The 47,398-nt window shown below is 73.5% G+C and carries 54 protein-coding genes; 27 read left to right on the forward strand and 27 right to left on the reverse strand.

Annotated features, from left to right (window positions below; all coding sequences use genetic code 11):
• Both VF825_RS10965 and VF825_RS10970 read left to right on the forward strand, forming a co-directional pair.
• The coding region (locus VF825_RS10965) for a DUF4439 domain-containing protein (protein WP_331113134.1) at positions 1-290 on the forward strand (290 nt) is incomplete at its 5' end.
• Positions 287-1,207, forward strand: a complete 921-nt coding sequence (locus VF825_RS10970; RefSeq protein ID WP_331113136.1) for an aminoglycoside phosphotransferase family protein — start codon at positions 287-289, stop codon at positions 1,205-1,207. The genes VF825_RS10965 and VF825_RS10970, both read left to right, overlap by 4 nt.
• Here VF825_RS10970 and VF825_RS10975 read toward each other — a convergent pair.
• The 4 genes from VF825_RS10975 to VF825_RS10990 form a co-directional block, all read right to left on the reverse strand.
• Complete coding sequence (locus VF825_RS10975; protein ID WP_331113138.1) at positions 1,204-2,208, reverse strand: DUF2891 family protein; 1,005 nt, start codon at positions 2,206-2,208, stop codon at positions 1,204-1,206. The two genes, VF825_RS10970 and VF825_RS10975, sit on opposite strands and share 4 nt — an antisense overlap.
• Entirely contained in the window at positions 2,205-3,179 is a 975-nt protein-coding gene (locus VF825_RS10980; RefSeq protein WP_331113140.1) for a DUF979 domain-containing protein, read from the reverse strand. The genes VF825_RS10975 and VF825_RS10980 overlap by 4 nt, the downstream gene beginning before the upstream one ends.
• Positions 3,176-3,895 (reverse strand): DUF969 domain-containing protein, encoded by a 720-nt coding sequence (locus VF825_RS10985; protein ID WP_331113142.1) that lies wholly within the window; start codon positions 3,893-3,895, stop codon positions 3,176-3,178. Before VF825_RS10985 ends, VF825_RS10980 begins: the two co-directional genes overlap by 4 nt.
• A 115-nt stretch (positions 3,896-4,010) precedes the next feature.
• Positions 4,011-4,715, reverse strand: coding sequence for a GntR family transcriptional regulator (locus tag VF825_RS10990; RefSeq protein ID WP_331113144.1), 705 nt, complete (start codon positions 4,713-4,715; stop codon positions 4,011-4,013).
• Positions 4,716-4,772: 57 nt separating this feature from the next.
• Here VF825_RS10990 and VF825_RS10995 point away from each other — a divergent pair, with 57 nt between their 5' ends.
• The 3 genes from VF825_RS10995 to VF825_RS11005 are packed head-to-tail and all read left to right on the forward strand — an operon-like array spanning position 4,773 to position 7,052.
• Complete coding sequence (locus VF825_RS10995; protein WP_331113146.1) at positions 4,773-5,546, forward strand: 5-oxoprolinase subunit PxpA; 774 nt, start codon at positions 4,773-4,775, stop codon at positions 5,544-5,546.
• 1 nt (position 5,547) lies between these two features.
• Positions 5,548-6,168 (forward strand): allophanate hydrolase subunit 1, encoded by a 621-nt coding sequence (locus VF825_RS11000; protein WP_331113148.1) that lies wholly within the window; start codon positions 5,548-5,550, stop codon positions 6,166-6,168.
• Positions 6,165-7,052: a biotin-dependent carboxyltransferase family protein gene (locus VF825_RS11005; RefSeq protein WP_331113150.1), complete on the forward strand. Its 888-nt coding sequence runs from the start codon at positions 6,165-6,167 to the stop codon at positions 7,050-7,052. The genes VF825_RS11000 and VF825_RS11005 overlap by 4 nt, the downstream gene beginning before the upstream one ends.
• 34 nt (positions 7,053-7,086) lie before the next feature.
• Here VF825_RS11005 and VF825_RS11010 read toward each other — a convergent pair whose 3' ends face one another.
• Together VF825_RS11010 and VF825_RS11015 are read right to left on the reverse strand one after the other, a co-directional pair.
• Positions 7,087-7,770 carry a response regulator gene (locus VF825_RS11010; RefSeq protein WP_331113152.1) on the reverse strand — a complete coding sequence of 228 codons (684 nt, stop codon included), beginning with the start codon at positions 7,768-7,770 and terminating at the stop codon, positions 7,087-7,089.
• The gene (locus VF825_RS11015) at positions 7,767-9,356 is read right to left on the reverse strand and encodes a sensor histidine kinase (protein WP_331113154.1); all 1,590 of its coding nucleotides are present in this window, start codon (positions 9,354-9,356) and stop codon (positions 7,767-7,769) included. The genes VF825_RS11010 and VF825_RS11015 overlap by 4 nt, the downstream gene beginning before the upstream one ends.
• 145 nt (positions 9,357-9,501) lie before the next feature.
• Here VF825_RS11015 and VF825_RS11020 point away from each other — a divergent pair, with 145 nt between their 5' ends.
• The gene (locus VF825_RS11020) at positions 9,502-10,869 is read left to right on the forward strand and encodes a cation:dicarboxylate symporter family transporter (RefSeq protein WP_331113156.1); all 1,368 of its coding nucleotides are present in this window, start codon (positions 9,502-9,504) and stop codon (positions 10,867-10,869) included.
• Between the two features lie 81 nt (positions 10,870-10,950).
• The gene (locus VF825_RS11025) at positions 10,951-11,376 is read left to right on the forward strand and encodes a TIGR03668 family PPOX class F420-dependent oxidoreductase (RefSeq protein WP_331113159.1); all 426 of its coding nucleotides are present in this window, start codon (positions 10,951-10,953) and stop codon (positions 11,374-11,376) included.
• 69 nt (positions 11,377-11,445) lie between these two features.
• Here VF825_RS11025 and VF825_RS11030 read toward each other — a convergent pair whose 3' ends face one another.
• From VF825_RS11030 to VF825_RS11040, 3 genes are read right to left on the reverse strand one after another with little or no spacing between them, the layout of a single operon-like run.
• Positions 11,446-12,363: a hypothetical protein gene (locus VF825_RS11030; protein ID WP_331113161.1), complete on the reverse strand. Its 918-nt coding sequence runs from the start codon at positions 12,361-12,363 to the stop codon at positions 11,446-11,448.
• Positions 12,364-12,367: 4 nt separating this feature from the next.
• A complete protein-coding gene (locus tag VF825_RS11035) occupies positions 12,368-13,012 on the reverse strand; it encodes a cytochrome b N-terminal domain-containing protein (RefSeq protein WP_331113163.1) in 645 nt (214 codons plus the stop codon).
• Entirely contained in the window at positions 13,009-13,179 is a 171-nt protein-coding gene (locus tag VF825_RS11040) for a hypothetical protein (protein WP_331113165.1), read from the reverse strand. The genes VF825_RS11035 and VF825_RS11040 overlap by 4 nt, the downstream gene beginning before the upstream one ends.
• A 121-nt stretch (positions 13,180-13,300) precedes the next feature.
• Here VF825_RS11040 and VF825_RS11045 point away from each other — a divergent pair, with 121 nt between their 5' ends.
• Positions 13,301-13,702, forward strand: a complete 402-nt coding sequence (locus VF825_RS11045; RefSeq protein ID WP_331113167.1) for a hypothetical protein — start codon at positions 13,301-13,303, stop codon at positions 13,700-13,702.
• Positions 13,703-13,830: 128 nt separating this feature from the next.
• Here VF825_RS11045 and VF825_RS11050 read toward each other — a convergent pair whose 3' ends face one another.
• The 4 genes from VF825_RS11050 to VF825_RS11065 all read right to left on the reverse strand — a co-directional run bounded on the left by VF825_RS11050 (position 13,831) and on the right by VF825_RS11065 (position 17,172).
• A complete protein-coding gene (locus VF825_RS11050; RefSeq protein ID WP_331113169.1) occupies positions 13,831-14,427 on the reverse strand; it encodes a rhodanese-like domain-containing protein in 597 nt (198 codons plus the stop codon).
• Positions 14,428-14,495: 68 nt separating this feature from the next.
• On the reverse strand, positions 14,496-15,329 hold the full coding sequence (locus VF825_RS11055) for a sulfite exporter TauE/SafE family protein (RefSeq protein WP_331113171.1): 834 nt from the start codon (positions 15,327-15,329) through the stop codon (positions 14,496-14,498).
• A gap of 104 nt (positions 15,330-15,433) precedes the next feature.
• On the reverse strand, positions 15,434-16,813 hold the full coding sequence (locus VF825_RS11060; RefSeq protein WP_331113173.1) for an MBL fold metallo-hydrolase: 1,380 nt from the start codon (positions 16,811-16,813) through the stop codon (positions 15,434-15,436).
• A 35-nt stretch (positions 16,814-16,848) separates the two neighbouring features.
• Positions 16,849-17,172 carry a rhodanese-like domain-containing protein gene (locus tag VF825_RS11065; RefSeq protein WP_331113175.1) on the reverse strand — a complete coding sequence of 108 codons (324 nt, stop codon included), beginning with the start codon at positions 17,170-17,172 and terminating at the stop codon, positions 16,849-16,851.
• Positions 17,173-17,431: 259 nt separating this feature from the next.
• On the opposite strand from VF825_RS11065, the gene VF825_RS11070 reads away from it, so the two are divergent.
• From VF825_RS11070 to VF825_RS11080, 3 genes are read left to right on the forward strand one after another with little or no spacing between them, the layout of a single operon-like run.
• On the forward strand, positions 17,432-17,842 hold the full coding sequence (locus VF825_RS11070; RefSeq protein WP_331113177.1) for a DUF302 domain-containing protein: 411 nt from the start codon (positions 17,432-17,434) through the stop codon (positions 17,840-17,842).
• A 32-nt stretch (positions 17,843-17,874) separates the two neighbouring features.
• Positions 17,875-18,141, forward strand: coding sequence for a metal-sensitive transcriptional regulator (locus VF825_RS11075; protein WP_331113179.1), 267 nt, complete (start codon positions 17,875-17,877; stop codon positions 18,139-18,141).
• Positions 18,134-19,429, forward strand: a complete 1,296-nt coding sequence (locus VF825_RS11080; RefSeq protein ID WP_331113181.1) for an MFS transporter — start codon at positions 18,134-18,136, stop codon at positions 19,427-19,429. The genes VF825_RS11075 and VF825_RS11080 overlap by 8 nt, the downstream gene beginning before the upstream one ends.
• Before the next feature lie 4 nt (positions 19,430-19,433).
• Here VF825_RS11080 and VF825_RS11085 read toward each other — a convergent pair whose 3' ends face one another.
• From VF825_RS11085 to VF825_RS11110, 6 genes are all read right to left on the reverse strand, one after another.
• Complete coding sequence (locus tag VF825_RS11085) at positions 19,434-19,901, reverse strand: hypothetical protein (protein WP_414695825.1); 468 nt, start codon at positions 19,899-19,901, stop codon at positions 19,434-19,436.
• Positions 19,898-20,314, reverse strand: coding sequence for a multicopper oxidase domain-containing protein (locus tag VF825_RS11090; RefSeq protein ID WP_331113184.1), 417 nt, complete (start codon positions 20,312-20,314; stop codon positions 19,898-19,900). The genes VF825_RS11085 and VF825_RS11090 overlap by 4 nt, the downstream gene beginning before the upstream one ends.
• A gap of 130 nt (positions 20,315-20,444) precedes the next feature.
• Positions 20,445-21,077 (reverse strand): helix-turn-helix domain-containing protein, encoded by a 633-nt coding sequence (locus VF825_RS11095; protein WP_331113186.1) that lies wholly within the window; start codon positions 21,075-21,077, stop codon positions 20,445-20,447.
• A 119-nt stretch (positions 21,078-21,196) separates the two neighbouring features.
• Positions 21,197-22,420: an MSMEG_0565 family glycosyltransferase gene (locus VF825_RS11100; RefSeq protein WP_331113188.1), complete on the reverse strand. Its 1,224-nt coding sequence runs from the start codon at positions 22,418-22,420 to the stop codon at positions 21,197-21,199.
• Complete coding sequence (locus VF825_RS11105) at positions 22,417-23,955, reverse strand: hypothetical protein (RefSeq protein ID WP_331113190.1); 1,539 nt, start codon at positions 23,953-23,955, stop codon at positions 22,417-22,419. Before VF825_RS11105 ends, VF825_RS11100 begins: the two co-directional genes overlap by 4 nt.
• A complete protein-coding gene (locus VF825_RS11110) occupies positions 23,952-24,923 on the reverse strand; it encodes a carbamate kinase (RefSeq protein WP_331113192.1) in 972 nt (323 codons plus the stop codon). The genes VF825_RS11105 and VF825_RS11110 overlap by 4 nt, the downstream gene beginning before the upstream one ends.
• A 116-nt stretch (positions 24,924-25,039) precedes the next feature.
• On the opposite strand from VF825_RS11110, the gene VF825_RS11115 reads away from it, so the two are divergent.
• From VF825_RS11115 to VF825_RS11125, 3 genes are all read left to right on the forward strand, one after another.
• Positions 25,040-25,675 (forward strand): hypothetical protein, encoded by a 636-nt coding sequence (locus tag VF825_RS11115; RefSeq protein WP_331113194.1) that lies wholly within the window; start codon positions 25,040-25,042, stop codon positions 25,673-25,675.
• An 89-nt stretch (positions 25,676-25,764) separates the two neighbouring features.
• The gene (locus VF825_RS11120; protein ID WP_331113196.1) at positions 25,765-26,931 is read left to right on the forward strand and encodes an MSMEG_0568 family radical SAM protein; all 1,167 of its coding nucleotides are present in this window, start codon (positions 25,765-25,767) and stop codon (positions 26,929-26,931) included.
• Positions 26,932-26,946: 15 nt separating this feature from the next.
• Complete coding sequence (locus VF825_RS11125; protein ID WP_331113198.1) at positions 26,947-27,519, forward strand: MSMEG_0567/Sll0786 family nitrogen starvation N-acetyltransferase; 573 nt, start codon at positions 26,947-26,949, stop codon at positions 27,517-27,519.
• Between the two features lie 24 nt (positions 27,520-27,543).
• Here VF825_RS11125 and VF825_RS11130 read toward each other — a convergent pair whose 3' ends face one another.
• Complete coding sequence (locus tag VF825_RS11130) at positions 27,544-28,545, reverse strand: AIR synthase related protein (protein ID WP_331113200.1); 1,002 nt, start codon at positions 28,543-28,545, stop codon at positions 27,544-27,546.
• Positions 28,546-28,602: 57 nt separating this feature from the next.
• Between VF825_RS11130 and VF825_RS11135 the strand changes: the two genes are divergently transcribed.
• The 11 genes from VF825_RS11135 (at position 28,603) to VF825_RS11185 (ending at position 39,186) form a co-directional block, all read left to right on the forward strand.
• A complete protein-coding gene (locus VF825_RS11135; RefSeq protein WP_331113202.1) occupies positions 28,603-29,376 on the forward strand; it encodes a phosphosulfolactate synthase in 774 nt (257 codons plus the stop codon).
• On the forward strand, positions 29,373-30,287 hold the full coding sequence (locus VF825_RS11140) for a DUF7714 family protein (protein WP_331113204.1): 915 nt from the start codon (positions 29,373-29,375) through the stop codon (positions 30,285-30,287). Before VF825_RS11135 ends, VF825_RS11140 begins: the two co-directional genes overlap by 4 nt.
• Positions 30,260-31,636, forward strand: a complete 1,377-nt coding sequence (locus VF825_RS11145; RefSeq protein WP_331113206.1) for an adenylosuccinate lyase family protein — start codon at positions 30,260-30,262, stop codon at positions 31,634-31,636. The genes VF825_RS11140 and VF825_RS11145 overlap by 28 nt, the downstream gene beginning before the upstream one ends.
• Positions 31,627-32,601, forward strand: a complete 975-nt coding sequence (locus VF825_RS11150) for a 1-aminocyclopropane-1-carboxylate deaminase/D-cysteine desulfhydrase (RefSeq protein WP_331113208.1) — start codon at positions 31,627-31,629, stop codon at positions 32,599-32,601. The genes VF825_RS11145 and VF825_RS11150 overlap by 10 nt, the downstream gene beginning before the upstream one ends.
• Positions 32,598-34,103 (forward strand): argininosuccinate lyase, encoded by a 1,506-nt coding sequence (gene argH / locus VF825_RS11155; RefSeq protein ID WP_331113210.1) that lies wholly within the window; start codon positions 32,598-32,600, stop codon positions 34,101-34,103. Before VF825_RS11150 ends, argH begins: the two co-directional genes overlap by 4 nt.
• Complete coding sequence (locus tag VF825_RS11160) at positions 34,103-35,515, forward strand: DUF1116 domain-containing protein (RefSeq protein ID WP_331113212.1); 1,413 nt, start codon at positions 34,103-34,105, stop codon at positions 35,513-35,515. Before argH ends, VF825_RS11160 begins: the two co-directional genes overlap by 1 nt.
• 17 nt (positions 35,516-35,532) lie before the next feature.
• Positions 35,533-35,931, forward strand: coding sequence for an OsmC family protein (locus VF825_RS11165; RefSeq protein WP_331113214.1), 399 nt, complete (start codon positions 35,533-35,535; stop codon positions 35,929-35,931).
• A 123-nt stretch (positions 35,932-36,054) separates the two neighbouring features.
• The gene (locus VF825_RS11170) at positions 36,055-37,395 is read left to right on the forward strand and encodes an FAD-dependent oxidoreductase (protein ID WP_331113217.1); all 1,341 of its coding nucleotides are present in this window, start codon (positions 36,055-36,057) and stop codon (positions 37,393-37,395) included.
• 1 nt (position 37,396) lies between these two features.
• Positions 37,397-37,663 (forward strand): hypothetical protein, encoded by a 267-nt coding sequence (locus tag VF825_RS11175; RefSeq protein WP_331113219.1) that lies wholly within the window; start codon positions 37,397-37,399, stop codon positions 37,661-37,663.
• A gap of 63 nt (positions 37,664-37,726) precedes the next feature.
• Positions 37,727-38,212, forward strand: coding sequence for an MSMEG_0572/Sll0783 family nitrogen starvation response protein (locus VF825_RS11180; protein WP_141788909.1), 486 nt, complete (start codon positions 37,727-37,729; stop codon positions 38,210-38,212).
• A 110-nt stretch (positions 38,213-38,322) separates the two neighbouring features.
• Positions 38,323-39,186 carry an amidohydrolase family protein gene (locus tag VF825_RS11185; RefSeq protein WP_331113223.1) on the forward strand — a complete coding sequence of 288 codons (864 nt, stop codon included), beginning with the start codon at positions 38,323-38,325 and terminating at the stop codon, positions 39,184-39,186.
• Positions 39,187-39,213: 27 nt separating this feature from the next.
• Here the strand turns inward: VF825_RS11185 and VF825_RS11190 are convergent, their stop codons facing one another.
• The 3 genes from VF825_RS11190 to VF825_RS11200 all read right to left on the reverse strand — a co-directional run bounded on the left by VF825_RS11190 (position 39,214) and on the right by VF825_RS11200 (position 41,942).
• Positions 39,214-40,449, reverse strand: a complete 1,236-nt coding sequence (locus VF825_RS11190) for a hypothetical protein (RefSeq protein ID WP_331113225.1) — start codon at positions 40,447-40,449, stop codon at positions 39,214-39,216.
• A complete protein-coding gene (locus VF825_RS11195; protein ID WP_331113227.1) occupies positions 40,446-41,006 on the reverse strand; it encodes a hypothetical protein in 561 nt (186 codons plus the stop codon). Before VF825_RS11195 ends, VF825_RS11190 begins: the two co-directional genes overlap by 4 nt.
• A gap of 138 nt (positions 41,007-41,144) precedes the next feature.
• Complete coding sequence (locus VF825_RS11200; RefSeq protein WP_331113229.1) at positions 41,145-41,942, reverse strand: helix-turn-helix transcriptional regulator; 798 nt, start codon at positions 41,940-41,942, stop codon at positions 41,145-41,147.
• A 35-nt stretch (positions 41,943-41,977) separates the two neighbouring features.
• Between VF825_RS11200 and VF825_RS11205 the strand changes: the two genes are divergently transcribed.
• Positions 41,978-42,442, forward strand: a complete 465-nt coding sequence (locus VF825_RS11205; RefSeq protein ID WP_331113231.1) for a nuclear transport factor 2 family protein — start codon at positions 41,978-41,980, stop codon at positions 42,440-42,442.
• 5 nt (positions 42,443-42,447) lie between these two features.
• Positions 42,448-42,786, forward strand: a complete 339-nt coding sequence (locus tag VF825_RS11210) for a DUF1330 domain-containing protein (RefSeq protein WP_331113233.1) — start codon at positions 42,448-42,450, stop codon at positions 42,784-42,786.
• Positions 42,787-42,853: 67 nt separating this feature from the next.
• On the opposite strand, the gene manD is transcribed toward VF825_RS11210, so the two are convergent.
• The 4 genes from manD to VF825_RS11230 all read right to left on the reverse strand — a co-directional run.
• The gene (gene manD / locus VF825_RS11215) at positions 42,854-44,074 is read right to left on the reverse strand and encodes a D-mannonate dehydratase ManD (RefSeq protein WP_331113235.1); all 1,221 of its coding nucleotides are present in this window, start codon (positions 44,072-44,074) and stop codon (positions 42,854-42,856) included.
• A 30-nt stretch (positions 44,075-44,104) separates the two neighbouring features.
• The gene (locus VF825_RS11220; RefSeq protein WP_331113237.1) at positions 44,105-45,499 is read right to left on the reverse strand and encodes a mannitol dehydrogenase family protein; all 1,395 of its coding nucleotides are present in this window, start codon (positions 45,497-45,499) and stop codon (positions 44,105-44,107) included.
• Positions 45,496-46,917, reverse strand: coding sequence for a glucuronate isomerase (uxaC, locus tag VF825_RS11225; RefSeq protein WP_331113239.1), 1,422 nt, complete (start codon positions 46,915-46,917; stop codon positions 45,496-45,498). The genes VF825_RS11220 and uxaC overlap by 4 nt, the downstream gene beginning before the upstream one ends.
• Before the next feature lie 74 nt (positions 46,918-46,991).
• Positions 46,992-47,398, reverse strand: a 407-nt coding sequence (locus tag VF825_RS11230; RefSeq protein WP_331113243.1) for a substrate-binding domain-containing protein, incomplete at its 5' end; no start/stop codon positions are given.

Consider the following 47,398-nt stretch of genomic DNA (forward strand, 5'->3'; position numbering starts at 1 on the left):
CACAGCTGCGCCACCGCGAGACGGCGCTGGTCACGCTGGCCGGGGACGCCGCGACACCGCCACCGCTCGGCTACCCGCTGCCGTCCCCGGTGACGACCCCCGCCGGCGCCCGCCGCCTGGCGGCCCACCTCGTGGCCGGGCTCCTGTCCACCCTGGCGGCCGAAACTCGCGGCGCCGCGGGCAACGAGCAGGCCCTGACCGGCCTGGTCCGCTGGACGGCCGAGACCGCGGTCCTCGGCACCAGGTGGGGCTCGCCGCTCGCGGCCTTCCCCGGCCTGAGTGCGCCGTGAGCGAGCTGGTCCCCGACGCCTTCCGCGCGGCTGTCGCCGGGCGAGCGGCCGAGGGCGACGGGGCCGGCGGCCCGGGCGAGGACGGCGACCGGTGGCTCCGCCGGCTGCCCCGGTTGGTCGGTGAGCTCCTGGAGCAGTGGCAGCTCGAGCCCGACGGGCCGAGCAGGCACGGGGTCTGCGCCCTCGTCGTCCCGGTGCGCCAGGCCCGCACCGAAGCCGTGCTCAAGGTGACCTGGCCCCACGACGAGGCCCGCTACGAGCACCTCGCCCTGCGGGCCTGGGACGGTGACGGCGCGGTCCGCCTGCTGGCCGCCGACCCGGCCCGCTGGGGCCTCCTGCTCGAACGGCTGGACGCCGACCGCGACCTGCACAGCCGCCCGCTGGACGAGGCCTGCGCGGTCGCCGGTGACCTGCTCTCCCACCTCGACCGGCCCGCCCTGCCGCAGCTGCCCCGCCTCTCGGACTGGGCGCGGACGCTGGTGGCGCAGCTCCCGGCCGGCCCCGAGGGCATCCCCCGCCGGTTCGTGGAGCAGGCCCGGTCGCTGGCCACGGACCTGGCCCAGGAGACCACCACCGACGCACGGCTGGTGCACACCGACCTGCACTACGCCAACGTGCTCGCCGCCGAGCGCACGCCGTGGCTGGCGATCGACCCCAAGCCGATGGCCGCCGACCCGGCATTCGCGGTCGCGCCGTTGCTGTGGAACCGCTGGGACGAGGTGGTCGCCAGCCACGACGCGCGCCGGCACCTGCGGCGTCGCCTGTCGCTGGTGTGCGAGCACGCCGGCCTCGACGAGGACCGCACCCGCGCGTGGACGCTGGTCCGTGAGGTCGAGCAGGCACGGTGGGCGGCTCGCTCCGACGACCCGGCGGGGCTGACCACCGCGGTGACGGTCATCAAGGCGATGGCCGACTAGGCCGGTCGGGCTCCCTCGGCCAGCAGGGCGAAGGAAACAAGCCAGTGCGTGGACATGAAGTCCCCGTTGATGATCTCCGCCTCGACCGCGCTCGCCTGGGTGTCGGCGGCGGCCAGCATCCGGGCCCGCCGGTCCGCGTCCGGGACCAGCGGGGCGAGCTCGCGCAGCTGCCAGGCGCGCGACAGGGCGAGCCCGAAGAGGTGCACCATCTGGCCGTCGGTCCGGTCGCGCACCTCCGGCACGGACAGCAGCGGGTCGCCGGCCGCCCCCAGCCCGGGCAGGAAGGCCTCCAGCCACGTCGACCGCTCCCCCGCGGGCAGGACGCGGCGCAGGAGGTCCGCCTCGCACAGTGCCGGGGAGAGGAAGTCGTTGCCGCTGGGCTCCCAGCACGCGGGGTAGGCCGTGTCGGCACCGAACCAGCCTCGCGCCGCGGCGGTGAGTGCGGCCACGACGTCGTCGCGGCCCAGCGCCGTGAACGCCTCGTGCATCAGGGCACACCCGAACGCGGTGTTGCTGTGCACGCCGTGCCGGACCGGGTGGGTCAGCCGGGGCAGCCAGGCGAGGACGAGGTCGGCGACCGCCTCGGCCAGCGGCGTGGTGGCCCGCGCCCAGGTGGTGGCGCGCGGGTGCGGGCAGTCGCGTGTGGCGGCGGCCAGCATCGCCGCCCACGCCCAGCCGTAGGGGCGCTCGAACGAGGGACGTTGCCGCAGATAGGCCGCCTCCGCCGCGCCCGCTCCGGGTGCCAGCCGGTCGTCGAGGACAGCCGCCAGCGCCTCGGTGGTGGCCGGGTCGAGCGGCCCGGCGGCCCCGGAGAGCATCCGCACCGCCGACCACTGCATGTGCGTCGAGGAGTGCCAGTCCAGGCTGCCGTGGAACGCCGGGTGCAGCCGCTGCGGGGTGACGTCCACGTCGTCCGACCCCAGCGAGCTGTGCGCGGCGTTGTAGGGCCACGGGGTGTCCAGGACGCGCAGGATCGTCTGCGCCCAGTCGCCGGCACTCATCGCGGGAAGGCGAAGACGGCCATGACCGCGACGTTGCACGCCAGCAGCGGGATGGCGGTGGGCACCTGTGCCTTGATCGGGCCGTAGGTGTCCTTGAGCTCGAGCAGCGCGGCCGGGACGAGGTTGAAGTTGGCGGCCATGGGCGTGCACAGCGTGCCGCAGAAGCCGGCGAGCATGCCGACCGCGAAGACCACCGCCGGCTGGCCGTGGAACTGCTGGACCAGCAGCGGCCAGCCGACCGCGGCGGTCATCACCGGGAAGGCGGCGAAGGCGTTGCCCATGATCATGGTGAACAGCGCCATGCCCACGCAGTAGACGGTGACGGCGGCGATGAGAGAGCCCTTGGGCAGGATGCCGTCGGTGATGCCCTTGACCGCGTCGCCGACGCCGGCCGCCTGGAACAGCAGGCCCAAGGTGGCCAGGAACTGCGGCAGGATCGCGGCCCAGCCGATGTGCCCGAGCAGGCGGTCGCCCTCCCGGAACGGCACGGCGACCGAACCGGGGCGGAACATCAGCATCGCGACCACGAGCGCGACCACGGCGGCGACGCCGAGGCCGATGACCGTGGCCGACCCCTTCTCCAGCAGCAGGCCGTCGCCGTACTTGACCTTGGCCAGCCATGCCCCGAAGACCACGGCCACCGCCGGGACGACGAGGGCGGGGATGAACAGCGTCGGCCCGAACCGGGTGGCCAGCCGCTCACGCTCGGCGTCGGTCGTGGTCCGCTCGGTGCCCTTGCGGGGCAGGCCGAAGCCGGCCAGGACGGCGAGGCCGATCACGGCCACGCCCTCGACCCAGGCCGGGCCGGCCCCGGCGGTGACGGCGCTGCCGTAGACGAAGGTGAACGCCAGCAGCGCCCAGAACGCCGCGCTGGCGTGCCGCCGCGGCGCCTCGCGGTCGGTGAGCCGCACGACCGCGACCACCAGGAAGAAGAAGGCGACCAGCCAGTAGAACCACTCGACCTTGATCATCGACCTGCTCCCGTCGTGACGGCGTCGGCGTCGCTGGTGGGGGCGCCCACCCCGGTCATGCGCCCCAGGCTGCGGTCCAGCCAGAGCATCCGGGCGCCGTGGATGAGCAGCGCGCAGATGGCGGTGGGGATGGCCCACAGCGCCACCTGCAGCGCGTCGAGCTTGAGGTGGTAGGTCGTGTCGACGAACCCGGTGATCAGCAGGATCGACCCGACCGCGACGAAGATGTCCTCGCCGAAGAACAGGCCCACGGTGTCCGCGGACGCGGCATACGAGCGGATCTTCTCCCGCATCGGCTCGCTGAGCGGGCCGTGGCGGCGCTCCGCGGCGGCCTCCGACATCGGCGCGACGATCGGCCGGACCGCCTGGGCCGGGCCGCCCACGGCCATGAGGCCCAGGGCGGCGGTGCCCTGCCGCACGAGCAGGTAGGCGGCGAGCAGCCGGCCCACGGTCATGCCGGCGAGCCGCGAGATCATCCGGCGGGCCTGGTGCTGCAGGCCGTAGCGCTCGATCAGGCCGATCACCGGCAGCACCACGATGAAGACGGTCACCGAGCGGGAGCCGGCGAAGCCGGTGCCGAAGGTGTCGAGGATCTTCATCGGGGTCATGCCGGAGATGAGTCCGGCCGTCACGCCGGCGACGGTGACCACGAGCATCGCGTTGAGTCTGAGGGCGAAGCCGACGACGACGACGGCTACCGCGAGCAGCACCCACATGGGCAGCACCTCGGGTTTCGGGTCAGCAGGAGCGTCCCCCTGCGGACGCACCCTTGATGGCCCGCCACCCTAGGAGTCGTTCAACAATCGCCACAAGGGGCACAGCCGACATTTCTCATGATCCGGAGAAATGGGACGCGTAGAGCTCGAGCAGGTGCGCCTCCGAGCCGAGCAGGTACTCCTCCAGCGCCACCGCGGCCCGGACCACCTCGCCGGCCGTCACGAGGTCGGCGATGCGCGCGTTGGCCTCCACGTAGCGCCCGTGCACCGAGCGGGGGTCGGCGACCACCACGAACAGCAGCCGCATCTCGGTCAGGATCGTGCGCAGGGTCCGGTCGAGCACCTCGTTGCCCGCCAGCGCGGCCAGGGCCAGGTGGAAGCGCCCGTTGGCGGTGCCGACGGCCTCGTAGTCGCCCCGCCGCGCCGCCACCCGGCCCTCCGCGGCAGCCTCCTCGACCTGGCCCACTGCTGCCGTCCAGCGGCGTTGCGCGACAAGCCGATCCGCGGTCTCCAGCGTGTCGACGCCTGCGCGGGCCACGGCCGCCTCCCGTACGGCGCCGACCTCGAGCAGCCGGCGGGTCTGGTAGAGCTGGCGCGCCTCCTCCAGCGACAGGTTGCGCACGAAAACCCCCCGGTTGGGCTCGTGCTCCACGACGTGCTCGTGCCCCAGCAGCCGGAACGCCTCCCGCAGGGTGTTGCGACTGACCTGCAGGCGGGCGCCCAGGCCGGCCTCGTCAAGCCGCTCGCCCGGGCGCAGCTCTCCCTCGAGGACGGCGGCGCGCAGGCGGTCGGCGGCACGGGACGCGGCGGACTCAGCCATCTCAGCTCCTGGGGTCGCACCTTGACACGGTGACGGGTTGTTGAACAATCTGGCGACATGGTGGACCAGAGGAGCGTGGATCTCAACGCCGACGTCGGCGAGTCGTTCGGCCGCTGGGAGCTCGGCGACGACGACGCCCTGCTGCACCTGGTCACCTCGGCCAACGTCGCCTGCGGGTTCCACGCCGGCGACCCGGCGACCCTCGTGGCCACGTGCTCGACCGCCGCCGAGCGCGGGGTGGCCGTGGGCGCGCAGGTGGGTTACGCCGACCTCGGCGGCTTCGGCCGGCGGTTCATCGACATGGCGCCCGAGGAGCTCTACGCCGACGTGCTCTACCAGCTCGGCGCCCTCGACGGCATCGCGCGCAGCCACGGGACGGCCGTCTCCTACGTCAAGCCGCACGGGGCGCTCTACAACGCCGTCGTCCACCACGAGGAGCAGGCCGCCGCCGTGGTCCGGGCGGTCGCCGCCTACGACCCCGCCCTGCCGCTGCTCGGCCTGCCCGGCTCTGTGCTGCTCGCCGCGGCCGCCGCGCGCGGGCTGCGCACCGTGCGCGAGGCGTTCGCCGACCGCGCCTACACCCCCGCCGGCACCCTGGTCTCCCGCCGCGAGCCCGGCGCCGTGATCCACGACCCCGCCGTCGTCGCCGAGCGCGTCGTGCGCATGGTCACCCTCGGCGAGGTCGAGGCGGTCGACGGCTCGGTCGTCACCCTCGAGGTCGACTCCGTGTGCGTCCACGGCGACTCCCCCGGCGCCGTGACCATCGCCCGGGCGGTCCGCGAGCGCCTCGACGCCGCCGGCGTGACCCTGCGCGCGTTCACCGGCGGCTGACGTGCGCTTCCTGCCGTGCGGCCTGGGCGCGGTCCTCGTCGAGCTCGACGACGCCGCCACGCGACGCCGTCTGGACGCGGCGCTGCGTGCCCACCCCCTCGCCGGCGTGCGGGAGCACGTGCCCGCCGCCAGGACCGTGCTGCTCGTGCTCGAGCCCGGCGCCGACGCCCGCGCGGTCACGGCCCGGGTGCGCTCCCTGCCCCTGGCCGAGGACACCCACGCCGGCGACGAGGCCGAGCCGCTCGAGGTGCCGGTGCGCTACGACGGCGAGGACCTCGCGGAGGTGGCCGCCACGCTCGGGATGTCACCCACGGAGGTGGTCACCCGGCATACCGGGCAGGTCTGGACCGTCGAGTTCTGTGGTTTTGCACCGGGATTCGGCTACCTCACCGGCGAGGCCGATGATCTCGCCGTCCCCCGGCGCCGCGACCCCCGGCCGCGCATCCCGGCCGGCGCGGTGGCACTGGCGGACCAGTACACCGGCGTCTACCCCCGCTCCTCCCCCGGCGGCTGGCAGCTCATCGGCACCACCTCGGTGGCCATGTGGGACACCACCCGGCCGACGCCCGCCCTGCTCACGCCCGGCACGACGGTGCGCTTCGTCGACGAGGGCCGCGCATGAGCCGCCGCGCCCTGACCGTCGAGCGGGTCGGCCCGCTGGCCCTGCTGCAGGACCTCGGCCGCCCGGGGCACGCCCACCTCGGCGTCAGCCCCAGCGGCGCTGCCGACCGCGGGTCGCTGCGCACGGCGAACCGGCTCGTGGGCAACGTCGACGGCGCCCTGGCCGTCGAGGTGCTCGCCGGCGGCCTCGCCCTGCGCGCGACCGCCGACGTCACCGTCGCGGTCACCGGAGCGCCGCTGCTGGTCCAGGTGGACGACCGCGCGGTGGACTTCTGCGCCCCCGCCTTCGTCCCGGCCGGGTCGCTGCTGCGCCTCGGTATGCCGGCCACGGGCCTGCGCAGCTACCTCGCCGTCCGGGGCGGGCTCGCGGCGGAGCAGGTGTTCGGCAGTGGCAGTCGCGACACCCTCTCCGGCATCGGCCCGGAGCCGCTGGCCGTGGGCTCGGCGCTGCACGTCGCCGACGCCGCTCCCGTGGCGGCCCTGCGCAGCTCGGACGTGCCGCGGCTGCACGGCGCCAGCCCCGGCGGCCTCGTGGTCCGCGCCGTGCCCGGGCCCCGCGACGACTGGTTCGGGCCCCCCGGCGCCCGCGTCCTGACCGGCGTCTGCTGGACGGTCACCGGTGACAGCGACCGCGTCGGCGTGCGCCTGTCCGGACCGGTGCTCGAACGGCACCGGCACGAGGAGCTGGCCAGCGAGGGGGTGCTGCGCGGCGCCGTGCAGGTGCCGCCCTCCGGGCAGCCGCTGGTGTTCCTCGCCGACCACCCGACGACCGGCGGCTACCCGGTGGTCGCCGTGGTGTTCGAGGAGGACTGCGACCTGCTGGCCCAGGCCCGCCCGGGCGAGAGCGTCCGGGTCGAGCTGGTGCGCGGGCCCGAGCTCGGCTGACCGTCGCGGCCGGCAGACCAACCCGACACCCGGGTCAACCTCCCCAGCGGTACTCCACCTCGGGACGTCCCGGCCCGGCATAGCGCGACCGGCGCAGCGCGAGCCCGCTGTCGCCGAGGTGCTCCAGGTAGCGGCGTGCCGTCACCCGCGACATGCCCAGGCGCTCGGCGACCTCGCTGGCCGACGCCCCGGACGGCGACTCCCGCAGCACCCGCGCCACCTCGGCCAGTGACTCCCCGGCGATGCCCTTGGGCAGGTGGGCCGGGCCTCCGGCGCGCAGGCCGCCGAGCATCTGGTCGAGGTCGTGCTGCGTGGCCAGCGACCCGGCCGTGTCGACGTGGCTGCGGTAGTCCCGGTACCGCTCGAGCCGCTCGCGCAGGGAGGCGAAGGCGAACGGCTTGAGCAGGTACTGCACCACGCCCATCGAGACGGCGTTGCGGACCGTCGGCAGGTCGCGGGCGGACGTGACCGCGATGACGTCGGCCCGGTGGCCGGCGGCCCGCATGGCCCGGACGACGTCGAGCCCGGCGATGTCGGGCAGGTGCATGTCGAGCAGCACCAGGTCCACCGGCCGGTCGCCCAGCACCTGCAACGCGGCCTGGCCGGTCCGCGCGGTGCCCACCACGACGAACCCCGGCACGCGGCCGACGTAGGTGGTGTGGGCATCGGCGGCCACCTGCTCGTCCTCGACCACCAGCACCCGCAGATCGGCACTCACGCGTCCTCCCCCACCGTCGCCGGGAGCCGGACGACGAACGTCGCCCCGGGCGGTCCCTCCACCGACAGGGTGCCGCCGAGCCGCAGCACGGACTGCCGCACGAGCGCGAGGCCCAGGCCCCGGCCGCCGGGGCCGCCGCCGGCCTTGGTCGACCAGCCGCGGGCGAACGCGCGCTCGAGGTCCTCCGGCGGCAGGCCCGGCCCGGTGTCGCTGACGGTCAGCACCGCACAGCCGTCCTGCCAGTCGGTGGCCACCCGGACTCGACGCGGGCCGGGCTGGCCGGAGACGGCCTCGAGCGCGTTGTCGACGAGGTTGCCGACGATGGTCACCAGGTCCCGCGAGGGGACCACTCCCTCGGGCAGGCCGCTGCCCTCGACCTCCAGCTCGACGCCCCGCTCGCCGGCCTGCGCGGCCTTGCCGAGCAGCAGGGCCGCGAGCGCCGGCTCCTGGACCGAGGCGACCACCTCGTCGGTGAGCCGCTGCGACACGGCCAGCTCACCGGTCGCGAACGTCAGCGCCTCGTCCGAGCGGCCGAGCTCGATCAGCGACACCACGGTGTGCAGCCGGTTGGCCGACTCGTGGGCCTGTGAGCGCAGCGCCTCGGCCAGCCCGCGCGCCGAGTCCAGCTCGCCGGTGAGCGCCTCCAGGTCGGTGCGGTCGCGCAGGGTCGTCACCGTTCCGAGGTCGCGTCCCTGCCAGCTGGCGCGGGCCTGGTTGAGCACCAGGACCCGGGCGTCGGTGACGTGCAGCTCGTCCTCGCGCGGCTCCCCCGACGCCAGCGTCGCGGTCAGGCTCGGGGCCAGCCCGACCTCGGTGACCGGCCGGCCGACGACCGACCCGGGCAGCGAGAGCAGTCGCCGCGCCTCGTCGTTGACCAGGCGCACCCGCCCGGCGCCGTCGATGAGCAGCAGGCCCTCGCGCACCGAGTGCAGCACCGCGTCGTAGTACTCGGCCATCTCCTGCAGCTCGGCCGCGCCCAGCCCTCCGGTCTGCCGGCGCAGCCTGCGGGCGACCAGCCAGCTGCCCGTGCCGAAGAGCACCGCCGCCAGGGCTGCCGCCACGAGCAGCTCGGGCAGCTGGGAGGCCACGGCGGCGGCGACCGCCGTCTGCCGGATCCCCACCGACACCAGGCCCGTGACCGCGCCGGTGCCGTCGCGCACCGGCACCACCGCGCGGACCGACGGGCCCAGCGTGCCGGTGTAGGTCTCGGTGAGATCGTGCCCCGCGGCCGCGGCGGCGATGTGCCCGATGAACTGCCGCCCGATCTGCCGCGGATCCGGGTGCGTCCACCGCCGTCCGGTGGGGCTCATCACCACGACGAAGTCGGTGCCGGTGGCGCGCTGCACCCGCACGGCCAGCGGCTGCAGCGTGCGGGTGGGGTCGGCCGTGCCCACCGCCTGCACGACCAGCGGGGTGGCCGCGACCGTGTGCGCCACCGCCAGCACCCGGGACGTGGCCTGCTGCTCGCCGGCGTGGCTCGCCTGCACGTAGGCGCCTGCCAGCCCGCCGGCCAGCACCAGCACGGCCACCAGCACCTGTGCGGCGAAGATCTGGGCCGCCAGGCTCCACCGGCGCGGGCTGGTCACGGCGCTGCCGGAGCGCGGCCCATGACCCGGGCCACGAACTCAATGAACACAACGGTGACCCTAGCCACCGACCCGGCGCACCCTCGACCCCGACACGTCCGACCCCGGTGGCCACACGGCATACCGGGTCTGCCCGGGAGGAAGCATGTCCAGCACCCCCTCAGCGCCGACCGCGCCGGTCACCGGCCGGCGGCGCGACAGAACCCACTGGCTCTACGTCGCGGTGATCGTCGCCGTGGTCCTCGGCGTGGTCGTGGGGCTCGTCGCCCCCGACTTCGCGGTGGGCCTGAAGCCGATCGGCACCGGCTTCGTGAACCTCGTCAAGATGATGATCACCCCGGTCATCTTCTGCACGATCGTGCTCGGCGTCGGCTCGATCCGGAAGGCGACCCAGGTCGGCAAGGTCGGCGGGCTGGCGATCGGCTACTTCCTCGTGATGTCGACCGTCGCCCTCGCCATCGGCCTGGTCGTCGGCAACCTCATCCACCCCGGGTCGGGGCTGCACCTGACCAAGGCCCTGGCCGCCACCGGGCACAAGCAGGTCAGCGGTGAGGCCGGCACGACCACCGACTTCATCCTCGGGATCATCCCCACCACGCTGTTCTCCTCCCTCACCGAGGGGCAGGTGCTGCAGGCGCTGTTCGTCGCCCTGCTGGTCGGCTTCGCGATCCAGTCCCTCGGCGCGAAGGGGGCACCCGCCCTCGCCGCGGTCGAGAGCCTGCAGAAGGTCGTCTTCCGGGTGCTCGCCATGGTCATGTGGGCAGCCCCTGTCGGCGCGTTCGGCGCCATGGCCGCGCTCGTCGGGGCGACCGGCGCCAAGGCGCTGGTCTCCCTGGCCCAGGTCATGCTCGGCTTCTACGCCACCTGCGCGATCTTCGTGATCGTGGTGCTGGGCACCCTGCTGCGCCTGGTCGCCGGCGTCTCGATCTTCCGGCTGCTGCGCTACCTCGGCCGCGAGTTCCTGCTGATCCTGTCCACGTCGTCCTCGGAGACCGCGCTGCCGCGGCTGATCGCCAAGATGGAGCACCTGGGCATCTCCCGCCCCGTCGTCGGCATCACCGTGCCCACCGGCTACTCCTTCAACCTCGACGGCACCGCGATCTACCTGACCATGGCGTCGCTGTTCGTCGCCGACGCGCTCGGCAAGCCCATGTCGATCGGCGAGCAGGTCTCGCTGCTGGTGTTCATGGTCATCGCCTCCAAGGGCGCGGCCGGGGTCACCGGCGCCGGGCTGGCCACGCTGGCCGGCGGCCTGCAGTCGCACCGGCCCGACCTGGTCGACGGCGTCGGCATCATCGTCGGCATCGACCGCTTCATGTCCGAGGCCCGGGCGCTGACCAACTTCGCCGGCAACGCCGTGGCCACGGTGCTCATCGGCACGTGGACCGGGGAGATCGACAAGGGCCGCGCCGAGGAGGTCCTCAGCGGCCTGGTCCCGTTCGACGAGACCGCCGCCGACGACCACGGCGGCGACCCGGACCCCGACCGCGAGCGCGAGCTCGCCACCGTCTGAACCACCCAGCCAGGTATGCCGCGCCCCTCACCGGGGGCGCGGCATACCTGCTGTCCGGGGCGGGGCTGGGAGGCTGGGGGTGTGCGCCTGGACGAGTCGGAGTGTCGCGAGCGGTTCGGCGCCGCCCGCCGGGTGGTGCTGGGCACCTGCGGGGCGGACCGGCAGCCGCACCTCGTGCCGGTGACCTTCGCCCTGGTCGGTGACGTCGTGGTGAGCGCGGTGGACCACAAGCCCAAGACGACGACCCGGCTGCGCCGGCTGGCGAACATCGTCGAGAACCCTTCCGTCTCCTTGCTGCTCGACCACTACGAGGACGACTGGGACCGGCTGTGGTGGGTGCGCGCGGACGCCCGCGCAACGGTGGTCGCGGACGGACCGCAGTGGTCGCAGGCCATCGCGTGGCTCGTCGCGCGCTACCCCGCGTACGCCGCCAGACCTCCGACCGGCCCGGTGGTCCGTGCGGAGGTCACGCGCTGGTCGGGCTGGGCATCCGGCCCCAGGACATGACGGCGGTCGCGACGGTGGATCCGTCGCGACCGCAACGGTCGTGGTGCCACGACCGCCGTCACGGCGAGGTCAGCGCAGCGGGTGGGCCCGGTAGTGCCGACGCCAGATGAGGCGGTAGACCCCGAGGTACTTCGGCAGCGAGCGCAGCCCCGGGATGAACGGCAGCAGGAGCAGGGCCAGCGACAGGATCGCCATCAGCGCCCAGACCTGGGCGTCGGCGTTGTCGGAGGTGGAGAACGGCGGCACCTGGTACCAGAAGGTGTAGAGCCACAACCACGGCTGACCGGGGTAGTTGCCGGTCTCGTTCATCATCCCCCACTGGTCACCGCCGAGGTTGCGGGCGCGGGCCTGGTCCTCCAGGTAGCTCCCGTCGGCGAGCAGCAGCAAGGACTTCGTCGAGTTGCCGCCGTAGAACCCGGGCTCGGCCAGCACGCCGTCGAGCCCACCGGCCTGGGCCTGCTGCAGGTAGGCCGTGGTCAGGACGGGCACCGGGCCGTAGCTGCCACGTGCGACCGCTGCGGGGTTGCCGTCGGGAGCCTTGCCCAGCGCGTCGGAGTATGCCGTGGCCCACTTCGTCTGCTGGTCCGCGGAAGCGTTCCGCCACGTGGCCAGGGCCAGGCTCAGCAGCGGGCTGCCCTGCAGCTGGGACAGTGGCGTGATGACCAGGTCGTTGGCCGAGTTCACCGGGGTGGTCACCCCGGCCCACTGCTGCAGCTTGAGCGGGCCAAGGGTCTGGCCGACGGCGTTGGAGTTGTACGGCGGACCGTAGGTCGCGCTCCCGGAGGTGCCGGCGAGCTCGGCCGTGGCGGTGGCGACGACGTCGTTGGGCGTCTGCTTGGCCCAGCTCTGCAACGTGATCGCCTTCTCGTCCGGCGAGGAGAAGATGGCCGCCAGGCCCACCGTCAGCAGCGCCACCACCGCAAGGGCGATGACGAACTCCTTGACCAGGTCGTAGGGCCGGGTCGGCTTGATCGCGATGGCGGTCATGACCTCAGTCCTCCTCGCCGATCGGGGCGACGACGCCGTGCCGGCGCACCAGCACCAGGTGCAGGACGGTGATGACACCGACCACGAGGGGCAGCAGCACGACGTGCCACAGCAGCATCTGGCCCGGGTTGAGCACGTTGAAGTACGCCCCGACACCGACGGAGTTCAGCCCGTCCTTGGCCTGCGTGCCGATCCACTGGGAGTCGAAGTTGCTCTGCACGAGGTAGCCGGTGAAGGCGGTGCCGATCGAGCCGAGGAAGCAGACCACGCCGGTCATCCACGTCAGCGCGCGGTGGCCGCGCCAGGCCGCCATGAAGAACTTGCCCCAGAGGTGGATCACCATGAATGCGAAGAACAGCTCGACGCTCCACAGGTGCAGCGAGTTCACGTAGTGGCCCAGTCCTGAGGTGTGCCACCAGACCGAGCCTCCGATGGCGAGCAGGCCACCCGTGACGAGCACGACGACGAACGCCGCCAGCGTCAGCACGCCGAAGACGTAGATGGCAGAGGCGACGTAGGCCGGCTGGCGGTCCGGGAGCGCCTGTCCCGGCGGCACCGTGCGCGAGATCCGCCCGCGCAGCCTGGCGGTCCAGCTCGGCCGTTCGGTGTCACCACCGACGCGGGCGAGCCTGCCGTCGGCCGTGGTCACTGCTGGTCCTCGGTCTCGTAGCGCTCGGGGTGGCGCCCGAGCGGCAGGAGGACTGCGGCAGCGAAGATGACGAGCATCAGTCCGATGACCACCAGGTTGGCCACGGAGATCTGGACCCACCCCCAGTGGACGTAGGTTCCGGCAGTATCAGCCGCGAGGGCGCTCACCATGGGACACCTCCAGTTGGTCCGGTCCCCCTCAGTGGACCGCCCGGCCGTGGGGCGGGACAGGGACCAAGGACACCGACCGCAGGGCCCTCACGCCCTCGCGGTCGTGTTGGATGGCGGGATGGTGCCCTTTGACCTTGATGTCCTCCGCCTGACGCTCCACGTGCTCGCCGCGACGGTGTGGGTCGGCGGACAGATCGTGCTGGCCGCGCTCGTCGGGCCCCTGCGCCGCGCAGCGCCGGCCACCACCTCGGTCGCAGCCAACGCCTTCGCCCGCGTGGCATGGCCGGCGTTCGCCGTCCTGCTGATCACCGGCATGTGGAACCTGGCCGTCGAGCACACCCAGGGCAAGCACCCCGGCGCGCTGGTCGTGAAGCTCGTCCTGGTCGCCCTGTCCGGCCTCGGTGCCGCACTGCACACCGCGGCGAAGACCCCTGCGGCGCGGGGAGTCTGGGGTGCGGTCGGCCTCCTCGGCGCGCTCGGCGCCGTGTTCATGGGTGTCGCCATCACCGAGGCCGGCTGACGGCCAACGACGACGCCAACGGCAGGCACAGGAGCTCGACGTCGTCGCCCGGACATGGAGACGCCACGGACCCTGGCCGGCTCCCGCAGGGGTCGGTGCCGGTTGGGTCCGTGGCGCCGTTCCGGGGCTCAGGCGGCCGGGTGGTCAGCCAGAGCGGTCAGGACGCTGTCCAGGTCGGTGGTGCTGTCCTGGTTGTACGGCAGCCGGGACAGGAGCATGCCCATGGCGCAGCTGTTGGTCACGGCGGCGAACGCCAGACCGCCGCCGACGGCGCCGGACAACCACCTGGCCGGCGGCCACACGATGCTGGCGAGCACACCGCCGAGGACGAGCGAGCCGGCGACGAGGCGCACCTGGCGCTCGAGGTCCCAGCGCGCGCGGCCGCGGATGAGCGGCGCTCCGGCCTGCTCCCAGGCGAGGACCCCGCCGTCCAGGACGTGCAGGTTCGGCAGTCCGACCTCGGCCAGCAGGGTCTCGGCCTGGCCGGCGCGGGCGCCCGAGCGGCAGATCAGGACGACGTCCTGGTCGAGGTGGTCACGCAGCTCGTGGCGGTGCTCGCGCAGCAGGTCCAGGGGGACGTTGTAGGAACCGGCGACGTGGCTCGAGGAGAACTCGGCCGGGGACCGGACATCGAGCACGCGGGGAGCCTCCTTCGTGGCCATCCAGTCGCGCAGCTCCTCGGGGGTGATGCGGGTGGGCTTGGTGCGGGTGGGGGCGAGGGTCATGTGTAGTTGCTGTTCCTGTCGTTGCGGTGGTGCGGGCTGGGCGTGTTCGGTCGGGAGCCCAGTCATGGTCAAAGGAGCTGGGGCACGCTGCGGGCTGCCGTGTAGAGGGCCACGAGGACGAGCAGCACGGTGAAGGCTCGCGACAGCGTCCGCGGTGGGACCCGTGAGGCGACGCGACCGCCGAGGACGCTGCCGACGATGGCGGCCAGGGTGAACGTGCCCAGCAGGACCCAGTCCAGGTGCATCCCCTGCCCGGCCCGGGCCAGGAGCGCCGAGGCGCTGTTGACGGCGATGACCAGCAGCGAGGTGCCCACCGCCACCGGCATGGCGAAGCCGAGGGCGAGCACGAGGGCGGGGACGACGGCGAACCCGCCGCCGACGCCGAAGAACCCGGTCAGCAGGCCCACCGCGGTGGCGGTGACCAGCACCCGGAGGGCGCGGGTCCGGTCGATCCGCAGCGGCGCGAAGGACACGACCGGGGTCTGCGACACGTCCACGGCGCCTGTCGCGGCGTCCGTCGCGGTGTCCGCCGGGGTGTGCCGGGAGCCGCGGCTCCGGGCGTACATGACGGTCGCCACGACGAGCATGAGCGCCGAGAAGGCGGTGAGCAGCACGTTCGGCGGGACGCTGGCGGACAGGCGTGAGCCGACCCAGGAGCCCGCGACGCCGAGCACGCCGAAGACCAGCCCCTGGGCGACGCGGACGCGTCCTTCGCGGGCATGCGCAGCCAGCCCGGCCAGGGCGGTGACACCGACGATGAGCAGCGAGCCGGTGGTGGCGCTCCTGGTGTCCTGGCCCAGCAGGTAGACCAGGGCCGGGACGGTCAGGATCGAACCGCCGCCGCCGAGGGCGCCGAGACTGAGGCCGATGAGCAGGCCGATGGGGATGGCCAGGGCAAGCACGAGAAGTATCTCCGTCCGTGGGGTTACGCGGGCGCGGGCGGCGGTCGACTCGGGACCGCCGAGGGAGCCGGCATCGCGGGAGGACGCCGGCTCCCCTGCGCGGGTCAGCCGACGGAGACGCGCTGCTGGGCGGTCACGATGGGCAGGCCGGCGGACGCAGCCTGCTCCTCGAAGGAGTCGTCGACCGCCACCACGTGGTGGCCGGCGCGGGCCAGGATCGACGTGGCGATGGAGGCGCGGTAACCGCCGGCGCAGTGCACCCAGAGCTCACCGTCGGGGACCTCGTCCAGCCGGTCGAGGAGCTCGTGCAGCGGGATGCTCACCGCACCGTCGATGTGGGCCTCGTCCCACTCCGGGGTGCGCCGCACGTCCACGACGGCGACAGCGCGGTGGTGGCGCACCTGGGCGAGGTCGGCGAACGTCGCGGTCCGGAAGCTGCCGAGCGGCTCGTCGGTCCACTGCTCCGGGGAGCCGGTGGCGGACGCCTCGGGACGGTCGATGCCGATGCGGACCAGCTCCCGCTGGGCCTCGGCCACCTGCTCGGGGGTCTCCCCGAGCAGCGTCACGGGGGTGCCCCACGGGATGAGCCAGCCGAGGTAGGTGGCGAGCTGTCCGTCGACACCGAAGTTGAAGGTGCCGCGGACGTGCCCGGCGGCGAACGCGGTCCGGTTGCGCAGGTCCACGAGCCACTCCCCCGCCTCGAGCCGGCGGCGCAGCTCGTCCTTGTCGGCGGTCGTGGGGGCGCTCAGGTCGGCCGCATCCGGTCCGGCGGCGTTGGCCGGGCCCATGTGGGCGTAGTAGGCAGGCCAGGCGTCGAGGGCGCCGAGCAGCTCATCGACCCACTCCTGCTCGGCCTGGGTCAGGGCAGGGTTGGTGCGCTTCTCCTGGCCGATCGTCGAGGACGTCGCCTCGGACTGGGTGGCCGAGCAGAAGCTGCCGAAGCCGTGCGTGGGCAGCACCTGTGCCTGCTCGGGCAGCTCGGCGGCCAGCCGGTTCGCCGAGTGGTACTGGTGGTGCACCAGCGCCTGGGTGTGCTCCGGGCCGAGCAGGTCCGGGCGGCCGGTGGAGCCGAACAGCAGCGACCCGCCGGAGAAGACCCCGACCTGCTCGCCGTCGGCCTCCAGGGCATAGGACAGGTGGGTGTAGGTGTGCCCGGGGGTGGCGATGACGCGGACCCGCAGCGCCGGGCTCACCTCGACCACGTCGCCGTCGCGGACCGGGACGCGGTCGTAGGAGACGTCGTCGTCCGCGTTCACGTGGTATGCCGCGCCGGTCACCTTCGCCAGGGCCAGGCCGCCGGTGACGTAGTCGTTGTGGAGGTGCGTCTCGAACACGTGGGTGATCCGCACACCCGCCTCGTGCACCACGTCGAGGACGCGGTCGAGGTCGCGCTGGGGGTCGACGACGAGGGCAACCTCGCCGTCGTGGGCGACGTAGCTGCGGTCCCCCAGGGTCGGGGTGTCGATCGGGATGATGGTCACCATCAGGTGAACGTCCTTTCGGGGAGGTCGGGGAGGGGTCAGGCGGCGTGCGGGCGGGCGCCGCGGACCACCGGGCGGCCGGCACGCGCCCAGGCGGCGGTGCCGCCGGCGACGGAGTAGGCGTCGAACCCCGCGCGCTCGAGCAGGCTGGTCATGGACTTGCTGCGGTTTCCGCTGGCGCAGATCACGTAGAGCGGCACGCCGCGCGGCACCTCGCCGAGGCGGGCAGCGAGCTGGCTCATCGGCAGCAGGACGGCTCCGGGCACGTGGCCGCCGACGTACTCACCCGGCTCACGCACGTCCACGACGAAGGCGCCGTCCGCGTGGGCGGCAGCGAACTCCTCGGGGGTCACTTCACGCATGGTCTCTGGCTCCTCACTCACAGACTAGGTCATACCCCAGGGGGTATCTGACCGTCGGCAACGCTAGCCCCCGGCGGCGTCATTCCCCAACCCGCACCGGCCGGCTGTGACATACCCCACCGGGTATGTGGACCGGGCGTTCAGGAACACCCTCGGTGGATGCTCGGTTGATACCCCCGTGGGTATATTTGCCCTCAGGAGGTCGCGCCACCGCCGACCGCGTCCTGAAACCCCCTCCAACCCTGAACCGGAGCTCACCGTGACGTCCTACGCGATCAGCACCACCGTCGACCAGCCATTCGAGACGGTGCTGGAGGCCACCCGCGGCGCCCTGGCCGAGCAGGGGTTCGGCGTCCTGACCGAGATCGACATCCGGGCCACGATGAAGGCCAAGCTCGACGTCGACGTGGAGCCGCAGGTCATCCTCGGAGCCTGCCGCCCGCCCCTGGCGCACGCTGCCCTCCAGGCCGAGCCGTCGATCGGGCTGCTGCTGCCCTGCAACGTCGTCGTGCGTTCGATCGGTCCCGCCGCGACGTTGGTCGAGGCGCTGGACCCCGAGACCATGGTGGCCCTGACCGGCAACGAGGCACTGGCCCCGGTCGCCCACGAGGCCACGGCCCGGCTCACGGCCGCACTGGACACCCTCAGCGCATCGCCCGCGCGCGCCTGACCCCCACGACCCGACAGACCCGAGGAGCACCCATGGTCGAGCTCAACCCGGACGAGATGGCCCCCGTCCTCAACCGCCTGCGCCGCGCCCAGGGCCAGCTCGGCGGCGTGCTGCGGATGATCGAGGAGGGCCGCGACTGCCAGGACGTCGTGACCCAGCTCGCCGCGGTCAACCGTGCCCTCGACCGGGCCGGCTTCGCGATCATCTCCAGCGGGCTCAAGCAGTGCCTGGCCGACCCCGACAGCGCCGACTCGATGGACACCGAGGCGCTGGAGAAGCTCTTCCTGTCCCTTGCCTGAGTCCACGCTGCACCGGTCGACGACCCGGCCGCTGGCCCTCGGGCTGCGCGCCAACGCGGCCCAGTTCAGCCTTCTCGTCGCGGTGAACGCCCTGGTGGGCGGGATGCTGGGGCAGGAGCGCACGGTGCTGCCGCTGCTGGCCACGCGCACCTTCCACCTCACGGCCTACACCGCAGCCCTCACCTACATCCTCGCGTTCGGCGCGTCCAAGGCGGCGACGAACTATGTCGCCGGGGCGTGGTCGGACCGCTACGGGCGCAAGCCAGTGCTCGTGGCCGGGTGGCTGGTCGCCGTGCCGGTGCCGCTGCTGCTGATCTGGGCACCGAGCTGGGGCTTGATCGTCGCCGCCAACGTGCTGCTGGGCATCAGCCAGGGCCTGACCTGGTCGACCACGGTGATCATGAAGATCGACCTCGTCGGCCCGGCCCGGCGCGGGTTCGCGATGGGCCTGAACGAGGCTGCCGGCTACGGCGCGCTGGCCGTCACCGCCCTGGCCACCGGTTACCTGGCCCAGGCCTTCGGGCTGCGCCCGGCACCGTTCCTGCTGGGCATCGCCTTCGCCGCGCTCGGCCTGGGGCTGTCCACCGTGTTCGTGCGGGAGACCCGCGGTCACGCCCGCCTCGAGGCGGCCAGCCACGTGGCCCGCGCCGACGGTCGGCACGACCACCTGCACGACGAGCTCAGCGACGCCCAGGTGTTCACCCAGACCAGCTTCCGCGAGCCCGCGCTGTCCTCGGCCAGCCAGGCCGGGCTGGTCAACAACCTCAACGACGGCCTGGCATGGGGGCTGTTCCCCGTCCTGTTCGCCGCCACCGGCATGTCCGTCGCGCGCATCGGGGTGCTGGCGGCCCTCTACCCCGCGGTGTGGGGCCTCGGGCAGCTGTTCACGGGAGCCCTGTCCGACCGGTGGGGACGCAAGTGGCTCATCGCCGGAGGCATGTGGCTGCAGGCCCTCGCCCTGGCGATGGTCGCCGTCGGCGACACCTTCGCCCTGTGGGCGGTCGCCGCGGTCCTGCTCGGCGCCGGCACCGCGATGGTCTACCCGACCCTCCTGGCCTCCATCGGCGACGTCGCCCACCCTGCCTGGCGCGCCCGCTCGGTCGGGATCTACCGGCTCTGGCGTGACGGTGGCTTCGCCGTGGGGGCGCTGCTGGCCGGCGTCGTCGCGGATGCGCTCGGCGTGCGCGCCGCTGTCTGGGTGGTCGCCGGCCTCACCGCCGTCTCCGGCCTCGTGGTGGCGGTGCGGATGTACGAGACCCACCAGCGGACGAGGGTCGAGCAGGCCTGAGCCGCTACGCCCGGGGCAGACGAGCACCCTTCGCCTCGGGCCGGGCGGGACCGCCCTCGCTGCGCCTCCCGGGCTTCAGGGTGAGCAGCAGCGTCCCCGCGGCGGCCGCGGCGAGCGCCTCAGCGACGAAGCTGAGCGTCTTCTCCGGGTACCAGGTCGGGTCGTACATGTCGGGCAGGGGGCCGACGGCCCCCACGTCGACGTACCGATAGAGCAGGACCGCGGCCACCCCTCCGAGGGCAACCACGAAGGCGAGCAGGACCGCCCACCGCCGGCGCACGAGGAGCACCAGTACCGCTGCCACCAGCGCCAGCAGCGCCTCCAGCCGGAACATCTGCCCCTCGCTGACCTGCACCCGGCCGCTGCCGACCACGGGGTCGAAGCGGGCAGCGAGGTGCCAGTGCACGAACGCATCCACGGCCAGGCCGGCGGCGGTCACGACCCTCAGCAGCAGCCCGGACATGCGGCTCACCCGACCTTCACCCTCAGGTCCATGCCGCGGTCCTTGTGGCTGTCGACCGAGCACCACAGCTCGTAGGACCCCTGCTGCAGGGTCACGGTGAGGACCGCGGACTGCCCCGGAGACACGGTCGCGGTCGCCTGCTGGGTGACGCCGGGCCCCTGGATGTTCAGGTTGTGCGCGAAGGTGCCGGCGTTGTGGACGGTGAAGCTGTACGTGCCGGCATGCAGCGTGGCCGGGGTCAGCGCGATCGAGAACTCCTTCTCGACCACGCTCACCGGCTGCCCCTTCGCCGTGGCCGCGGCGCTCGTCGCCGGCGCTGCCCCATAACCCCCGCCACCGCTGGTCCCCCCGCAGGCTGCGAGGGTGAGCAGCGCTGCGACGGCGCCCACCATCACCACGCGGTGCTTGCCGGTCCGTCCCATCACACACCTCCGTCAGGCGGCCTCATGGGACATCACGGTCCAGCACCCCGTCCGGGTTCACCGCCGGCTGGGGTGGGCAGGGCGCCGCCGGGGCCCCGCGGGGAGACCCGTCCGGGGCTCGGCAGCGCGCCTACGAGTCGCGCAGGGCGAACCAGACGGCGGTGGCCGGGTCCGAGGTCTCGTTGGCCCACTGGTGCGGCTGCTCACCGACGAAGTGCAGGGAGTCGCCCGGGCCGAGCTCGAACCGCGTGCCCGCGATGGTGAAGACCAGGGCCCCCGCGGTGAGCAGGACCAGCTCCTCCCCCGGGTGCAGCATCGGCTTGTCCCCGCTGCACGCCCCCGGTTCCACGGTGGCCATCGCCGCCGCGCCCCTGAAGTGCGCGTAACCGCCGGAGAGGCCGGCGAGGTGCAGGCCCCGGTGAGGGGTGAAGACGCCCTGCCGGTCGTCGGCGCGGGTCAGCGTCGCCAGCTCGGGCTCCCCCTCGTCGACCTCGGTGAAGTAGCTGACCGGCCGCTCGAGCGCAGCGCAGATCTTCAGCAGCGTCGTGATGGTGGGCACCATGTCGTTGCGTTCGATCTTGTGGATCGCGGCCGCGGACACCTCGGCACGCACCGCCAGCTGCTGGAGGGACAGACGCTGTTCCTGCCGGAGCCGTTGGAGCTTGGGCCCGATGGCGCCGACGATGCCCTCGACGTGCTCGCCGACCCGTGCCGGGCGCGCCGGCCGCTTCCGGACCTCTGATGCGCGTCTGCGCTCAGCCATGCAGGCTCCTCCGAACGGCACCGTCGGATCCACTTTGGTGAATCCCTGTGCACCTATGATGTACGGCCGACGGTCGGCAACGGTACACGTCGGTGAACGCCACGGCCCGCGCTCGCGGCCTAGCCCGAACCGTGTCGTCTGTCGCCCTCCGTCGCACCCGCGAACGTCTCCCGGTCGACGTCGTCGAGGTACAGCCGCCGGTGCGCCCGGGCGGCGCGCTCCCAGCCGAACTGCGTCACCAGCGACCGGCCTCCCTCGACCAGCCGGTCCCGCAGCGCGGAGTCGGTTGCCACCGCCCGCATCCCCGCGGCCAGCGACCGCGGGTCGCCGACCCGGGTCAGGACGGCGGTATCGCGGTCGGTCAGGTACTCGCGCAGCACGGCGATGTCGCTGGCCACCACGGGCAGCCCGGCGGCCATCGCCTCCAGGACGGCCAGCCCCCAGCCCTCCTTGACGGAGGGGAAGGCCAGCGCGTCGGCGCTGCGGTAGTGGAGGTTCAGCGAGGCCTCGCTCACCGTGCCGCTGAGGATGACGTCGCGGCCGAGCTCCAGCCCGAGCCCCGGCAGCATGTCCAGCGCCTCCTCGCGGTAGGCGGCGTAGTCCTGGAACGAGTGCCCGCCCACGACGACCAGGGCGGGACGGGGCTCCAGCTCGCCGGCCAGGATCGCCAGGGCCCGCAGGAGGTGGATGCTGCCCTTGCGCGGTTCGATCCCGCCGACGGCGAGGAACACGAACCGGTCGGCCAGCGCCAGCTCCTGCCGCAGCGCCGCCCGCTCTGCGGGGTCGACCGCCGGGAAGCGGCGGGCGTCCACGCCGTTGTGGATCACGCTGGCCGACCTGCCGAACTCGGCCTGCAGCCGGGCCCGCCAGTCCTCGCTGACGACCACCAGCCGGTCCGGCTCGAGGATCGCCTGCCGCTGGCACTCCACCAGCGCCGGGGTGGTGAAGTCGTCGACGTGGTGGACGGTGCGCACCACCCGGACGTCCGCACCGGAGTCACGGACGCGCGCCGCCGCCCGGGCGGAGATGCAGTCCTGGGCGTGGAGGATGTCGACCTCGTCGGCGAGGACCCGCAGGCCCTCCTCGAGGGCGTCGACCGAGGCGAACACGCGTTCCTCCAGCGTCGGCCGTGGCTCCGGGGCCGGGACCAGGGTGTACGGCGCCCGGACCGGTCGATGGAACCCCTGCTCCTGGTCGCCGAGCGAGACGACACGGACCGGCATACCGAGGTCGACCATCGCCTCGGCCAGGGACAGGGTGTGGACCACGCCGCCGCGGGGTCTGGTCGAGTAGCTGACCAGGGCGACCCGGGGCAGGCCGGCGCCCGGCCGGGAGGGGTTCACAGCGCCCGCTCCGCCAGGTCCTGGTCCCCGGTGGCGACTGCGGCCGCGACCAGGGAGGCCCGCGCCGCGGTCTCGGTGACGATGCAGCCCGCACCTTCCAGCCGCTCCCGCTGCGCAGCCAGGCCCTGCGGGTCCCCGTCGGTGCCGAGGACGTAGGCCACGACCTGGGGACCTCCGCGCGCCATGGCCGCCTCGCACGCCGGCGCCAGCACCCCGGCGGGGTCGGGGTGGGCGCCACGACCGAGCACCACGTCCACGACGATCGCCGCCACCTGCTCGTCGGCGGCGTGCTCGGCCAGCACCTCCAGCCGGGCCTCGGCGTCGATCATCGGGTGGGGCCGGCCGCGGGTGAACTCCTCCTCCCCGAGGTCGAGGCACTGGTGCGACCCCGGAGGGGCCGGCAGCCCCCACTTCGGGTTGATCGGCACGTTGGACCTGACCTCGCCCAGCACCCGGCCGAGGAGGACCAGGGACTCGTAGCAGAGGGTCCCCCCGGAGAACAGGCCGCGGACCAGGGTCCGCTGCGGCGCGAGCCGGCGACGGGCCTCGGTCACCGTGGGCCCGGCGGTCCCGGTCGTGACGGGAGCCGGACGACCGAGGACGTCCAGCGTGGCCACCACCCCGCCCTCGAGCGTGTCGGCGAGCCGGACCCCTGCCGGGGCCTCGAAACCCGGACCCAGCCCGATCAGGGCGGCCACGACCGGGGTGCCACCACCGGCGCCCAGGACGGTCGCCGCGACGTCCGGCGCCGGAGGCTTCGAGACGAGGAGGATGACGTCGGTGCCCGGGTCGTCGCGCAGGGCCTCGAGCGCCTGGAGGGTGGTCCGCCCGGCGACCTCGCCGGACAGGTCGCGGCCGCCGACCCCGATCACCTGGCTGACACCGGCACCCCACCGGTCGAGCAGGGACATGACCTCCTGCGCGCCGGTGCCCGCAGCCGCCACCACCCCGACGCGCCCGGGCCTGACGACGTTGGCGAAGCCGAGCCCCACACCGCCCAGCATCGCCGTGCCGGCGCCGGGCCCCATGACCAGCAGGCCCCTGGACCGCGCGAGGTCCTTGAGCCGCACCTCCTCGTGCACCGGCACGTTGTCGCTGAACAGCAGCACGTGCAGGCCCGACGACAACGCCTCGAACGTGACGAGCGGGGCGTACTCCCCGGGAACCGAGACGACCGCCACGGTCGACCCCGGCTGGGCCTGCACCGCCTGCCGCACCGTCCTCGGCTCCGGCTCCGCGGCCCGCTCGCCGGAGGCCGGTCGTGCTGCAAACGCGGCCCGCTCCCCCGCATCCAGGGCCTGCTCGGCTGCGTCGTGCGTCGCGGCACGCACCGCCATCACGAAGTCGTTCGGGTCGGCTCCCTCCACGGATGAAGGGTCGACCTGCTGGTCGCGGAAGGTCTGCAGGTTGGCCGGGGTCCCCATCGCGGCGCTCGCCCACTCGACGCCCTCGGTCTGGCGCATGGCCCTCATGGCCTCGAGCTGGACGACCGAGTCCACGTAGGTGTCGGTGAACGTCCGGACCTCGACCGTCACGCCGGGGCCCCCTCCCGGTCGAGCGCGGCCACGATCCGGGTGCCGGCGGTGGGGTCGTCCCCCCGGGCGCGCAGGGTCGGCGCGGCCAGTGAGGCCGTGGTGATGACGGCCAGCCGTCCCCCGCCGCGCAGGAACCGCGTCGCCGCCCGCACCTTCGGGCCCATGCTCCCCTCGGGGAACTGCCCCGCTGAGAGGTGGCGCTCGGCATCCGCCACGTCGACGCGCCCCAGCCGGCGCTGGGTGGGCGTCCCGAAGTCGACCATCACGGCCTCGACCCCCGTGACCAGCACCAGGGCGTCGGCCCCGAGCTGGCGGGCGAGCTCGGCGGCGGCGTAGTCCTTGTCGATGACCGCGTCGACCCCGTCCCAGATGGTTCCGCGGCGGGCGACGGGGATGCCTCCTCCACCGTCGGCCACCACCACGTGCCCGGCGTCGAGCAGGCACCGCAGCGCCCGGATCTCCACGAAGCCGAGGGGCTGCGGTGAGGGGACGACGCGGCGGTACCCGCGGCCGCTGTCCTCGACGAGCACCCAGCCGCGGTCCGCGGCCAGCCCGGCCGCCTCGGCCTGGGTGTAGAACGGCCCGATCGGCTTGGAGGGATGGTCGAACGCGGGGTCGGCGAGGTCGACGATCACGTGGCTGAGGATGCCCACCACGGGGTGGCGCCCGCCGCAGGCCCGGTACACCGAGATGGCGATGAGGGAGCCCAGCTGGCCCTGCGTCATGGCGTCCAGGGCGAACAGCGGCATCTCCGGCACGGCGTCGCGCGCCCTCTCCTGCTGGATCGCGAGGTTGCCCACCTGCGGCCCGTTGCCGTGCACGATGACGACCCGCCACCCGTCGTCCAGCAGCTCACGGATGGATCGGGCCATCGCGTCGGCGTGCTCCCGCTGCTGCTCGTAGGTGCCCGCCTCACCCGCGGGGATGATGGCGTTACCGCCCAAGGCGACCACCGCGATACCCGTCACGGCGCCTCGATTCCTCAAGGGTGTCGGTCCTGGACCGGTCACGGCCAGGTGCGTACATCATACGATGTAGGCATGGCCGATGGTGTATGCAGCATGGGCGGACCAGGGGGCTGGCCGTGACGCAGCCCGGGTCCGGCACCCCCGCCGTCCCGCCGGAGGCGGCGGCCCGGTTCACCGCGGCCGAGTCCCGCCTCTATCCCCTGGCGCTGGTCGACCCGGCCGGGTACGAGCGGGCCGTCGCCGCCACCGGCAGGCTGCTGACCGGGCTGCGCTCCAGCTCCCCGGACATCGGGGCGGTGCTGGCACAGAGGGACCGCCTGGTCGAGTCCCTGACCGACACGTCCGGCGAGCGCTCGGCCGAGCTGGGCGGGCTCTCGCCCGAGACCGTGGTGGACGCGGCCTGCGCCGTCCGGTGCCGGGAGCTGTGGGCCCGGGACCGGGCCCGCCGGGCGCAGCAGCGAGTCGCGGCCGCCCGGGCGGCGGGGCAGGAGTGGCTGGTCGAGGAGCCGGACGCCGACGCCGTGATGACCGGGGAGTACCGCCGGGTCGAGCTCCACGTGCCGACCGGCACCATGCTCGTCGGCGTGGTGGAGTCCGGCGGCGCGGCCGACACGGCATACGAGGTGCAGGTGATCCCGGCCCCGACGGCCGACGGGATGTCGGCCCCGGAGGTGAGCGAGGCCTACGGCGACCGGGCCTCCTGGGTCGCGGCCCTGCAGCGTCACCGCGAGGCGCTGTCGGCGCGCCGGTGACCGTCCTTCGGCACCTTGACAGGCGCAGCGGCCGAAACGTTTGCTAAGGGATACGGTTCGTTTCGCTCAGTGAACGACTGGGGAGAGCCATGAGCGTCCACCCAGGACCCCCTGCCACCCCGCCGGACGCGGCCGCCGCCGGGATCGCCGCCCTGGTGGTGGACCTGCAGTCCCGCGGGCTGAGGGTGGAGGTGCCCCTCGAGCGGCGGCGCGGGGGCGCCGGCCCGACGGACTCCGGGATGCTCTGGGTCGGCGGCTACCCGGTCACCGTGCCGACGGACAACCAGGCCTCGGCCGGCTCGCCCTACGTCCTGCGGGCCGAGGACGAGGGGTATGCCGTGTTCCGCGACGGCGAGCGCCTGGCCGCGGCATCCACCCAGCGCCGTCCCCGCTTCTACGACCTGGCCACCGCCGACGGCGTCCCCTACTGGAAGATCGGCCTGCTCCACCTGGACTCGTTCGCGAGCACGGTCGTGCAGACCTGCGCCTACTGGGGCAACGAGAACCAGTGCCGCTTCTGCGGGATCGAGGTGTCGCTCGAGGCGGGGCGCACCATCGTCAAGAAGACCCCGGAGCAGCTCGCGGAGGTCGCGGTCGCGGCCAAGGAGCTCGACGGGGCGGTCGACGCCACGCTGACGACGGGCAGCTCCAACGGGGTCGACCGCGGGGCGCGCTACGTGGCCCGCTGCGCCGAGGCGGTCAAGAAGGCCTCCGGCCTGCCGGTCGAGATCCAGTTCGAGCCTCCGCGCGACCTCGACGTCATCGACGAGGTCGGCGAGATGGGGGTGGACTCCGTCGGCATCCACGTCGAGTCCTTCGACCCGGACGTGCTGGCCCGCGTCGCGCCGGCCAAGGCCCGCACCGGGATCGGGCGCTACGTCGAGGCCTGGACCCGCGCCGTCGAGGTCTTCGGCCGGGGGCAGGTCTCCACCTACGTCATCCTGGGCATGGGCGAGGACCCCGACCTGACCCTGGACGGCTGCCGGCGCGCGGTGGACCTGGGGGTGTTCCCGTTCGTCGTCCCGCTCCGGCCGGTCGCCGGGAGCCTGATGGAGGATGCCCTCCCCCCGGACGCGGCCTACACCGAGCGGATGTATCGCGCCGTCGCCGGCTACATGGCCGCCCGGGGCATGCACCCCGCCATCGCCAAGGCCGGCTGCGCGCGGTGCCAGGCGTGTTCCGGGCTCACCCCGGTCGCCTCGGCCCTGCGGTCCTCGCCGTTGCTGCAGATCGGCCGGCCGCCGCGGCCCCGGTGACCGCGAGGGCATGCCGTGACCGCCGCCGATGCCTCCGCCACCCGGCCGGGCCGGGCAGCCGACCTCCGCCCCGCCACAGTCGCGCCGTCGCCCGTCACGTGCCGGGAGGCGGGCTCGTCCGAGGAGCTGGTCGCGCACTTCGCGGTGCGGCACGAGGTCTTCGTCCTGGAGCAGGCGGTCTTCGCCGGCTCGGACCGGGACGAGCGCGACGCCCGGTCCTCGACGGTCCACGTCGTCGGGTGCTGCGACGGCGTCGTCGCGGGCAGCGTCCGGCTGTATGAGCTCGACGCCCTGGCGGGCCTGTGGCAGGGAGACCGGCTCGCCGTCCTGGCGCCGTTCCGGGTCCGGGGCCTGGGCGCGCCGCTGGTCCGCTGCGCGGTCGCCCTCGCCGGGGCCCGCGGGGGCCGCGCGATGGTGGCTCACATCCAGCTGCCCAACGTCACGTTCTTCACCCGGCTGGGCTGGGAGCCGGTGGGCGCGCCCGAGACGTACGTCGGCCTGCCCCACCAGCAGATGCGTATCGCGCTGCCCTCACCGGAGAGGGGCGCCTCCCTCGCGCGCGCCCTCGCCGAGGGGACCGGCGCCTGAGGTCGTGGTCCGCCGGGGGCAGGGTCAGCGCCGCAAGCCGGTCACCGGGGTGACCGCGAGGTCGAGCACCGTCGCCTGCCGGCCACCGGAGGCCAGCCGGAGCAGCCCGGTGTCGTCGATGACGCCCACGGCTGCGGCGTCCAGCCCGCGGGAGTGGAACGCCGCCGCGCACTCCTGCGCGCGGTCCGGCGGTGTGCAGAGCAGGAAGGCGTAGGCCGGGAAGCAGGTCAGCCACGCGGCCATCGGGACGCCGGTTGGCCGGGGCAGGCGGTCGAGGTCCACCGTGACGCCGAACCGGCCCCACTCCAGCAGCATGGCCAGCGAACCCACCAGGCCGGCCATGCTCACGTCCTTGGCCGCGACGGCGGCACCCGACCCGGCGATCCGGGCCAGCAGGCGCACGTCCCCGGCCAGCTCCGCGCCTCGCTCGTCGAAGGAGCGGAAGAAGGGGAAGTCCGCGCGCATCGTGCCATCGGTGCAGCACGCGACCACGAGCGCCTGTCCCGCCGCGACGTGGGTCAGGGACAGCACCGCACCGGCCGTCCCGACGCCGAAGGCGGAGACGGCAGGCGGCCCGTCGTGCAGGGTGAGGTGCCCACCCACGACCGGCACGTCGTACAGCCGGCTCGCCGCCTGCATGCCGCGCAGCGCCTCCCGGGCCAGGTCGACGGTGCCGACGATGGTGTCGACGATGGCGCGCGGCTCCGCCCCCATCGCGGCCAGGTCGTTGACGTTGGTCAGGACCGCTGCGAAGCCCGCGCCGTAGGGGTCCCGGGCCACGAAGGCGGGCAGCAGCGCCTCCCCGCAGGCGATCACCTGGCCGTCGGGGGACCCGGCCGCGCCTGTGGCGCCCATCCGGACCACCGCCCCGTCGTCCCCGGGGCCGTGGACCCAGCTCGCCGTGCCCATCACCTCGCTGACCAGGCCGATCTCCGCCTTGGCCCGCAGGGCCGCGTGCGTGCGCAGGTGGGCCGCCAGCTGCTCCAGGTCACCAAGCCCGTCGGGCCCGCCCGGGGTCGCGTCCATGGCCACCTCCCTCCGGCACCCTGTCGGAAAGTGTATGAGGCTTTTAACATAGAAGACGTGTCGCTGCCGACCTTTCTGAGTCTGCCGGAGCGAGGAAGCAAGCCGCGCGTCGCGGGACTGACCCACGTCCTCGACACGGGGGCCAGCGTCGCCGCGACCGAGGCGGTCCTGACGACCGGCGCAGCCCACCTCGACCTCTGGAAGCTCGGCTGGGGCATCGCCTACGTCGACCCCGGGCTCCCGGCCAAGCTGTCCCTGCTCGAGGCGGCCGACGTGCTGGCCTGCCTCGGCGGCACCCTGATGGAGATCGCCTGGTGCCAGGGCAAGGTCGGCGAGTGCCTGGACTGGGCGTTCGAGGCCGGACTCGCCTGCGTCGAGGTCTCCCGGGGTGTGGCGCCCATGCCGTTGGCGGACAAGCGCGACCTCATCCGGCGCGCGGCAGGCCGCTTCGTGGTGCTCTCCGAGGTGGGCAGCAAGGACCCGCAGGAGCACGCGAGCCCCGCGGAGTGGGCCGCGGAGGTCGCGGGTGACCTCGACGCCGGGGCGCGCTGGGTGATCGCGGAGGGCCGGGAGAGCGGCACCGTCGGCCTCTACCGCCCCGACGGCACCGTGCGGGAGGAGCTCGTGCAGGCCGCTCTTCGCGGCGGCGGTCTGGACCGGGTGTTCTTCGAGGCCCCCCGCAAGGAGCAGCAGGCCTGGTTCATCCGCGAGCACGGCCCCGAGGTGAACCTGGCCAACATCCCCCTCGCCGACGTCCTGGCCCTGGAGACGTTGCGGCTCGGGCTCCGGGCGGACACCTGCGCCGTCCACGCCCCCTGGGTGACGACGTGAGCCGGACGCCGGCGGCGCACCGACCCAACCTGGTGCCCGGTGCCTACCGGGGCGTGGCCGTCTCCGACGTCACCTGTGAGCTCGACGAGGGTTCGCTGGCGGCGCACTTCGTCGGCCTGGAGGCCTACCGGCGGACCCGGTTCATCGTGGTCCGGCGCGGTGCACAGACCGCGATCCTGTCGGTGCAGAAGGCGTCCGTCGAGGGCGGCGCGGACCCGCTGTTCGTGCCGATCACCGCGGTCAACCTCCTCGCCGGACCGCAGGAGTGCGCCTTCGTGGTCCGCCCCGACCTGGACGCGGCGGTGCCCTCGATGCTGGCGCGCGCGGCCCTGGAGGAGGCGCCCGGCAGGCGCGGAGTGGTCATGCAGGACGGTTACGGCCACATCAGCTTCATCGTGGACCCCGCGCCGCTGCGGCTCACGGTCCGTGAGGTCGTCCCGCCGCATCCCGCGAAGCTCTTCGACCAGACCCGACGGCTGCTCGACGTCGCCGAGCACCTGCCCCCCATCGAGCTGGTCGCCGAGGTCGTCGACCTCGCCGAGCTGGCACGCACCCACCCCGCGAAGGCCTACCTGCTGCCCTGCCGGGGCGGCGGGGTCACCGTCCAGGGCAGCACCACCTGGTACCTTGACCAGCGGCCGGAGCACCGGGCGTGGACCCTGCTCGGCTGTGAGCGCTCGCAGCAGATCCACGAGTGGTTCTACGGCGAGCGGGCCGAGCAGGTCGACACCTGCCCCCGGCGGGCCGGGCCGACCCCGGGCGCGGTGCTGACCCGGTGCTGCCTGCTGGAGCACGAGGTTCTCACCGAGCCCGGACAGGTCGTGGTGCCGTGGGGCGCCACCCTCGCCCAGGTCTCCGAGGCCCTGGAGCGGATCGTGCGCGAGTGGGAGCCCTCGTGGGCACCCGCCTGACCGACTCCCGGCAGTACGCCCACCTGTGGGGGACGGCCGAGCTCGGGTCGCTGTTCGAGGAACCGGCCCGGCTGCAGGCGTGGCTGGACGTGCTCGCCGCGCTGGCGACCACCCAGGCCCAGCTGGGGATGGTCCCGGCCGAAGCCGCCGCCGAGATCGCCACCCACGCGCGGGTCGACTCGCTCGACCTCGACCTGGTGGCCCAGCAGACCCGGATGACCTCGCACTCGATGCTCGGCCTGATCCGGGCGCTGCAGCACGTGCTCCCGGAGACCGCGCGGGAGCACGTCTACGCGGGCGCCACCGTGCAGGACGTCACCGACACGTGGTTCGCCCTCGCCATGCGCGAGGTCGGCGCGCTCATCTGGCGCGACCTGCGCGCGATCGAGGACGCCCTGCTCGGGCTCGCCGTCACTCACCGCGACACGGTCATGGCCGGGCGGACCCACGGCCAGCCGGGGGCGCCGATCACCTTCGGCTTCAAGGCGGCGTCCTGGGCCGACGAGGTTCGCCGCCACCTGGACCGGCTGCGGGAGGGACGGCCGCGCTGGCTGGTCGGACAGCTGGGTGGGGCCGTCGGGGTGCTCGGCTTCTTCGAGCCTCAGGGCCTGGCGCTGCGCGAGCAGTTCTGCGCGGAGCTGGGCCTGGGCGACCCGGGGATCTCGTGGCTGAGCTCGCGCGACCGGGTCGCCGAGTTCGGCGGCCTGCTGGCCATGGTGTGCGGCACGCTGGCGCGGATCGGGACCGAGGTGCTCGAGCTGCAGCGACCCGAGATCGGCGAGCTGCGCGAACCGAGCACGGCCGAGGCGGTCAGCAGCATCACGATGCCGCACAAGCGCAACCCCGAGGGCAGCGAGCACCTCGACACCCTGGCCCGGCTGGTGCGCGCCAACGCCGGCGTCCTCGTCGAGGGCATGGTCGCGGTCCACGAGCGCGACGGCCGCGGCTGGAAGGCCGAGTGGTCGGCCTTCCCCGAGGTCTGCCTGCTGACGGGGGTGGCGCTCCAGGTCGCCCGCCGCCTGGTCTCCGGCCTCGAGGTGGACGTCGAGGCGATGCGGGTCAACCTGGAGAGCCACGGCGACCGGATCGCGTCCGAGCGCCTGCTCGCCGGGCTGGCCGGGAAGGTCGGGAAGCACACGGCGCAGCGGCTGATGCACGAGGTGCTCAGCCCCGGGACCGCGGACGTCACCCACGTCGTCGACGCACTCGTGGCCGCGGGCGCCGCCACGGAGCAGGACTGCCGCCGTTGGCTGGCCGTGCCCGCGACCGGGGCCGCGGGCACGATGGTGGACATCGTGGTCAGCCGGGCCCGCGCGGCCCGCGACGCGGAGCCGGACCGATGGCCGTGACCCTGGCCCGGGCCTCGCTGGCGACCCTGCCCACCCCGTTCGTCCGGGCCCGCGGGCTGGAAGGAGCGTTGGCAGCCGGGCCGATCTACCTCAAGCGCGACGACCTGACCGGCTTCGGCGTCGCCGGCAACAAGGCTCGGGCCCTGGAGTTCCTCATCGGCGACGCGGTGGCGCGCCGGGCCGACGTGCTGGTCTCCGCAGGGAGCCCGTCCTCGAGCTTCTGCGCGGCGGCGGCGATGGCCGCCTCCACCGCCGGCCTGGCGTGCGAGCTGCTGTTCAGCGGGCCGGCCCCCACCACCCCCACGGTGAACCTCGCCCTGGCCCGCGCGGCCGGCGCGCGGTTGCACTTCGACGCCGCCCCGAGCCGCGAGCAGCTGGACGACGCCGTCGCGGAGCACGCGACGCGACTGACGGCCCGGGGCCACCGACCGTATGCCGTGCCCCGCGGCGGTGCCACCGGGGTCGGTGCCGCCGGGTACGCCTGCGCCGCAAGGGAGCTCGCCGAACAGTGTGCCGCGGCGGGGGTCTCGCCCTCGGTCGTCGTCGTCGCGACCGGTTCCGGGGGCACGCAAGGCGGCCTGGTGGCCGGGCAGGTGGGTTTCGAGCTGCCGTGGCGGGTGCTCGGCGCGTCGGTCAGCCGCGAGCCCGAGGAGGCCCACGCCCAGGTGCTGGGCATCGCCGGCGAGTGCGCGCGGCTGCTGGGCCTGACTCCCCCGGTCGGCACCGACGTCGAGCTCCACGACTGCCGCGGCCCCGGCTTCGGCGTGCCCTCGGAGGACGACCGGACCAGCGCGGCGATCGCCCTGCGCCACGAGGGGCTGCTCCTGGACCCCTACTACGGGGCCAAGGCGATGAGCCTGCTGCGCCGGGAGATCCGCGACGGCACACCGGCACCGGTCGTCTTCTGGCACACCGGGGGCGTCGCCGCTGCCCTGTCCGCCCTCGTCCAGGGAGCACAGCCATGAACGCTCGCCCACGACGCAGCGGTCCGCCCGTCGGCTCGGCAGCCCCGGAGCTGGTCGAGAGCGGCTTCACCCTCGAGAACGCCGACGCGCCGTTCCTGCACGACGGGCTCAACCTGGCCGACATCGCGCACGTGCTCGACCTGCGCCGGCGTGGCGTCATCCCGGAGGCGGCGGCGCGAGACCTGCAACGCGTCCTGCTGGAGGTCCACGGCACCGACGCCGCGCGCTTCCCCTACGACCCGGCGCTCGGCGAGCCGTACAACTCGCGGGAGCACTACTTCGTCGAGCGCCTGGGGGACGTGGCCGGCTGGCTGCACGCCGGACGGCCCAGGCGGGAGGCGGCGCGCATCGCGCTACGGCTCTACGTCCGGCGCCAGCTGCTCGACCTCGTCGACGAGGTGGCCGCGTTCGCCCGCGAGGCCACCGACCTGGCGGGCCGGCACGTCGCGACGTTGATGCCGGACCAGACGTACCTGCAGCAGGCGCAGCCGTCGACGTTCGGCCACTACGTCCTCTCCTTCGCCTACCCGGCACTGAGGGACGGCCAGCGGCTGCTGGACGCACTGGGGTGGGTCAACCGCAGCCCCGGCGGCGCCGGCTGCGTGAACGGCACCCGGTTGCTCGACGACCGGTCCTTCATCGCCGCCGCGTTGGGCTTCGACGACGTCATCGAGCACACGCGGGACGCGATGTGGCAGATCGACGGGCTCATCCACGTGCTGGCCACCGCCGCCAGCCTGCTCTCGACCTTGAGCAAGCTGGCCGAGGACCTGGAGATCTGGTCGAGCAGCGAGTTCGACTTCGTCGACCTCGACGACGGCTACACCCGCGCGAGCATCCTGATGCCGCAGAAGCGCAACCCCTACGCGCTCTCGATCGTGCGCGGCGCCTCCGGGGTGGTCATCGGCCGGCTCACCGGCTTCCTCGCGGTGGCCAAGAGCCCGTCTGCGCGCAGCGACAACCTGATCTTCGCCTACGGCGAGGTGCCGAGAGCCCTGGACCTGTCCACACGCGTGACGCGGCTGATGAGTGGCGTGGTCCGCACGCTGCACGTCAACGCCGCGCGCATGGCCCAGGAGCTCGACGCCGGCTACACCCAGGCGACGGACCTGTGCGAGCACATCGTCCAGACCTGCGGCGTCGACTACCGCAGCGCCTACGTGGTGGTGGGCCGGACCGTCCGCGAGGCCAGCCGTCGGGGCATCCCTGGGCGGGCCATCACCGGCGAGATGCTCGACGAGGTCGCCCGCGCCGAGACGGGACGCTCGTGGGGGCTGGCCGGGCGCGACCTGGCCGAGGTCCTCGACCCCGGGGCCATCGTGGCCTCCCGGACCGGGACCGGAGGGGCCGCACCCCCTGCCGTCCGGGCCATGGTGGCGCAGTGCCGGCAGGAGGCGGGCGACCTCGAGGGCACGGTCCGTGGTCGCCGGCAGGACCTCGACGAGGCCACCGCGCTGCTGCTGGAGCGGGCGCGTGAGCTGGCCGGGACGGGTGTGGCGTGATGACGACGCCCGAGCCGCGGGTCAGGCTGCCTGAGGACGTCGAGGTGGTCAACGTGGGGCTCACGCGGTTCGCCGACGCGGTGCGGGACCAGGCCGTGCCGGTGCAGCAGGTCGACTGGCGGATCCCGGCCGGCGGCGACCCGGCGATGGTCGACGCCCTGGAGCGCCTCCAGGGCGAGCGTGGCGAGGCGATCGACCGGGCCAACGCCGAGGTGGTGCGCCGCCTCGACCAGGGCGTGCCGCTGCTGGTCGGCTGCGAGCCGGCGGAGGCAGTCCTCCCGAATCTCTCGGGCCGGGTGCTCCTGCACTGCGGGCCGGCCCTCGCCTGGGCGGACGCGTGCGACCCGCTGCGCCGGTCCCTGCGTTCCGCCACGGTCGCCGAGGGCTGGGCACGGGACGTGCCCGGCGCCGACCGCCTGCTGGAGGCGGGCGGGGTAGCCCTGGAACCGGCATACCGGCATGACGTCGTCCTGCCGATGGCCACGGCCATCGGCCCCACGCAGCCGCTGTTCGCGGTGGACAACCCAAACGGTGGCACCCGCGCGTTCGCGCCGCTGAACCAGGGCTCGGGCGACACGGCCTGGTTCGGGCGGGACACGCCCGGCGCGGTCGAGCGGCTGGTCTTCCTCAAGGACGTCGCCGGGCCCCTGCTGCGCGAGGTGCTCCAGCACTCCGGGCCGCTGGACCTGTTCGCCCTTGCGTCCCAGGGGCTCCAGATGGGCGACGACGTCCACCTGCGCACCCAGGCCTCCACCAACCTGCTGATCCGCACCCTGCTGCCCCACCTCGTGGCGCTGCCCGGCGACGGGCGGGTCGAGCTGGCCCGCTTCCTGTCCGGCAACCACCTGTTCTTCCTCAACCTGGCGATGGCGGCGGCCAAGGCCGTCGCGCTGTGGGCCGAGCAGATCGAGGGGTCGAGTGTCGTCACCATGATGTGCCGCAACGGGACGTCGTTCGGCATCCGGCTCGCCGGCTCGGCGGAGGTGCACCTGGCGCCCGCGCCACCGGTGGCCGAGGCCCTGTACTACCCCGGTCACGGCCCGGAGGACAGCGCGCCGGACATCGGCGACAGCGCCGTGCTCGAGCTCGTCGGCCTCGGGGCCGCGGCCGCCGCGGGCTCGCCTGCGGTCGCCGGGTTCCTCGGCGGCACCATGTCCGCCGCGGCGGCGCTGACCCGGCAGATGCAGGCCGTCTGCGTCACCCAGAGCACCCGCTTCAAGCTCCCGACATGGCACAACGCGGGGACCCCGCTCGGCGTGGACGTCCGCTCCGTCGTGGAGCTCGACACAACGCCCCGGGTCACCACCGGCATCCTGGACGCCACCTCCGGGACCGGACAGGTGGGTGCCGGGGTCGCGTCGGCTCCCCTGGCCTGCTTCCGCGCCGCCGTCACCGCCCTGGCGCAGCAGTGAGCGGGTCGCAGCGGTCCGTGGCCGCCCGGTGGGACGGCGGCCTGCGGGCGGTGGTCCGGGCCGGGGACTTCGACCTCGTCGTCGACGAGCCGCCGACGGCCGGCGGCAGCGGCACCGGCCCGCAGCCCACCGACCTCTTCCTCGCCTCCGTCGCCTCGTGCTTCCTGCTCGCCCTCCTCTATGCGGCGGGCAAGGCGGGGATCGAGCTGCCGGGTCTGGAGGTCCGGGCGACAGGGACGTATGCCGGCCTGTCGTTCGCCCGGATCGACCTCGCCGTCTCCTCCGCGATCCCCGCCAAGCTGCTCGAACCGCTCGTCCCCGTCGCCGAACGCGTCTGCTACGTGACCAACACGCTGCGGGAGGTGCCCTCACTCGGCATACAGGTGGCTGGTCCGGACGAGCCGCCGCTGCTCTGACGGACCACCCCGGACCTCGTCCCGACGGCTCTTCCGCTTTGCGGGGGCTGACACTATCGTGACCAGAAGTTGCCGATACTAAACGGCATCCATCCTCCGGACGTCTGGCCGAGGGGAGCGCTCGTGCCACACAGGATCCTGGTCATCGGAGGCGGGGCCGCGGGGATCGGCGCCGCCGGTGGGGTCAAGGCCGCAGACCCGCGCAACGAGGTCACCGTCTACACCGAGTTCGAGGACGTGGGCTACAGCCCGTGCGGGATCCCCTACGTCCACGGCAAGGAGATCGACAGCTTCGAGCGCCTCTTCCTGGCCCAGAAGGAGGCCTACGTCCAGGCCGGGATCGACGTGCACTACGAGACCTGGGTCAGCTCGATCGACCTGCACCGCAAGGTGATCGACGTCGTCGGCGAGGGCGAGGTCCCCTGGGACCGCCTCGTGGTCGCGACCGGCTTCGAGTACTCCGACCCGGGCGTGCCCGGCGGGCGGCTCGACGGCCTCTACTACGTCAAGAACATCCGGCGGGCCATGGAGTGGGACAAGGTCCTGGACACCGTCCGCTCGGCTGTCGTGGTGCACGCCACGCCGCTGGGTCTGGAGATGACCACGGCACTCGCCCACCGGGGGATCGACACCCACCTCGTCGACCCGCAGCCCTGGGCGCTGGCCGACGTGGTGGACCCGGACATCATCGCGCCGGTGCAGGACTCCTGGCAGGAGATGGGCGTGCACCTGCACTTCAACACCACGCTCACCTCCTTCAACGGCACCCAGAGACTCCAGTCGGTCGGCACGACGGGCGGTGAGATCCCGGCAGACCTCGCCGTCCTCAGCACCCACAAGCAACCCAACGTGACCCTCGCCGCCCGGGCCGGCCTGAGGACCGGGCCGACGGGCGGCCTGGTCGTCAACGAGCGCATGGCCACGTCGGCGCCCGACGTCTACGCCGCCGGGGACTGCGCCGAGCTGCCGCACGGCGTGACCCGGGTGGGCGTGACCGGGCTGACCGGCAGCCACGCCTACGCGCAGGGCAAGGTGGCGGGGTTCAACGCCGGCGGCGGGACGAAGCGCTACCAGCCGGTCTACGTGCCGTGGGGAACGCCGGCGGGCAAGTGGGTCATCGGTGGCGCCTCCTTCGGCGAGACGCTGGCCACCGCGCTCGGCCTTCCCTTCGTCGTGGGCCGCGCGGAGGGGATCTCCCGGGCCCGCTACTACCCGGGCGTGCGGCCCGTCAGGGTCAAGCTGCTCGCGGAGCCCGAGCAGCTGCGCCTCATCGGGGCGCAGATGGTCGGCCAGGAAGGCATCAAGGAACGCGCCGACTTCCTCGCCACGGCGGTGAAGTTCGGGCTGACGCTGCGCGACCTCGCGGCCATGGAGAACGTCTACTCCCCCGCCATCGGCGCCCTCAACGAGCCCATCGTGCTGGCGGCGCAGAACGGCCTGGACACCCTCGCCGGTGGAGGGTGACGTGCCCGTCTCCCAGTGGCTGCGCCACCACGCCGAGCACCAGCTGCTCGTCTTCGCCCAGGACCAGGTGGGGCGGCAGTACGGCGGGGCCCGGCCTCGCCCTCCCCACCGGCCGGGCGAGCTGTTCTGGCAACGGGTCTTCGCTCCCGCCTACCACCTCGTGCCCTGGTCGATCCGGAGGAGGGTGCTGTGGGCGATGCCCGGCAGCCACCGCCAGCAGTGGACCTCCTGGGCGCACCCTCCGGGCCGCCGGCCGCCGGGGGTCTAGCCCGTCGCCGGCGCCCGCCGCCCACGAAGGCCACACGCACCACCGCAAGAATGGAGAACCGCCATGGCACAGATCGTCGGAGAACGGGTCAAGATCGGTGACGCCATCGTCGACTACGAGGACAAGGTCTTCGAGGACATCCAGGCCGAACCGGGCGAGCAGGCCTGGATCATGATGCACACGGTGCCGTTCGAGGGCTCGGTCGGGCTGGTGAACATGCTCACGGCGACGCGAATCCGCCGCAAGGGCTTCGACACCCACCTGGTGCTCTACGGGCCCGGCTCCCTCATGGCCGCCGCCACGCGTGGGTACCCCAGGGTCGGCGACGAGGCGTTCCCCGGGGAGCAGCAGTACAACAAGCAGCTGCGCACGTTCATGGACGAGGGTGGCCACGTGTACGCGTGCCGGTTCTCTGCGGCAGCCCTCTACGGGATGCGCGAGATCGACATGATGGAAGGCGTACGGCCGATCAACCCGCTGGACGTCCTCGACGCCGTGCTCACCGCCCGCCGGGCGGGTGCGCTGCTCATGCAGACCTGGACCGTGTGACCGGTCGCAGGGTTTCCCGGCAGGCGGGCTGGGGCCGCCTGCCCACCACCTGTCTCGACCTGAGCCGGCGAGCGGAGCCGGCCGGTTGAGCCGTACGGAAGGGGCGGACGATGGCCTCTGCTGATCGGGTCACGCGCCGCGTGATCGACGCGCACAGCCACATCGGGGAGCTGGCGGCGTGGAAGTTCTACAACCTGCCCACCCCCGTGAAGCCCACGGTGTACGACTTCGCGGGCCCGGACGACTACCTCAAGAACCACCTGGACCTCCGGGGGCTCGAACGCGGCCTGGTCCTGCCCAACTACGGCATCCCCGTCCAGGAGCAGCCGTTCTCGCTCAACGGCGTGGTGCTGGAGGCCGTGTCCCGGGACGAGCGGCTCAGCGGAGGCCTGTGGGTCTCGTTCCTGCCCGGCAACCGGGAGCTGACGATGCGGGCCCTGGAGAGGGCCGGCGAGGCGCGCATCGTGGCGCTGAAGACGACCTTCCTCCTGGGCGGCAACCCGAACCCGGAGACCTGGGACGCCGGGACGCGCGAGGTCGCGGAGGCCTGCTTCGCGGCAGCGGAGCAGCACGACCTCGTGTTCCACTTCCACACCAGCGCGGGCGGCGCCTCGGACATCAACAACTTCATCCCGATGATCGAGGAGTTCGGCAAACGGGTGAAGATCCACATCGTGCACTTCGGAGGCGGGGTCAGCGGTCACATCAAGCTGGTCCCCCAGTTCCTGGACTGGGTGGAGCAGGGCTACAAGGTGTACACCGACACGACCTGGGCGATCGGGTTCGGTCCCCGCTGGCTGATGACCGAGATCGAGCGGCGCGGTGTCGGGCAGGACCGGGTGCTCTTCGCATCGGACGAGCCGTGGAGCGACTTCTGGGGCGAGTACTACAAGATCGCAGGTGCGGACGTGAGCGAGGAGCTCAAGGAGCGCATCCTCCACGAGAACTTCGAGGCGCTGTACGGGACGGCGTAGGGCATCGCCCCGCCTCCCGCGGTGTGGTCACGTCGTGGCGTGCTGCAGGGTGGCGTAGATGCCGTAGACGGCGAACGCGCAGGCGCCCAGCGCGAGCGCGGTGCTGAGGACCCGGTTGCCGCCCCGGCGCGCTGCGAAGCGTGGGTAGACCGCGAAGACGACCAGCTGGCTGAGCCACAGGGCCACGAGGGAGGGCTTGAGCAGGGCGTTGTAGAAGGCCTCGGGGTTGATGAGGCTGATCGGCCCTGCGGCGACCAGCGGCACGGCGAGGGCGGCGGTCACGGTCCCGGTGGGCCGGTTGGTGACCACGTGCAGCAGCCGGCTCAGGGCCAGGAACTCCACGAGCATCACCCCGGCGATGCTGGCGGCCACGCCGAGGCCCACGGCGACGGCCAGCCCGGGCCCACCGAAGACACGGGCCACCGCCACGCCGGGGATCGGCGCGCGGGTGAAGGCGGGGTTGGCGGCCAGCGGTGCCACGGTCGCGACGACCCCGGCCGCGGCCAGGACGTAGCCCCAGACCAGCCCCCGCCGCATGGTCCTGGTGGGGGCTGCGAGCTCCCCGCCGAGGAACAGCGGAAGGCTGCCACAGACATACAGGAGGGCAGTCTGCGCAGTGGCGGTGCGGACGGCACCGACCGGCGCCTGCAGGGTGAACGACCCGGCAGCCGCGCCGTGCCCCAACGTCACGGCGGCCAGGGCCGCGACGAGGGCCATCTGGACGACCGCCAGGAGGCCGGTGACAGCCAGGGTGGCGGCACGGCCCGCGAGCATGACGGCCGCGAGGACGAGCGGGAGCGCGACCTCGACCAGCGGGCGGTAGGGCTGGATGCCGGGCAGCACCACGGGCAACGTGTCATAGGCGATCGAGGCGGTCGTGTAGAGCAGGTACAGCACGTAGCTCGCGGTCCACAGACCGGCCTGGACCAGTGCCACCCGCCGGCCGGCGGCGGCCTCGACGAACGCGTAGAGGCCGCCGGAGCCGGCCACGTGGCGGGAGTAGCGCAGCCACACCAGCAGCGGGACGGCGAAGACGACGGCAGCGCTGACGGTCACCAGTCCCGCCGAGGCGCCGGCGTCGGCCACGATCGTGGGTGCGTACAGGGCCGCCAGGGCCAGCGGGCCGCCGAACGAGACCAGGACGACGCCCAGGAAGGCCGGGGACCTGATCGGCTCGGCGGGTTGGGCTCGCCGCTGGTAGCCGGGGGGTCTGGCCCCCGGGACGCCCGGAGCCGTGCGGTCGACCGGGGCCGTCGAGGTCATGCCCAGCCGCCACCGGACTTCTTCGTCGAGGACGGGGACGAGCCGCCGGCCCCGGCCATCATGGTGATCGACGCACCAGCCGGTGACACCACCCACCACTTGGCGCCGAACCCGTTGGTGCCCTGCCCCTTCAGGTCACCCGCGGCGGCGTCGCCGGCGAAGTAGTACAACGGGTGGCCGCTGTAGGTCACCTGCTTCGAGCCGTCCGCCCGCGTGATCGTGGAGAGCATGGCGGTCTTCGCCGTGCCGGCGGCGGTCGGGGACCCCGTGGTCGTCAGCGGCGGCCAGTACTTCGCGCACGCAGCGGAGCAGGCGGACTTGCCCCCGCTGTCGGCGACGAACAGGTAGAGCGTGCGCCCCGAGCTGTCGGTCAGGTAGGTGCCGACCGGCCCGCTGTGGGTCTCGACCGTCACCTTGGCGGCCGCCGCGCTGCTCGGGCTGCCGGCAGCCTGTGAGCTCGAGCCACCGCTGGAGCTGGACGAGGACGTGCCGCAGGCGGCGAGCAGCAGCGCCGGCACCGCGACCGCGACGCCCAGCCGTGCGGCGTTCCGCGTCATGGCAGGAAGGGTCGTCATGGATGCTCATCTCCTTCGTGGACCGGTTCCCGGGGTGGGCACCGGCTCCGAGCTGTGGGTTCAGTCCACACACGACAGCCGACGCTCCCCCGGTTCACTCCCGGCGACGAAGGGTTGCGCTCAGGCCTGTCCCTCCTGCCACGAGCGCAGCGCTGCGGCTGACTGCTCGTCAGTGGGGTAGAACGTCTCGATCGCCAGCTCGGAGACCGTCACGTCCAGCGGTGTGCCGAAGACCGTGGTGGTGCTGAACATCGAGATCTCCTGCCCGCGCACGCGACACCGCATCGGGACCACCAGGGCATCGCGGTACTGGTGGCCGTCGTCATCTCCGGGCAGCTCCCGCAGCTCGTCCAGCAGCGTGGAGAGGACGGCGTCGCCGGTCGAGTGCGCCTGCCGTTCGAGCCGGCCGAGCAGGTGCGCACGCCACGCGGCGAGGTTGACGATCCGGGGCGCGAGCCCGTCGGGGTGGAGGCTGAGCCGCAGGACGTTCGCCGGCGGCTCCAGCAGGTGCGCCGCCGCGTCCTCCATGAGGATGCCCGCCGCGCGGTTGGCCGCGACCAGCTCCCAGTGACGGTCGACGACGACGGCGGGGTACGGGTCGTGCGCGTCGAGGATCCGGTTGACCGCGTCGCTGATCGCCGACATCGGGGCGTCGCTCAGCCGGTGCTCGGGGTACGCCGGCGCGAAGCCCCCGGCGAGGAGCAGCTCGTTGCGTTGGCGCAGCGGGACGTCCAGGCTCTCCGACAGGTGCAGGATCATCTCGCGGGTCGGCTTGGCGCGGCCGGTCTCCACGAAGCTGAGGTGCCGTGTGGACACCCGTGAGCTGCTGGCCAGGTCGAGCTGGGTCAGGTGCCGGCGTTGTCGCCAGGCCCGGATGAGGTGCCCGACGGTCGGGTGCGGCGCGGTGGCGATCGTCATGGCGGCATTCCATCGTCTTGACCCGCGGCCGTGCCATGACCTTTGAGGTAATCGACTGGCTACGGGCCTGCCCCGAGGATCGTCCCCGTGACCCGACGCAGCCCGCGCTGGACCGGACCGAGGACGAGACGATGACCGACTTCACCCAGCTGGCCCAGCACTACGTCGAGGCGTGGAACGAGACGGACGCCACCGCTCGCCGGGAGGCGGTCCAGCGCCTGTGGGCCCCGACGGGGCGCTACGTCGACCCGGTCGTCGACGTCCAGGGGCACGAGCAGATCGCCGCGGCCATCGGCGCGGTCCAGGAGCAGTTCCCGGGGATGGTCTTCGAGCTGCTCGGCGAGGTCGACTCCCACCACGCCCAGGCCCGTTTCCAGTGGGGGCTCGGCCCGGCGGGCCGGGAGCCGCTCGTCGTGGGGTTCGACGTGGTGGAGGTCGGGCAGGACGGCCGGGTCGCGAGCGTGCTCGGCTTCCTCGACCGCGTCCCGGCGCAGGTGTGACCACGGTGCCCACGCCCAGCTATGCCGTCGGGATCCTCACCCGGGTCGACCTGAACGACGAGGTCGTGGAGTACCTGCGTCGCATCGACGAGACCCTCGCCCCGTTCGGCGGCCGGTTCCTGGTCCACGGGGCCCGGGCGCAGGAGAAGGAGGGCGCCTGGCCCGGCGCCCTGATCGTCATCGAGTTCCCCGGGGCCGAGGGCGCGGCCGCCTGGTATGCCTCGGACGCCTACCAGGCGATCATCCCGCTGCGGGCGGACAACGCGGACGGGTGGATCGCGCTCTTCGACGGGCTCGTCCAGCCCCACCGCGGCGTCGACGTCCTGCAGGGAGCCCACGCCTGACGCCGCGGCGTGCTGTGCGAGGAAGGCCCCACCGTGTGGGGCCTTCCTCGTGCGCGGATCGCGCGTCTCACCAGTCGTGCACGGTGCCGTCGGTGAGCCGGTTCACCGGGAGGTAGGCGGGGCTGTAGGGGAAGGCTCGTGAGGCCTGCTCGTCGACCTCGACCCCGAGGCCCGGCGTACTCCCGGGGTGGAGCAGCCCGTCAACGAACGTGTAGCTCGTCCGGAACACCTCCAGGGTGGCCGGGGAGTGGCGCATGTACTCCTGGATGCCGAAGTTGTGCAGCGCGATGTCGAGGTGCAGCGCGGCAGCCATGCCGACCGGGGAGATGTCGGTCGGCCCGTGGAAGCCGGACCTGATCTGGTAGACCGCCGCGAAGTCCATGATTTTCCGCAGCGCCGTGATCCCGCCGGTGTGCGTCACGGCGGACCTGACGTAGTCGATCAGCTGCTCGGTGATCAGCGTCTGGTAGTCGAAGACGCTGTTGAACACCTCGCCGACAGCCAGCGGGGTGGTCGTCTGCGAGCGCACCCGGCGCAGCGCCTCCGGGTTCTCGGCAGGGGTGCAGTCCTCCAGCCAGAAGAGGTCGTAGGGCTCCAGCGCCCGGCCCAGCGCGGCCGCCTGGTTGGGTGTCATGCGGTGGTGCCCGTCGTGCAGGAGGGGCAGCTCGGGGCCGAACTCGTGGCGCACCGCCTCGAAGACGGTCGGCACGTGCCGCAGGTAGGCCCGCGTGTCCCAGACCTCCTCCAGCGCCACGGCCGACCGGCGGGCCGGTTCGTAGTCGTAGCGGTCCCCGTCGCCGCCGGCCACGCCGTAGATCTGGCCCAGTCCGGGAACTCCCGTCTGGATGCGCACCGCGCGGTAGCCGAGGTCGAGGTGCTCCCGGATCGAGTCGAACAGCTGGGGCAGGTCGTTGCCCGAGGCGTGTCCGTACGCCAGGGCCCCGCGGCGTGACTCCCCGCCGAGCAGCTCGTACAGGGGCATGCCGGCGGCCTTGGCCTTGAGGTCCCACAGAGCCACGTCGACGGCCGCGATCGCCGCCATCGTGACCGGGCCGCGTCGCCAGTACGCGCCGCGATAGAGGTACTGCCACGTGTCCTCGATGGCGTGGGCGTTGCGGCCGGTCAGCAGCGGGAGGACGTGCTCCTCGAGGTACGCCACGACCGCCAGCTCGCGGCCGTTGAGCGTCCCGTCGCCGTAGCCGACCAGGCCGTCCTCGGTGACCAGCTTCAGGGTGACGAAGTTGCGGCCGGGGCTGGTGACCAGCACCTCGGCGTGGGCGATCTTCATGGCGGCCTCTCCTCGGGGCTCGGAAATGGTTCAGGGGGTCAGCCCGGCGGCGGCGTCGAGCGTCGCCCGCACGAGCGTGTCGTCGGCCGCGAGGTCGGGCCCCCAGCGGGCGAGCACCCCTCGCACGGTTGCCTCGAGCGGTCCGCTCACGAGGCGCGCCAGCTCCTCGGCGTGCACGTCGACCACCGGGGGTCCGGCACCTCGCAGGTGCAGCACCCAGGCCGCCAACAGCGGGGCGACCGCCCCGGGGCCCCGGGCCGCCTCGCGTTCGGCCCGCAGGACCGGCAGGACCCGCAACGGCAGCTTCACGGACCCGTCCACGGCGATCTGGGCCAGCTCGTGCCGGATCCGCGGGTTGGCGAAACGGCCGCGCAGCGCACTCCGGTATGCCGCGACCTCCTCCCGCCCGAAGGCCAGGTGGGGCTCCACCTGGTCCCACCACTGCTCGACCTCACGCAGGCAGCGGGGGTCGGCGACCGCCTCGGCGACCGTCCGGTGTCCGCGGACGCCGCCCGCGTAGGCCAGCATCGAGTGCGCACCGTTGAGCAGCCACAGCTTGCGCTGCTCGAACGGCCTCAGATCGGCCACGAACCTGGCACCAGAGGTCTCCCACCTGGGCCGGTCCGACGCGAAGTCGCCGTGCAGGACCCACTCGCTGAACGGCTCGGTCACCACCGGCGCGTCGTCACGCCACCCGATGGTGGCGGCGACCGACTCGCGGTCTCCCTCGGTGGCCCGCGGGGTGATCCGGTCGACCATGGTGCTGACGAACTCGACCCGGTCCACGACGGCGGGCAGGGCGGGTGAGACCTCGGCCGCGAGGTCGCGCACGACCCGCGCGATGACCGCGCCGTTGTCCGGGAGGTTGTCGCAGGACATGACCGCGACGGGAGGCAGCCCGGCCTCGTGGCGGGCCAGCACACCGGCCAGCACCCGCGCCGGGATCGTGGTGACCGGGGCCGTCGGGTCAGTGCGCAGCGCCCGGACGTCGGCGCGCACGTCCTCTCGCGCGAGGGCGAGCCCTCCCCCGGCACCCAGGCAGTACCCGGCCTCGGTGACGGTGAGGCTGACCACCGCGACGGCGGGGTCCCGCAGGTAGCCCAGGAAGGCCTCGTGGTCGGTGCTCGCATGGACGGCCGCGAGGGATCTCACGATCTCGGCGGTGTCGCCGTCGGCCCCGCGTGTGAGGAGCGTGTAGAGGCCGTCCTGGGCTGCGAGCACGCGGGCGGCGGCATCACTGCGACCGGTGAACGCCGCGATCCCCCACTGCCCGGCGTCGGAGGCTCCTTGCGTGTACCAGGCCAGGTGGGCCCGGAAGAACGCGCCGAGGCCGAGGTGGACGATGCGCACCGGGGGCGCGGGCTCGGTCCGGCTGAGCCGGCGCGAGGGCGTCACCTGGCCGGACGGCACACGGGTGGGGCTCACAGCCGGAAGGCCCGGCGCGGGTTGACGCTGACCAGCTCCGTGATCGTCTCGAGCGCCTCGTCCTCGGCCAGGCGGTGGTCCGCCACGAGCCGCGCGAGCCAGCCGCTGTCGAGACGCCGGGACATGTCGTGCCGGACCGGGATGGAGCAGAACGCCCGTGTGTCGTCGATGAAACCGGACGTCCGGGTGAACCCGGCGGTCTCGGTGACGGCCGAGCGGAAGCGGTGGATCGCCTCCGGGGCGTCCAGGAACCACCACGGCGCGCCGACGAAGACCGAGGGGTAGAAGCCGGCCAGCGGCGCCAGCTCGCGGGAGTAGACGGACTCGTCGGTGGTGAACAGCACCAGCTGCAGGTTCGGGTGCGTGCCGTAGCGCTCCAGCAGGGGCTGCAGGGCGCGGGTGAACTCGGCCCGGACCGGGATGTCGTGGCCGGTGTCGCTGCCGAACCGTGCCGAGGTCGGGGCATGGTGGTTGCGCCGGACCGCCGGGTGCAGCGTCATCACCAGCCCGTCCTCGACCGACATGCGGGCCATCTCCATGGTCATGTGCCGGCGGAAGGCGGTCGCCTCGGCCGGCGTGGCGGTGCCTGCCAGGGCTGCTGCGTACAGGCGCGCCGCCTCTCGTGTCCCGAGGGACTCGGCACGCACGTCCAGGTGGCTGTGGTCGGACGAGGTGGCGCCGTGCTCGATGAAGTGGGCCCGTCGGGCCTCGAGCGCGGCGAGGTACCCGGCGTAGTCACCGGTGTCGATCCCGGCCGCCTCACCAAGCTCCGTGACCGCCTGACCCCACCCCGGCCGGGCCGGCTCCAGGTGTCGGTCCGGCCGGAACGTCGGGATGACGCGTCCGCCCCACTGCGGGTCGGCCTCCAGCGTCGCGTGCGCGCCGAGGTCCGCACACGGGTCGTCGGTCGTCGCGAGCACCTCGATCCCGAACTGCCCGAACAGCGCCCGGGGACGGAACGTGTCCTCGGCCAGGCGGGCAGCGACGATGTCGTAGATGTCGTCGGCCGTCTCCGCAGACGGTCGCGTGGTGACGCCGAAGATCTCGTGCAGCTGGCACTCCAGCCAGTAGCGCGCCGCGGTCCCCCGGAAGGCGGCCCAGTGGGTGCACAGGTGACGCCAGGCCCGGCGTGCCTGCTGCTCGTCGAGCCGGCCGGCCCCGACGCCGAGCTCGGACAGCGGCACGCCCTGCGCGTGCAGGAGCCGGGTGACGTAGTGGTCGGGGCTGACCAGGAGCGAGGCAGGGTCATCGAAGGGCAGGTCGTCCGCGAGGACGGCGGCGTCGACGTGCCCGTGCGGCGAGATGATCGGCAGGTGACGCACCGCGTCATACAACCGGCGCGCGATGTCACGCAGGTGGGGCTCGGGTGGCAGGAGGCGGTCCGGGTGCACGTGCAGGGTGGGTGGGGCCGTCGGCATGGGGCCCAGCGTCGTGTGGTGGGGCAGGGCTGACAATCGATTGCCACGAGTTGCCATCCCTGACCGCAACCTGCTCAGCGACCGGGAGCCGGGCCGGTGGAGCTGCGCACGACGAGCCTGGTCGGCAGCACCACCGGGGCGGTGGCCCGGCTGCGGGCCCCCCGGGCCATGGCGATGACGTTGTGCACCGCGGTCTCCCCCAGCGCCCGGAGCGGGGCCGCGACGGTGGTCAGGCCCGGGGTGACGAGCTCGGCGGCGAAGATGTCGTCGCACCCGACGATGCTCAGGTCCTCAGGCACCCTGATCCCGGCCGCGACGGCACCACGAAGCACCCCGATCGCGAGCAGGTCGTTGTAGGCGACCACGGCTGTGCAGTCCCCCCGCGCGGTGACGGCGCCGACCGCAGCCTCGCCGGCCGCGACGGTGGGGGCACACGGCCCGACCCGCCGTGCGCGCAGCCCGAGCTCGGCGCACGCGTGCC

The sequence above is a fragment of the Oryzihumus sp. genome (assembly GCF_036391795.1).
Taxonomy (GTDB): Bacteria; Actinomycetota; Actinomycetes; order Actinomycetales; family Dermatophilaceae; genus Oryzihumus.

What these genes read in the sequence shown, in the direction of transcription:
- VF825_RS10985 (WP_331113142.1), bottom strand. Translation starts at nt 3,895, where the DNA reads ATGTGGGTGCTGCTCGCGGTAGCCGTCGTCGTCGTCGGCTTCGCCCTC.
- VF825_RS10980 (WP_331113140.1), bottom strand. Translation starts at nt 3,179, where the DNA reads ATGATCAAGGTCGAGTGGTTCTACTGGCTGGTCGCCTTCTTCTTCCTG.
- VF825_RS11195 (WP_331113227.1), bottom strand. Translation starts at nt 41,006, where the DNA reads ATGACGCGGAACGCCGCACGGCTGGGCGTCGCGGTCGCGGTGCCGGCG.
- VF825_RS11185 (WP_331113223.1), top strand. Translation starts at nt 38,323, where the DNA reads ATGGCCTCTGCTGATCGGGTCACGCGCCGCGTGATCGACGCGCACAGC.
- VF825_RS11150 (WP_331113208.1), top strand. Translation starts at nt 31,627, where the DNA reads ATGGCCGTGACCCTGGCCCGGGCCTCGCTGGCGACCCTGCCCACCCCG.
- VF825_RS10990 (WP_331113144.1), bottom strand. Translation starts at nt 4,715, where the DNA reads ATGGCTGAGTCCGCCGCGTCCCGTGCCGCCGACCGCCTGCGCGCCGCC.
- VF825_RS11020 (WP_331113156.1), top strand. Translation starts at nt 9,502, where the DNA reads ATGTCCAGCACCCCCTCAGCGCCGACCGCGCCGGTCACCGGCCGGCGG.
- VF825_RS11075 (WP_331113179.1), top strand. Translation starts at nt 17,875, where the DNA reads ATGGTCGAGCTCAACCCGGACGAGATGGCCCCCGTCCTCAACCGCCTG.
- VF825_RS11005 (WP_331113150.1), top strand. Translation starts at nt 6,165, where the DNA reads ATGAGCCGCCGCGCCCTGACCGTCGAGCGGGTCGGCCCGCTGGCCCTG.
- VF825_RS11205 (WP_331113231.1), top strand. Translation starts at nt 41,978, where the DNA reads ATGACCTTTGAGGTAATCGACTGGCTACGGGCCTGCCCCGAGGATCGT.
- VF825_RS11130 (WP_331113200.1), bottom strand. Translation starts at nt 28,545, where the DNA reads ATGGACGCGACCCCGGGCGGGCCCGACGGGCTTGGTGACCTGGAGCAG.
- VF825_RS11120 (WP_331113196.1), top strand. Translation starts at nt 25,765, where the DNA reads ATGAGCGTCCACCCAGGACCCCCTGCCACCCCGCCGGACGCGGCCGCC.
- VF825_RS11095 (WP_331113186.1), bottom strand. Translation starts at nt 21,077, where the DNA reads ATGGCTGAGCGCAGACGCGCATCAGAGGTCCGGAAGCGGCCGGCGCGC.
- VF825_RS11200 (WP_331113229.1), bottom strand. Translation starts at nt 41,942, where the DNA reads ATGACGATCGCCACCGCGCCGCACCCGACCGTCGGGCACCTCATCCGG.
- VF825_RS11180 (WP_141788909.1), top strand. Translation starts at nt 37,727, where the DNA reads ATGGCACAGATCGTCGGAGAACGGGTCAAGATCGGTGACGCCATCGTC.
- VF825_RS10975 (WP_331113138.1), bottom strand. Translation starts at nt 2,208, where the DNA reads ATGAGTGCCGGCGACTGGGCGCAGACGATCCTGCGCGTCCTGGACACC.
- VF825_RS11045 (WP_331113167.1), top strand. Translation starts at nt 13,301, where the DNA reads ATGGTGCCCTTTGACCTTGATGTCCTCCGCCTGACGCTCCACGTGCTC.
- VF825_RS10995 (WP_331113146.1), top strand. Translation starts at nt 4,773, where the DNA reads ATGGTGGACCAGAGGAGCGTGGATCTCAACGCCGACGTCGGCGAGTCG.
- VF825_RS11090 (WP_331113184.1), bottom strand. Translation starts at nt 20,314, where the DNA reads ATGGGACGGACCGGCAAGCACCGCGTGGTGATGGTGGGCGCCGTCGCA.
- VF825_RS11030 (WP_331113161.1), bottom strand. Translation starts at nt 12,363, where the DNA reads ATGACCGCCATCGCGATCAAGCCGACCCGGCCCTACGACCTGGTCAAG.
- argH (WP_331113210.1), top strand. Translation starts at nt 32,598, where the DNA reads ATGAACGCTCGCCCACGACGCAGCGGTCCGCCCGTCGGCTCGGCAGCC.
- manD (WP_331113235.1), bottom strand. Translation starts at nt 44,074, where the DNA reads ATGAAGATCGCCCACGCCGAGGTGCTGGTCACCAGCCCCGGCCGCAAC.
- VF825_RS11060 (WP_331113173.1), bottom strand. Translation starts at nt 16,813, where the DNA reads ATGGTGACCATCATCCCGATCGACACCCCGACCCTGGGGGACCGCAGC.
- uxaC (WP_331113239.1), bottom strand. Translation starts at nt 46,917, where the DNA reads ATGCCGACGGCCCCACCCACCCTGCACGTGCACCCGGACCGCCTCCTG.
- VF825_RS11050 (WP_331113169.1), bottom strand. Translation starts at nt 14,427, where the DNA reads ATGACCCTCGCCCCCACCCGCACCAAGCCCACCCGCATCACCCCCGAG.
- VF825_RS11160 (WP_331113212.1), top strand. Translation starts at nt 34,103, where the DNA reads ATGACGACGCCCGAGCCGCGGGTCAGGCTGCCTGAGGACGTCGAGGTG.
- VF825_RS11190 (WP_331113225.1), bottom strand. Translation starts at nt 40,449, where the DNA reads ATGACCTCGACGGCCCCGGTCGACCGCACGGCTCCGGGCGTCCCGGGG.
- VF825_RS11065 (WP_331113175.1), bottom strand. Translation starts at nt 17,172, where the DNA reads ATGCGTGAAGTGACCCCCGAGGAGTTCGCTGCCGCCCACGCGGACGGC.